General features: G+C 58.4%; 38 protein-coding genes and 1 pseudogene (1 of these 39 cut by a window edge). 20 read left to right on the forward strand and 19 right to left on the reverse strand.

What is annotated here, in order from left to right; all coding sequences use genetic code 11:
• Window positions 1-228: YebG family protein (locus tag CKW29_RS20315; RefSeq protein ID WP_095148977.1), on the reverse strand; the 228-nt coding region annotated here is incomplete at its 3' end.
• A gap of 432 nt (window positions 229-660) precedes the next feature.
• Here CKW29_RS20315 and CKW29_RS20320 point away from each other — a divergent pair.
• The 4 genes from CKW29_RS20320 to CKW29_RS20335 are packed head-to-tail and all read left to right on the forward strand — an operon-like array spanning window position 661 to window position 6,815.
• Window positions 661-3,198, forward strand: a complete 2,538-nt coding sequence (locus CKW29_RS20320) for a pyridoxal-phosphate dependent enzyme (RefSeq protein ID WP_095148978.1) — start codon at window positions 661-663, stop codon at window positions 3,196-3,198.
• A 21-nt stretch (window positions 3,199-3,219) separates the two neighbouring features.
• Complete coding sequence (locus CKW29_RS20325; protein WP_095144942.1) at window positions 3,220-4,275, forward strand: iron-containing redox enzyme family protein; 1,056 nt, start codon at window positions 3,220-3,222, stop codon at window positions 4,273-4,275.
• 13 nt (window positions 4,276-4,288) lie between these two features.
• Window positions 4,289-5,575 (forward strand): ATP-grasp domain-containing protein, encoded by a 1,287-nt coding sequence (locus CKW29_RS20330; RefSeq protein ID WP_095148979.1) that lies wholly within the window; start codon window positions 4,289-4,291, stop codon window positions 5,573-5,575.
• Window positions 5,576-5,588: 13 nt separating this feature from the next.
• A complete protein-coding gene (locus tag CKW29_RS20335) occupies window positions 5,589-6,815 on the forward strand; it encodes an MFS transporter (protein WP_095144940.1) in 1,227 nt (408 codons plus the stop codon).
• A 175-nt stretch (window positions 6,816-6,990) separates the two neighbouring features.
• Here CKW29_RS20335 and CKW29_RS20340 read toward each other — a convergent pair.
• Window positions 6,991-7,230 (reverse strand): annotated as a pseudogene (locus tag CKW29_RS20340) (YebG family protein); the annotation flags it as partial.
• A 318-nt stretch (window positions 7,231-7,548) separates the two neighbouring features.
• Here CKW29_RS20340 and CKW29_RS20345 point away from each other — a divergent pair.
• Window positions 7,549-8,049 (forward strand): phosphate-starvation-inducible protein PsiE, encoded by a 501-nt coding sequence (locus CKW29_RS20345; RefSeq protein ID WP_095144938.1) that lies wholly within the window; start codon window positions 7,549-7,551, stop codon window positions 8,047-8,049.
• On the opposite strand, the gene CKW29_RS20350 is transcribed toward CKW29_RS20345, so the two are convergent.
• The 3 genes from CKW29_RS20350 to CKW29_RS20360 all read right to left on the reverse strand — a co-directional run bounded on the left by CKW29_RS20350 (window position 8,046) and on the right by CKW29_RS20360 (window position 11,500).
• The gene (locus CKW29_RS20350) at window positions 8,046-8,363 is read right to left on the reverse strand and encodes a DUF3509 domain-containing protein (protein WP_095148980.1); all 318 of its coding nucleotides are present in this window, start codon (window positions 8,361-8,363) and stop codon (window positions 8,046-8,048) included. The two genes, CKW29_RS20345 and CKW29_RS20350, sit on opposite strands and share 4 nt — an antisense overlap.
• Window positions 8,364-8,761: 398 nt before the next feature.
• Window positions 8,762-10,063: a serine/threonine transporter gene (locus CKW29_RS20355; protein ID WP_095148981.1), complete on the reverse strand. Its 1,302-nt coding sequence runs from the start codon at window positions 10,061-10,063 to the stop codon at window positions 8,762-8,764.
• Between the two features lie 60 nt (window positions 10,064-10,123).
• Window positions 10,124-11,500: an L-serine ammonia-lyase gene (locus CKW29_RS20360; protein ID WP_095144935.1), complete on the reverse strand. Its 1,377-nt coding sequence runs from the start codon at window positions 11,498-11,500 to the stop codon at window positions 10,124-10,126.
• Window positions 11,501-11,635: 135 nt separating this feature from the next.
• Here CKW29_RS20360 and CKW29_RS20365 point away from each other — a divergent pair, with 135 nt between their 5' ends.
• From CKW29_RS20365 to CKW29_RS20385, 5 genes are all read left to right on the forward strand, one after another.
• On the forward strand, window positions 11,636-12,583 hold the full coding sequence (locus tag CKW29_RS20365; protein WP_095148982.1) for a LysR substrate-binding domain-containing protein: 948 nt from the start codon (window positions 11,636-11,638) through the stop codon (window positions 12,581-12,583).
• A gap of 212 nt (window positions 12,584-12,795) precedes the next feature.
• Complete coding sequence (locus CKW29_RS20370) at window positions 12,796-13,203, forward strand: HPF/RaiA family ribosome-associated protein (RefSeq protein WP_095077728.1); 408 nt, start codon at window positions 12,796-12,798, stop codon at window positions 13,201-13,203.
• A 251-nt stretch (window positions 13,204-13,454) separates the two neighbouring features.
• On the forward strand, window positions 13,455-13,748 hold the full coding sequence (locus CKW29_RS20375) for a DUF3649 domain-containing protein (protein WP_095144932.1): 294 nt from the start codon (window positions 13,455-13,457) through the stop codon (window positions 13,746-13,748).
• Window positions 13,745-15,331 (forward strand): PepSY domain-containing protein, encoded by a 1,587-nt coding sequence (locus CKW29_RS20380; RefSeq protein WP_095148983.1) that lies wholly within the window; start codon window positions 13,745-13,747, stop codon window positions 15,329-15,331. The genes CKW29_RS20375 and CKW29_RS20380 overlap by 4 nt, the downstream gene beginning before the upstream one ends.
• Window positions 15,332-15,658 carry a DUF3325 domain-containing protein gene (locus tag CKW29_RS20385; RefSeq protein ID WP_095148984.1) on the forward strand — a complete coding sequence of 109 codons (327 nt, stop codon included), beginning with the start codon at window positions 15,332-15,334 and terminating at the stop codon, window positions 15,656-15,658. It abuts the gene before it with no gap.
• Between the two features lie 82 nt (window positions 15,659-15,740).
• Here the strand turns inward: CKW29_RS20385 and CKW29_RS20390 are convergent, their stop codons facing one another.
• Entirely contained in the window at window positions 15,741-16,616 is an 876-nt protein-coding gene (locus CKW29_RS20390) for a helix-turn-helix domain-containing protein (protein ID WP_095144929.1), read from the reverse strand.
• A gap of 136 nt (window positions 16,617-16,752) precedes the next feature.
• Here CKW29_RS20390 and CKW29_RS20395 point away from each other — a divergent pair, with 136 nt between their 5' ends.
• The gene (locus CKW29_RS20395) at window positions 16,753-17,655 is read left to right on the forward strand and encodes a DMT family transporter (RefSeq protein WP_095148985.1); all 903 of its coding nucleotides are present in this window, start codon (window positions 16,753-16,755) and stop codon (window positions 17,653-17,655) included.
• A 121-nt stretch (window positions 17,656-17,776) separates the two neighbouring features.
• Here CKW29_RS20395 and CKW29_RS20400 read toward each other — a convergent pair whose 3' ends face one another.
• Both CKW29_RS20400 and CKW29_RS20405 read right to left on the reverse strand, forming a co-directional pair.
• Window positions 17,777-18,751, reverse strand: a complete 975-nt coding sequence (locus CKW29_RS20400; RefSeq protein ID WP_095144927.1) for a D-glycerate dehydrogenase — start codon at window positions 18,749-18,751, stop codon at window positions 17,777-17,779.
• A gap of 336 nt (window positions 18,752-19,087) precedes the next feature.
• Complete coding sequence (locus CKW29_RS20405; RefSeq protein WP_095144926.1) at window positions 19,088-20,056, reverse strand: LysR family transcriptional regulator; 969 nt, start codon at window positions 20,054-20,056, stop codon at window positions 19,088-19,090.
• Window positions 20,057-20,249: 193 nt separating this feature from the next.
• On the opposite strand from CKW29_RS20405, the gene CKW29_RS20410 reads away from it, so the two are divergent.
• Genes CKW29_RS20410 through CKW29_RS20425 form a run of 4 tightly spaced genes read left to right on the forward strand, consistent with a single transcriptional unit; the run spans window position 20,250 to window position 25,019 of the window.
• The gene (locus CKW29_RS20410; RefSeq protein WP_095148986.1) at window positions 20,250-21,761 is read left to right on the forward strand and encodes an efflux transporter outer membrane subunit; all 1,512 of its coding nucleotides are present in this window, start codon (window positions 20,250-20,252) and stop codon (window positions 21,759-21,761) included.
• A gap of 10 nt (window positions 21,762-21,771) precedes the next feature.
• Window positions 21,772-23,958, forward strand: coding sequence for an FUSC family protein (locus tag CKW29_RS20415; RefSeq protein WP_095148987.1), 2,187 nt, complete (start codon window positions 21,772-21,774; stop codon window positions 23,956-23,958).
• On the forward strand, window positions 23,948-24,148 hold the full coding sequence (locus CKW29_RS20420) for a DUF1656 domain-containing protein (RefSeq protein WP_095077709.1): 201 nt from the start codon (window positions 23,948-23,950) through the stop codon (window positions 24,146-24,148). The genes CKW29_RS20415 and CKW29_RS20420 overlap by 11 nt, the downstream gene beginning before the upstream one ends.
• 10 nt (window positions 24,149-24,158) lie before the next feature.
• Entirely contained in the window at window positions 24,159-25,019 is an 861-nt protein-coding gene (locus CKW29_RS20425; RefSeq protein WP_095148988.1) for an HlyD family secretion protein, read from the forward strand.
• Window positions 25,020-25,198: 179 nt separating this feature from the next.
• Here the strand turns inward: CKW29_RS20425 and CKW29_RS20430 are convergent, their stop codons facing one another.
• Both CKW29_RS20430 and CKW29_RS20435 read right to left on the reverse strand, forming a co-directional pair.
• Window positions 25,199-25,597: a DUF4440 domain-containing protein gene (locus tag CKW29_RS20430; protein WP_095148989.1), complete on the reverse strand. Its 399-nt coding sequence runs from the start codon at window positions 25,595-25,597 to the stop codon at window positions 25,199-25,201.
• Window positions 25,594-26,973 (reverse strand): MFS transporter, encoded by a 1,380-nt coding sequence (locus tag CKW29_RS20435; RefSeq protein WP_095148990.1) that lies wholly within the window; start codon window positions 26,971-26,973, stop codon window positions 25,594-25,596. The genes CKW29_RS20430 and CKW29_RS20435 overlap by 4 nt, the downstream gene beginning before the upstream one ends.
• A gap of 109 nt (window positions 26,974-27,082) precedes the next feature.
• Here CKW29_RS20435 and CKW29_RS20440 point away from each other — a divergent pair, with 109 nt between their 5' ends.
• The gene (locus CKW29_RS20440) at window positions 27,083-27,970 is read left to right on the forward strand and encodes a LysR family transcriptional regulator (protein WP_095148991.1); all 888 of its coding nucleotides are present in this window, start codon (window positions 27,083-27,085) and stop codon (window positions 27,968-27,970) included.
• Between the two features lie 22 nt (window positions 27,971-27,992).
• Here CKW29_RS20440 and CKW29_RS20445 read toward each other — a convergent pair whose 3' ends face one another.
• The 3 genes from CKW29_RS20445 to CKW29_RS20455 all read right to left on the reverse strand — a co-directional run bounded on the left by CKW29_RS20445 (window position 27,993) and on the right by CKW29_RS20455 (window position 34,238).
• Window positions 27,993-28,817, reverse strand: coding sequence for an SDR family oxidoreductase (locus CKW29_RS20445; protein WP_095148992.1), 825 nt, complete (start codon window positions 28,815-28,817; stop codon window positions 27,993-27,995).
• Window positions 28,818-28,853: 36 nt separating this feature from the next.
• A complete protein-coding gene (locus CKW29_RS20450) occupies window positions 28,854-29,318 on the reverse strand; it encodes a multidrug transporter (RefSeq protein ID WP_095148993.1) in 465 nt (154 codons plus the stop codon).
• 117 nt (window positions 29,319-29,435) lie between these two features.
• Complete coding sequence (locus CKW29_RS20455; RefSeq protein WP_143496886.1) at window positions 29,436-34,238, reverse strand: hypothetical protein; 4,803 nt, start codon at window positions 34,236-34,238, stop codon at window positions 29,436-29,438.
• 457 nt (window positions 34,239-34,695) lie between these two features.
• On the opposite strand from CKW29_RS20455, the gene CKW29_RS20460 reads away from it, so the two are divergent.
• From CKW29_RS20460 to CKW29_RS20475, 4 genes are read left to right on the forward strand one after another with little or no spacing between them, the layout of a single operon-like run.
• Window positions 34,696-38,277 carry a Tc toxin subunit A gene (locus CKW29_RS20460; protein ID WP_256584924.1) on the forward strand — a complete coding sequence of 1,194 codons (3,582 nt, stop codon included), beginning with the start codon at window positions 34,696-34,698 and terminating at the stop codon, window positions 38,275-38,277.
• A gap of 9 nt (window positions 38,278-38,286) precedes the next feature.
• On the forward strand, window positions 38,287-43,176 hold the full coding sequence (locus CKW29_RS20465; RefSeq protein WP_095148996.1) for a neuraminidase-like domain-containing protein: 4,890 nt from the start codon (window positions 38,287-38,289) through the stop codon (window positions 43,174-43,176).
• A complete protein-coding gene (locus CKW29_RS20470) occupies window positions 43,173-47,789 on the forward strand; it encodes a SpvB/TcaC N-terminal domain-containing protein (protein WP_095148997.1) in 4,617 nt (1,538 codons plus the stop codon). The genes CKW29_RS20465 and CKW29_RS20470 overlap by 4 nt, the downstream gene beginning before the upstream one ends.
• Complete coding sequence (locus tag CKW29_RS20475; protein ID WP_256584925.1) at window positions 47,786-50,578, forward strand: RHS repeat-associated core domain-containing protein; 2,793 nt, start codon at window positions 47,786-47,788, stop codon at window positions 50,576-50,578. The genes CKW29_RS20470 and CKW29_RS20475 overlap by 4 nt, the downstream gene beginning before the upstream one ends.
• A 111-nt stretch (window positions 50,579-50,689) precedes the next feature.
• Here CKW29_RS20475 and CKW29_RS20480 read toward each other — a convergent pair whose 3' ends face one another.
• From CKW29_RS20480 to CKW29_RS20510, 6 genes are all read right to left on the reverse strand, one after another.
• Window positions 50,690-52,141, reverse strand: a complete 1,452-nt coding sequence (locus CKW29_RS20480; protein WP_095148998.1) for a mannose-1-phosphate guanylyltransferase/mannose-6-phosphate isomerase — start codon at window positions 52,139-52,141, stop codon at window positions 50,690-50,692.
• Window positions 52,142-52,243: 102 nt separating this feature from the next.
• A complete protein-coding gene (locus tag CKW29_RS20485) occupies window positions 52,244-52,900 on the reverse strand; it encodes an alginate O-acetyltransferase AlgF (RefSeq protein ID WP_095148999.1) in 657 nt (218 codons plus the stop codon).
• 14 nt (window positions 52,901-52,914) lie between these two features.
• Window positions 52,915-54,090 carry an alginate O-acetyltransferase gene (locus CKW29_RS20490; protein ID WP_095149000.1) on the reverse strand — a complete coding sequence of 392 codons (1,176 nt, stop codon included), beginning with the start codon at window positions 54,088-54,090 and terminating at the stop codon, window positions 52,915-52,917.
• An 11-nt stretch (window positions 54,091-54,101) separates the two neighbouring features.
• Window positions 54,102-55,667: an MBOAT family protein gene (locus CKW29_RS20495; protein WP_095149001.1), complete on the reverse strand. Its 1,566-nt coding sequence runs from the start codon at window positions 55,665-55,667 to the stop codon at window positions 54,102-54,104.
• Between the two features lie 195 nt (window positions 55,668-55,862).
• On the reverse strand, window positions 55,863-56,993 hold the full coding sequence (locus CKW29_RS20505; protein ID WP_095149002.1) for a mannuronate-specific alginate lyase: 1,131 nt from the start codon (window positions 56,991-56,993) through the stop codon (window positions 55,863-55,865).
• A gap of 8 nt (window positions 56,994-57,001) precedes the next feature.
• A protein-coding gene (locus CKW29_RS20510) for an alginate O-acetyltransferase (RefSeq protein WP_095149003.1) crosses the window boundary here: on the reverse strand, window positions 57,002-57,671 show its 3' end. Its footprint extends 779 nt past the window's final position; the window shows 670 of its 1,449 coding nt (coding positions 780-1,449); the start codon falls outside the window, past its right edge — the gene reads right to left on this strand; the stop codon is at window positions 57,002-57,004.

A 57,671-nucleotide genomic window follows, 5' to 3' on the forward strand; every position in this document is an offset into this window, starting at 1 on the left:
GGCATCCGGCTGGCTCTTGAACGCCTTGGCAAACACATCGCGGTTTTTCGCCATGTAGATCCCGGCTTCTTCGACCTGCTGTTCGGTCAGGGACGGAACGGCTTTTTGCAACACTTCAGCCAGCAATTCGGCCAGTTCGAGCATTTTGTCATGACGGTCAGCTTCGGCTTTATCCATGAACAAGCGCTCCAGATCTCGGCTGCTGCGGTATACCACTTCGACGGCCATTTACCACCTCACATGCCTTCACATTAGTTGTCTTTTACGACTACTGTATTTATATACAGCGAAAGGATAAGCGAATCCCTGCGCTTTGGGTAGTGGCTTTTTAATGTAGACGTGTTTGCGGGTTTGTCTCCCAGGATCAATGCTGTCCCTTGCATAATGTTTAAAGTAGTGCGGCTAATGGTCTGGGATATGGCTGGTTCTCAATAATCATCACTGTTTGATATCGCGATACTTTCACTCGCTAGCGCTGCATTAATCGAGTCTGCACAGTAGGTCGAGACTGTAAGAATATGCCATATTTGCCGTAGTCCAAGACCATTCCTGAATGGTGAGCGGTAGAAATGTATTGTCCCGTACGGGTTTTGTATGAGACTGTTTTTTAGTCGACAGTAAGTAGGCGTATCTAAGTGTATCTTTGCAAGGAAATGAGCTATGGATGATCTGATATGTGCGCGGTCGAGCGATAAATATCAACAGTTCTCCAATGAAGTAGAGCAGGATGCACTTTTTATAAGAGAGCTCGCTTTACATACTCCGTTGATAAGGCTTTCTTGGCTCAGTACTGCGACGCGTGTTGTTTGGGCAAAACTTGAATGTAATCAGCTGACCAACTCATTCAAGATACGCGGTGCTTACAACGCCATCAGGAAGTTATCTCCAAATATTCCTCTGTTTACCGCGTCTGCCGGCAATCATGGGTTGGCAGTTTCCTATGTGGCCCAGCATTTGGGACGGGCTTGTACGGTCTATGTTCCCGTCAACGCATCAGAGTTGAAACTGAGAAGACTGGTTGATAGCGGGGCGCACGTCGAGGCCGCGGGAAAAGATCTGTTCGAGGCTTCCGAGATCTCCAGGAAGCAGGCGGAGAAACAAGGAGGTGCATTTATATCTCCATTTTCGAATGCTGATGTAATAAAGGGGCAGGGGAGCCTGGGAGTCGAGATATTGGAAGAGGCAGTTATCGAGTTCGATAACGTTATTATTCCTCTCGGTGGTGGCGGACTCCTGGCAGGGGTAGGTGCGGTATTCAAAGCCCGAAGTCCGCATACACGTGTATTGACCGTGCATCCAAAGATATTCAACCGGGACTTGGACAACGTATCGGTAGACGCCTTGAAGAAAGGAGTCTATCCGACAATCGCTGATGGCTTGGCTGTGCAGCACTGTGAAGATGATATTGCATTGCGAGACTTTATTTTGCCTTTGATTTCTTTGAATATCGCGGTTGCGGAGCAGGATATTGAACGGGCCATTGTGGCGTTGCTGCACAATGAAGGTGTTTTGTCCGAGGGCGCCGGTGCCATCTCTTTGGCGCCGCTGCTTGCTGATCCGCAAGGTCAAGTCGTTAAAGGCAACACGTTGGTGATCATCAGTGGAGGCAATATATCAACTTCCGCGCTGATGAAGTGTGTGGCAACCCATGAAAAAGATGGCGCGTCTGCCACGTTGCTTGGCCACCAGTCCGCCAAATTGATCGCCGAGACTCAGAGGAATCTGCCAATACATTATGAGATTGTACGGGAGGCGCTCGTTACAGAGAGCAAGGACTTTTGGTTCGATTTGCTCAATCAGTTGACGATCAAGTTCGAAAGGCTGATTACCGATGTTGAACGACATCAAGAATTTGCGATGATCGAGGGGCTTTCACTTGAGCAGGACAGTATCAACTATGTGTTGGGCCGTTCCCACACTACGTTGGCCCGTTTAAATGAAGTCAAGGGTCAGGGGTTATCCCAATCCTCGGCCAGCCATCGCTATCGCCTGATGATTCAAGAGTACTCCTTTTTGCGAAACAGCCTGGCGTGGTGCAGCGCCAGTAACGATCAAAGCGGTTGCGTCATGTTCTTCGATCCACAGGAAAACAGTGGCTCGGCGGTAAACTATGATCGGTACGGCTCCATGCTTCTGCGAGAAGTAGAAATCAATCTTTTGCAGAGCCTGGGATTCAACAGTAATAAAAACGACTTGTTGTTGGTGTCCTCAGGTCAGGCCGCCTATACGGTGATTGAAAGCTTTCTGTTAGGAAGCGTTTTTCAGCCGGGCGCCAAGGTAGTTACCTCTCCCTACATCTACTTCGAGGCATTGGAGCAGCTGGAGCGTCTGCAGCACATAGAATTGATTCGCTCCAGTTCATGGGAGCTTGATGCGCTGGTGGAACTGGTCGGCAGCTCGGATGCCAGCGTTATATTCCTCGATCCATTGGCCAATCTTGGAGACATGAACATCCTGGATTTGAAAGCCCTGGCCAACAAAATGGCGGTACACGACTGGCGGCATAAATGGCTAGTGATAGACGGTACGATGGTCTCTGGCGGTATTGAAATCTTCGACATGTTTTCTGCCGAAAACCACCCGGCCGTTCTCTATTACGAGAGTGGCAGCAAATATCTACAGTTCGGTCTGGACATGCAGATGGCGGGCGTTGTGGTCAGTACCAAGAAGCATATCGCCAGTTTGGCGACTCATCGCAGAAATACCGGTGGAGTGATGTACCAGTCTGCGGTGACGAAATTTCCAGAGTATGACCGACAGATGTATTTGAGCAGAATGCGGTTATTGAGCCGAAACGCTCAGATATTTACTCAAGGCCTGCAAGATAACGACTATCTTATGGCTCGAATTGATCTGGCATACCCATGGCGCTGGCGTGAACTGGGTTGGCAACATGGAGGAGGTGTAGTTGCCATTTCGATGAAGGCCCCCGGTCTAAATAATCGAGCTTGTCTTGATGGTTTTATTGGTCTGTTACTGCAACGTTGTCGAGAAAACCATATCCCTATAACCAAGGGCGTCAGTTTTGGATTTGCCATTACTCGGGTGTCAGCCGCAGCTGCGATGGCAGACAATATGCCTCCGTTCCTGCGTTTTTCCATCGGTGAGGAAAGTACTCAACAAATGCAGAAGCTGGTGAGTACGGTAGTGATCACCTTGAGCGATTACTTGAGCGATTTTGATAGCCAAGTGATTTGAGCCTTATCTGGAGACAGGGATATGTCAGTTTTTGAAAGCGTTGAGTTAACGGCTAACCGGGTTGCTGGTTTTTCTGGGGGTTATAACAACAAACTGCTGGATGATTTACAGCAACGCTTGGCAACGTATGTGGCCGGTGATGCTTCGGCTATTGAAAGTGATGAAAAAGTCTTGTTGGATTTGCTGGAGGGTGAGTTGACTTCAGCATTCGTCGAAAAGCACGAGGAAAGTTTAGCCTCGGTCCATTTTTTGGCTAACGAGTTACTTCGTCGGCGTTATCTTTTGCTCGATGATGGGCTCGAGATGTCGCCGCTGATGTTTAAAATACAGCAACGTATCATGCAGACACAGCTACAGAGTGATCTGGCGTCGCTGTGTGATGAAAAGCTACCCGCGACGGAGGGAGAATTCAAAGAGTGGTTTCAAGTAAAATGCGCACAATACAAACATTCTCCTCACCCACTGTTTGAATATATTGAACATGATGCGTCATTGGCCGAGTACCGAAGCTTTATCCAGACTGAAGCCGGGGTGCATGTCTCCTTCGACGATGTTATCGCACTTGCACAAGTCGGCGTTCGAGGCAGCCCGAAACTTGAGTTTTTCGATAACTTCCAGGATGAGTTGGGAAGCAGCGATCCTGGCAAGTTTCATTTGACTATGTTTGGTCGTTTGGTGTCTGCCTTGGAAATCAACACAGTTCGTCAGAGCACTATTGCTTGGCAAGCCGTGGCGTGCGGTAACTATATGTTGTACCTGGCACATTTCAGAAGCCTGTACCATTACTGTGCCGGCTACCTTGGCTTTCTGGAAGCGTTGACGCCAAAACGGTTCTCCAGCATTGCCAAGGGTGGCGCGCGACTGGGTTTGTCTGAGCATGTATTGGCTTATCATTATGATCATTCGGAGCTTGACGTCAAACACGCGGAAGGTTGGCTTGATAACATCATGCTTTCTGAAATAAGGGATAAAGGCGCCGACGTCGCCCGGTTGTTTGCCTTGGGTGTACTATTGCGTGAGCTCGTATCAAAACGTTATTGGGATGCCATTCTCAATACGTTTTTAGCTACCAAGTAGTTTGGAGATTGCAATGACAGGAAGTGTGATATTTGTCGAAGCAAGTCAAACCGGCGCGGGTGAAGTCGCGTGCCGTTATGCTCGGCAGCAAGGTTATGACGTTATTTTGCTGTGCCGCGAACCGGATGCCTACCCGCAGGCCATCTCTCAACATTGTCAGGCCATTGTGAAGGTGGATACGTCCGACCTTGCCTTAATGGTCGAAGCGGTTGGTGCGTTGACGGAACAATCGAAAATAAGAGCAATTATTACGACTAGCGATTTTTTCGTTGTACAAACTGCAGAACTGGCCATGCGCTATGGGGTGCCGACCAATGAGCCCTCGGTTGTGCGGCGATTCAGAAACAAATTCCAGATGCGCGAAGCCATCAATCGTATCGCACCGTCACTTAATCCCGCCTATCGCCTGGTGAGTCGCTTGGAAGAGGCTCAGGAATTTGCTCAAGAAGTTGGTTTCCCTTTTATTGCAAAACCGGTCAATGGCAATGACAGTTTATATGTGAAAAAAATCAATGGGCAAGCGGAGCTCGACAGCTATCTGCAGGCTCGTCAAGGCTGGGGGCGAGATGCCTCAGGGCAGGATTTCGAAAACGGTACGTTGCTGGAAGCCTTGGTCGGTGGAGAGGAGTTTTGTCTTGATCTCCTGAAGCCGCTCAATAAAAAGTTCATTGTGATGGGCGCTTTCAGGAAAATAATTACCAAGGGTGATGGAACAAACTTTATAAAAATAGGCGCCAGTTTCCCATCCTCTGACGATGAAACGATGTTGTTGTTTCGGCATATAGCTCCGGTTTTGAAACAGCTGGGCTTTGCTGTCGGCGCTGTTAACGTCGACTGCAAAATTGTTGGTGGGGAGGTCAAGATTCTGGAAGTTAATCCACGTTTGGTAGGCGATCAGATGGGGAGCCACATGATTGAGCTCGCCACGGGTGAAAACCCGGCTCATGCGATCGTTGAGCTGGCTCAAGGCAAATCCATCGAATGGAATCCTTCTGTCAACAGAGGCGTTGCGATCCATCGTGTGACGATGCCTGAGGCTGGCTTTTTTCTAGGGCTTGAAAATGAACATGAAATGAGAAGCCGCCCAAGGGTGGAGAGTGTTCAGGTTCTTGGCGAAATCAATAAGTGGTACGAGCCGGCAGCGTCTAATCAAGGGGTCATCGGTTCGATCATCGTCTCTCATGAGTCGGCAGAGCAAGCCATGATGTTGGCCGTGTCACTGGCCAGAACGGCAAAAGTACGATTGTCCAAAAGCAGGCATGAAGACACCGTACATATTGCTACTCTATCCTCTAATTAACTGATTGAAAAAGATGATTCGAACTTTGCCTCGATCGGTACAACTCCAACTGTTGGCGACGCTGCTGAATAGCGCTGGGGGTATCGTCAAATTGTTTATGCCGTTGTACTTCCTCGAGGTATATGGGTATGACTTTTCTACTATCGCTTGGCTCATGGCTGCTTATGGCGGCGGATGTATCCTCGGGGCTTATGTCGGTGGCGCGTTATCGGAGCGTCTGGACTCACAATGGGCGACCGGGATCTCTTTGCTGTTGAGCGGTGTTTTTGCCGTTACGCTGGCATTGACCCCACCCTTTGCACTGTTACTGATCGTGGTGCCCTTGGTAGGCATTTTTGACGGTGCGTTTCGTCCAGCCAACTTGCGCCTGGTGATGGAGGGGAGTCCGCAAGAGCTACAAGCGCGCGTGCAGGGTTTGCATCGAGTGGTATTCAATCTGGGAGTCGCCCTCGCAGGTCTGCTGGCCGGAACACTGGTCGGCTTTGGATACGGCTACGTGTTTCTGTTTCAAGGATTGCTGAATTTATTTGGCAGCTTTTTATTGCTCGGCTATGCCCTGAAACATGCCGTAGGACTCTGGCAGCTTGCGAGCATTGCGGCGACGCAGAAAGACACAGGGGATTTTGCAGTGGGTTCGCCTTGGAGAGACGGTTTTTTTCTTGTCTTCATTCTTGGTCAATTGCTGGCCTTGGGCATATTCGATCAGATGTATGGCACATTCGGGATTTTCTTGCGTGAGCACGCTGATGCCGGTCCTCATTGGATCGCCTATCTGTTTTCCATGAATGCGCTGCTGGTAGTGGTATTGCAGTTGCCCGTGAGCCGATGGATCGAACGACATGGAATCGTCATCGCCTCACGCCTGGGTATTTTGCTACTCGGTGGGGCTTTCCTTATTCTGAATATGGGCAGCCATATCATCTGGGCGGTATTGACCATGTTGGTGATTACCGCTGCCGAGTTGCTGTTGACGCCTGTCTGGACACTGTCGGTAATGAACCGCTCTCAAGGGCGTCAACGCGGCAAATACCTGGGTATATTCAGCGCCGCATGGTTAGGTCACTCGCTTTATGGTCCTGGTGTGGGGGCATGGTTATACGGAGCCTATGGTGGCTTTACCTTATGGTGGATATGCGGGGGTACGGGCCTGTTGGTATTCATGCTGCATTACTCGACAGTCTCCAAGCTATGGACAGAACCGGGAACAAGTCCAAAAGAGCAGACATCTCTCGCCAATTAACGGCCTGAGAGGCGAGCGTTGTCGTTGGCATGAAAAAGGCCCTGAGCCATTTGACTCAGGGCCTATTCAATTCGGGTGTTGCTTACTTGGCGGGCTTGGCGGCTTTCGCGGGCTTGACCGGCTCCGCTGCTTCAGTCGCTTCGGCTACTTCAGCTACTTCAGCCGGCATGCTCAGCAACTCGGACAGTGCATCCGGCTGGCTCTTGAACGCCTTGGCAAACACATCGCGGTTTTTCGCCATGTAGATCCCGGCTTCTTCGACCTGCTGTTCGGTCAGGGACGGAACGGCTTTTTGCAACACTTCAGCCAGCAATTCGGCCAGTTCGAGCATTTTGTCATGACGGTCAGCTTCGGCTTTATCCATGAACAAGCGCTCCAGATCTCGGCTGCTGCGGTATACCACTTCGACGGCCATTTACCACCTCACATGCCTTCACATTAGTTGTCTTTTACGACTACTGTATTTATATACAGCGAAAGGATAAGCGAATCCCTGCGCTTTGGGTAGTGGCTTTTTAATGTAGACGTGTTTGCGGGTTTGTCTTCCAGGATCAATGCCGTCCCTTGCGGAAGCGGGTTTGCCCGCGAAGGTGTGGGTAAATGCAATGCGGAAGTGTCCAGTCGCAATCCATTTTCATCTCACTCCATAGCCGCTGGCCTTTTTTCTGCATGCAGAACAACCGTCACGTCGAACCCGCATCATCCGGTCGAGCCGACCTAAGGAAGAACCACCGTGAAAATCAATTGGGCGGAGCGACTTCGCCAGAACGTGCATGAACTGGCCGAATCCCTGGGCAATCTGTTCGTTGAAACCTTCCATTACCTGGCGCTGTTTGCCATCGGCGCGGTGACGGCCTGGGCCGCGGTCATGGAGTTTCTCGGCATGATCGAGGAGGGACACATCAAGATCGATGACATCTTGCTGCTGTTCATTTACCTGGAACTGGGGGCGATGGTCGGGATTTACTTCAAGACCAACCACATGCCGGTGCGTTTTCTGATCTACGTGGCGATCACCGCCTTGACCCGCCTGCTGATCTCCAACGTCTCGCATCATAACCCGCCGGACCTGGGCATCATCTACCTGTGCGGCGGGATTCTGTTGCTGGCGTTTGCGATTCTGGTGGTGCGTTATGCTTCTTCGCAGTTCCCTTCGGTGAAGATCGAACACCCGCAGCGCAAGATCGGTGCGGGCTCCAGTGAGCATCCGGAAGTCGAGAAGGGCGAGCTTTAATGCCGGGCTGACACTGGCAGCGGGGCCTTGCGTATCGGCGGTGGTAGCCTGTGGTTGTCGCCGTCGGTCATGGCTTGGAGGATCGCCATGGCGCTATGACCCTGTTCGATGGCAATGCCGAACTGAATGCTTTGCACCAGGCGCTTGAGGCGCTTGGGGTCATTGCGTTGTTCGGCGCTGATCATCCGTTTGGCGACGATTCGGCCGGTGTTGGACAGGGTCAGCATGATGCCGCCGTCCAGCCCTTGAATGCTCAGGTTGACCTGATAGTCCGGGGCAAAGGTGTCGGTTATCAGTTGGAAAGGGTTATCCATGATGCGTCACCGCTTGATTGGATCGTGCAGTCATTGACCGGTCGAGATCAGGATTGGTTCGCTTTTCCAGACCATCGGCAAGCCGTTCGCGAAAGTTCGAGCGACTTCCATGTCGCTCGACCCTTGGCAAAGCAAGGGGCATGCCGGGCGTTCCCGGGCGCCGCAGAACCGGCAATAAAAAGGCGAGCCTAGTGGCTAATACCGATCAGTTAGGGAGATGAGGTCGAATGTGTAGGAGCGAGCTCGCTCGCGATGAACTCAAGAGCAACGCGCTTAATCAGAAAACACGCGCTATCGTTAACGTCCATCGCGAGCACGCTCGCTCCTACAAAGGTCGGCGCTCGCTTAACTGACTGGCATTGAGCCTAGTGGCTCGCCTTTTTGGTTTCCGGTCCGTTTCAGGGCATGACGGAATAGATGATCGCAGACAGTGCGATCAGGCCAATCAGCACCACGAACACATTCGAGAGTTGACCCGAATATTGGCGCAGGGATGGCACGCGCCGAATGGCATACATCGGCATCAGGAACAGCAGGCATGCGATCACCGGCCCGCCGAGGGTTTCGATCATGCCCAGGATGCTCGGGTTGAAGGTGGCGACGGCCCAGCAACTGAGGATCATGAACAACGCGGTGGCGCGGTTCAGCCAACTGGCCGACATCGCCCGGCCACGGCTGCGCAGGCTTTTCACGATCAGGCCCTGGAAGCCTTCGCTGGCGCCGATGTAATGGCCCAGGAAGGACTTGGTGATCGCCACCAGCGCGATCAACGGCGCGGCATAGGCGATGACCGGGGTCTGGAAGTGGTTGGCCAGGTACGACAGGATCGAGATGTTCTGTGCCTTGGCGGCCGCCAGGTCTGCCGGTGACAGGGCCAGCACGCAGCTGAAGCAGAAGAACATCACCGTCACCACCATCATGCCGTGGGCGACCGCGAGAATACCGCTGCTCTTTTGTTCGGCCTGGGCACCGTAGCGCTGTTTCTGATCGACGGCGAAGGCCGAGATGATTGGCGAGTGGTTGAACGAGAACACCATCACCGGGATCGCCAGCCACAGGGTCTTGAGAAACACTGACATAGGCATGCCGTCACCGGCCGAGGCAAAGAATGCACCGTTCCAGTTCGGGATCAAGCTCACTGCCAGCAACAGCAGTGCGGCGACGAACGGATAGACCAGCACGCTCATGGCTTTGACGATCACGCCCTGGCCGCAACGAACGATGACCATCAGCCCCAGAATCAACGCCAGCGACAGCACCGCGCGCGGTGGCGGGGTCATGTGCAGTTGGTGTTCCATGAAGCTGCCCAGGGTGTTGGTCAGCGCCACGCTGTACACCAGCAGGATCGGGAAGATTGCAAAGAAGTAGAGCAGGGTGATCAGCTTGCCGGCACCGATGCCGAAGTGTTCTTCCACCACTTCAGTGATGTCGCCGGAACGCCCCGACAGCACGAAGCGGGTCAGGCCACGGTGGGCGAAGAAGGTCATCGGGAAGGCCAGCAGCGCCAACACCAGCAACGGCCAGAAGCCGCCGACGCCGGCGTTGATCGGCAGGAACAGCGTGCCCGCGCCGATGGCCGTGCCGTACAGGCCAAGCATCCAGGTGGTGTCGTGCTTGCTCCAGCCTTGGCGGGTTGTTGCGGTGTCGCGGGTGACGTCTACAGCAGGATTTTCAGCAGCAGGTGTACGTACATCGGTCATCGTTTTTGCCTCGTTATTATTCTTGCTCGGGCTCACGTGGGGCAGGTCAGGGAATGCTCGTCAGCATTCCACCCAGCTGACAGCCAGGCCGCCCCGTGAAGTCTCTTTGTATTTATCGTGCATGTCGGCACCGGTATCGCGCATGGTGCGGATGACCCGGTCCAGGGAAATGAAGTGCTTGCCGTCGCCGCGCAGGGCCATCTGGGTGGCGTTGATCGCCTTCACCGCGGCAATCGCGTTGCGCTCGATGCACGGCACCTGGACCAGCCCGCCGACCGGGTCGCAGGTCAGGCCGAGGTTGTGTTCCAGGCCGATTTCGGCGGCGTTTTCCAACTGTTCGGGGGTGGCGCCCAGCACTTCGGCCAGGCCGGCAGCCGCCATGGCGCAGGCGGAACCGACTTCACCCTGGCAGCCGACTTCGGCCCCGGAGATCGAAGCGTTTTTCTTGCACAGGATGCCCACGGAGGCCGCGGCGAGGAAAAACGCCACCACATCATCGTCCGAGGCGTCGGGGTTGAACTTCATGTAGTAGTGCAACACCGCCGGGATGATCCCGGCCGCACCGTTGGTAGGCGCGGTGACCATGCGTCCGCCGGCGGCGTTTTCTTCGTTGACCGCCAGGGCGAACAGGTTCACCCACTCCATCGCCGAGAGGGTCGAGCTGATGACGTTCGGCTTGCCGATTTCCAGCAGGCTGCGGTGCAGTTTTGCCGCGCGACGTGGCACGTCCAGGCCACCGGGCAGTACACCTTCGTGGCTCAGGCCTTGCTCGACGCACTCGCGCATCACCGACCAGATATGCAGCAGCCCCTGACGAGTTTGCGCGTCGCTGCGCCAGGCCCGTTCGTTGGCCATCATCAACTCGGCTACCCGCAGGCCGTGTTGGTTGCACAGCGCTAACAGTTCAGCGGCGCTGGAGAAATCGTACGGCAATACCACGTCGTTGGCCGCCGGCACGCCGGAGTCGACTTCGGCCGCTTCGACGATAAAGCCGCCGCCCACCGAATAGTAGGTTTGCTCGAACAAGGGGCCGGACTCGCCAAAGGCGGTCAGCGCCATGGCATTGGGATGGTAGGGCAGGCTTTCATCGAGCAGCAGCAAGTCGCGCTGCCAATCGAAGGCAATGCTCAGGCGCCCGGCCAGCAGCAGTTCACCGCGGTCACGCACCTGGGCAATGCGCGAAGGGATGCTGGTGGGGTTGATGCTGTCGGGCCATTCGCCCATCAGGCCCATGACGCAAGCGCGGTCGGTGGCGTGGCCGACACCAGTGGCGGAAAGCGAGCCGTACAGGCGCACTTCCACGCGCCAAACCTGCCCCAGCAGACCTTGGTCAAACAACGATTGGGCGAAGGTGGCGGCGGCGCGCATCGGGCCGACGGTGTGAGAGCTGGACGGACCGATACCGACTTTGAAGAGATCGAAAACACTGATAGCCATGCTAAAGCCTTACAAGCAATGGAGTAGGAATCGCTGCCATTTTTTGTAGGACAAGCGCAATGTCGGCGATACTGCCTACCTCGGTCATCAGTGACCAACGAAACTTCCTAAGACAGGCTTTAGTAGGACTAAACGATGAGTCGTCAATTTCATGCCCAGACCTACGTCTGGCTGCATGTGTTTTCCTGTGCGGCGCGACACTTGTCGTTCACCCGTTGCGCCGAAGAGTTGCACATCACCCCCGGGGCCGTGAGCCAGCAGATTCGCCAACTGGAAGAGCGCCTGGGGTTTCGCCTGTTTCATCGCCGCGCGCGAGGGGTCGAGTTGAGTGCCGAGGGCCAGCGCCTGGCGATCACCGTCAACGAGGCCTATGGCAGCATCGACGCGGAATTGCGTCGGCTGGACGCCGGCATGATTAGCGGCATTCTGCGCCTGCGCTCCATCCCTTCGTTTCTGGGCAAATGGCTGACCCCGCGTCTGCCACGCTTGCAGCAGCGTTATCCGGATATCCAGTTGCGCCTGGTGGCCGAGGACAGCAGCGTGGCGCTGCACGAAGGCGACTTCGACCTGGCGATCGACCTGAACGACGGTAGCTACCCAGGGTTGTTATCCACAACCTTGCTCGATGAACAGATTTTCCCGGTCTGCGCGCCGAGTTTGTTGCGTGGCCGGCCACCGCTGCACGGGCCAGCGGATCTGGTGCACTTTGCATTGTTGCACGACATCACCGCCTGGCGCGGCAGCTATGAATATGCGGAGTGGGAGTTCTACCTGAATGCGATCGGCTTCGACGGTGCCGACGTACGGCGTGGCCATACGTTCAATCGCAACCACCTGACCATCGAGGCCGCGATTGCCGGCATGGGCGTGGCCATCGCCCGGCGGACCTTGCTCAACGACGAACTGGAACGAGGCACGCTGATCGTGCCCTTTGGCGTCGCCGTGCCCAACTACAAGCGCTACGTGCTGTTGTATTCACCGGGGGCGCTGAGCCATCCGGGGGTACGCGCGGTGCATGACTGGCTGGTGGAGGAGGCCGAGATCTTTCGCGGGATGCACCCGTTGGGCGAGGGGCAGCCATGAGGTTTTTGGGCTGCGTTGCAGGGCGACTGAACTCCCGACCTTAACAGCGCTTTTGCCGGTTGTCCGACTTTTTTTGCGTATGAATATTTATCTTTTTTTAGGGGTTGAATTGTTTCTCCGTCTGCCCAACTCTGTAAGTAAGAGGTCACGGTCACTCAGGTTTCAACGCTACACCGGACCTCTCGCGAGCTAGCTGAAATAAGGGATGAACTATGCAAATCCAAGTCAACAGCGATAACCATATTCAAAGCAGCATCCGACTGGAGGAGTGGGTACGTACTACCATAGAGAGCGCGCTCGAACGATATGAAGAGGACCTGACACGGGTCGAGGTTCACCTGCGGGACGAGAACGGCGATAAACCCGGTCCACACGATATGCGCTGCCAGCTTGAAGCGCGGCCAAAAGGCCATCAACCGGTATCCGTAACTCATAAAGCCGAAAATCTGGAACTGGCCATCGAAGGGGCGGCCACCAAGCTTGAACATGCGCTGGAGCATTTGTTCGGCAAATTGCGCGGTAAACGCGCCACCGTGACACCCATCCAGTCTGGTGCTCACGCCGATGCACTGCTTGAAGAAGAATTTCTCGAGAACGAGCAGGCAGCGCTTAATGGCTGATGCCTGAAACACGTCTACAACCCAATGAAAACGGGCCTGCAATTGCAGGCCCGTTTTGTTTTTGGGGTCTGTTCATACCTTGCTGGTGTTCGATGAACGCCACGGCGTAACCCCCGCCCGACGTGCCTTGGCACTGTTCTTTGATCAGTCTACTTTTGCATATGAGAATATTTATCATTACTATTGGGCCCTGTTGACCCTGTGCAGGCATGGACCGCGTGCAGGTTTCCCCAAGGTTTCAAGGTCGAAACATGAAAAGCCTCCCCATTTCCTATCGTATGGCCGTCACTTCCCGGGTGCTGGCCGCACTGCTGGGTGGATACATCCTGGCGGCGCTGGCCAGTATCTGCATGGGCCTCTGGCTCCCGATGCCCCGCGCCGAAGCCGTCCTCAGTGGCATGATGACCTCGTTTCTGGTCTACCTGGTGGCGGTGCTCTGGTGCTTTGCCTGCCGTAGCGCCTGGCAGGCATGGTCCGGTGTGATGGTCCCCAGCCTGGTGTTGGCGGCCGTGAGTGGCCTGGGTTACTGGCTGGGTCAGTCATGAAGGAGGGCTTTCGTCAGACCATGGCCTGGTTGCACACCTGGACCGGGTTGGTCTTTGGCTGGCTGCTGTTTGCGATTTTTCTGACGGGTACCTTGTCGTACTTCAAGGATGAGATCAGTCACTGGATGCAGCCGGAAGTGCCGGTGCGCTCGGTCAGCACCGAGGCCAGCCTGACGTTGGCGCAGGACTACCTGCAACAACACGCGGCGGGTGCCGGACGCTGGGTGATCAGCCTGCCCAGTGCCCGCGATCCAGGCCTTTCAGTGTTCTGGCAGGCGCTGGGCAACGAAGGGCGACGCGGCAATCGCGAGCAACGCCAACTCGATCCGCTGACCGGTGAACGGGTCCAGGCCAGGGATACCCGCGGCGGGGACTTCTTCTATCGCTTCCACTTTCAATTGCAGATGCCGCACCCGTGGGGTCGTTGGTTGTCGACGGCGGCAGCCATGCTGATGCTGGTGGCGCTGATCACCGGGATCATCACTCACAAGAAGATCTTCAAGGACTTCTTCACCTTCCGCCCGCGCAAGGGCCAGCGCTCCTGGCTCGATGTGCACAACGCGGTGGGGGTGCTGGTGTTGCCGTTTCACTTGATGATCACGTACAGCAGCCTGGTGATCTTCATGTCGATGGTGATACCCGCGAGCATCCTGGTTGCCTACAACGGCGATAGCGACGCGTACTTCAACGAACTGTTCCCGGAGTCCGACACCCCGTCGGCAGTCGGCAAGCCCGGTCAATTGCAGCCCTTGGCATTGTTCGTGGAGCGCGCCGGCAAGCACTGGTCCGGCGGGCAGGCCGCGGCAGTGACGGTGAGCAACCCCGACGACCTCAAGGCCTCGGTGAGTGTCATGCGCAGCAGTGACGACCGGGTGGTGTATGACTTTGGCAGCAGCCTGTCGTTCGATGGCGTCAACGGCCAGTTACTCACGGTGCAGGCGCAGCCGTCGATGCCGATGGCCTTCATGGGCAGTTTCTACGGCCTGCACCTGGGGCGCTTCGCCGGGCCGGTCTTGCGCTGGCTGTACTTCATTTGCGGCCTGGCCGGTACCGCGATGATTGGTACCGGGCTGGTGATCTGGCTGGGCAAGCGTCAGTTGAAACACGCCAAGAGCGGTGTGATGCCGTTTGAGCTACGTCTGGTGCAAGTGCTGAACATTGCCAGCATGGCTGGCCTGCTGATCGCCGTGGCAGCGTTCTTCTGGGCTAACCGTCTATTGCCGGTGAGCTTTGTCGAGCGCTCGACGTGGGAAGTGAACAGCTTCTTCATCGCCTGGGGATTGAGCGTGTTGCATGTAGCGTTGCGCCAGGGCCGTGCGGCCTGGGTCGAGCAATTGGCGTTGGCGGCGTTACTGTTCGCCGGCCTGCCGTTGCTCAACGCGCTGACCACTACCCGGCACCTGGGCGTGTCCATTGCCCAGGGTGACTGGGCCATGGCCGGCTTCGACCTGACCTGCCTGGGCAGTGGATTGTTTCTGAGCTGGGCCGCCTGGAGGATGTGGCGCTCAGGTCAGGCCAGTGGCGTTGTCCCGACCCGCACCGCGCGCGTACGACGGGCCACGCTTGAACACGAGGTGAACTGAATGCTGCTGCCCTTGCTCTTGTGCTACGGCGGGTTCACCGCGTTGTGCCTGTCGATGGATCGCCATCACCGCGACCTGCTCGGACGTACACCGCCGCTTCGTGTACGTCAGCTGTTGCAACTGGCGGGGTGGTCGTTGCTGGCGTTGTCATTGTGGGCGGCGGTGGCCGCCGCCGGCTGGGGCCTGGGAGTGGTGGAGTGGTGCGCGGTCCTGATGCTCAGCGGTTTATGGCTGGTGTTGCTGCTGCCCTATCGCCCGCGCCTGGTCATGCTCATGGCAGGACTGGGATTGCTGGCCAGCCCGGTTGCCGTGTTCGCCCGGTTTTAGTTGAACCTGCCCTTGATGATCACCGCGCCCTCTGAATCGCAGGCGGTGCCCCGAGATGAGGCAACAGAGCTCCGGGAGCGGATCAGCGCAAGAACGCCTGGCGGTACTCGCCAGGTGTTCCATGCATGGCCTGGCGAAAGCGGTGGGTGAAATGGCTGGCGCTGGCAAATCCACAGGCCAGTGCAATCTCGCCCAGCGGCTGCCGGGTACTGCGCAGCAGCTGCCGGGCATGGGCCAGGCGGCGGGCCAACAGGTATTGATGAGGCGGCAGGCCGAAGCTCTCGCGGAACATTCGCGCGAAGTGGTATTCCGACAGTGCGCACATCCCCGCTAACTGACCCAGGCTGATGGGCTCGGCCACTTGGCTGTCGATGTACTCGACCAGTTGCCGGCGTTGGTGCGCGGCCAATCCCCCCTTGAGGCGCACGCCCTGGCGCAGGCCAACCTGATTGAGCAGGGTATGGCTGAGCAGTTCGTGGGCGAGGCTGCTGGTCAGTAGACGTTCGCCAGGCTCATTCCAGTTCAACGCAATCAACTGGCGGAAGCGCCCGGCCTGCTGTGCATCGTCCAGGAAAGTGCTTTCCTGCAGTTGCAGCGCGCGAGGTTCGCGGTCGAGCAAGGTGATGCAGCCGAGGGCGAAGTGTTCGGGACTGAAGTACAGGTGTGCCAGGCGGATTTCACCATTGATCACCCAGGCCGATTGATGCTCGGCGGGCAGTATGCAGAGTTTGCCCGGGCCGCCCTTGATGCCGGGTTGTTCACGGCGAAAGGTCCCGGTGCCGCCGGCAATGTAGCAAGAGAGGGTGTGGTGTCCCGGCGCTTCATAGTCCTGGGCGTCATGATGATTGCTCCACAGGGCTGCAGCCATGCCGTCACCGAGCTCGGCGCTGTGCTCCAGACGAGCATTGGGCGAGCGGTTGAGGGCTTGAAAGACTTGCAGGGTTTCCAGTGCGGGCATGATCGGTTCTCCAACGCCTGCATCCTACTCCGAAGGCCTTGCCGTGCCAGCCCATCCGCCAACAAAAGCGCAAGTTTATGCAAACACGCTGCGGTCCAGGACGACAGACTGAAGGCCATCTTCAGGAGTTACCGTCATGAACCTCTCGCTCTACCTGCTGACCGTGCTGATCTGGGGCACCACCTGGATTGCCTTGAAACTGCAATTGGGGGAGGTGGCCATTGCAGTGTCCATTGTCTACCGCTTCGGCCTGGCGGCGCTGGTGTTGTTCGTGATGCTCCTGCTGAGTCGCAAGCTGCAGGTGATGAATCGGCGTGGGCACCTGATCTGCGTGGCTCAGGGCTTGTGCCTGTTCTGCATTAACTTCATGTGTTTTCTCAGTGCCAGCCAGTGGATTCCCAGTGGCCTGGTCGCCGTTGTGTTTTCCACGGCTACGCTGTGGAATGCATTGAATTCACGGCTGTTCTTCGGCCAGAAAATTGCCCGTAATGTCCTGATGGGCGGGGCGCTGGGCCTGTGCGGGCTGGGCTTGCTGTTCTGGCCTGAGGTGGTCGGTCACACGGCCAGCCCGCAAACCCTGCTGGGGCTTGGCCTGGCATTGCTGGGTACCCTGTGTTTTTCGGCCGGCAACCTGCTGTCGAGCCTGCAACAGAAAGCTGGTCTCAAGCCTCTGACGACCAACGCCTGGGGGATGGCCTATGGCGCGGCGATGCTGTCGATGTATTGCCTGGTCAAAGGCATCCCTTTCGATATGGAATGGAATGCCCGTTACATCGGTTCGTTGTTGTACCTGGTCATTCCTGGGTCGGTCATCGGCTTCACGGCGTACCTGACCCTGGTCGGGCGCATGGGGCCGGAACGTGCGGCGTATTGTACGGTGCTGTTTCCAGTGGTGGCGCTGAATGTGTCGGCCTTCGTCGAGGGCTATCAGTGGACGGCCCCCGCTTTGGCAGGGCTGGTACTGGTGATGCTGGGGAACGTGTTGGTGTTCCGTAAACCCGGGACAAAGGTCAATCCGGTGACTACCCGATTGGCATGAGGCTGGACGCGGTCAGTTATCGTTGTCCAATGTCAGGTATATCAGTGCGGGAAACCTATATTCGATAACTACGCGCCCAGTCCCATCCAGACTTCGTGGCAGTGGAATGCGTCGCCAGGTTTCAGCCCTTCCACACCTGTGGGTTGACCAGGTCCTGCGGTCGCTCGCCCAACAGCGCGCTGCGCAAGTTGGTCAAGGCGCGGTTGGCCATGGCGTCGCGGGTTTCATGGGTGGCCGAGCCGATATGGGGCAAGGTCACGGCGTTCTTGAGCTGGAACAACGGCGACTCGGCCAGTGGCTCCTTCTCGTAGACATCCAGCCCCGCGCCGCGGATCCGATGGTTTTGCAAGGCCTCGATCAGTGCGGTTTCATCGACGACCGGGCCACGGGAGATGTTCACCAGGATGGCACTGGATTTCATCAACGCCAGTTCGCGGTGGCTGATCAGGTGTCTGGTTTTTTCACTCAGTGGCACCACCAGGCAAACGAAGTCGGCTTCGGCCAGCAGTTGGTCAAGGCTGCGAAACTGCGCGCCCAGTTCGTGTTCAAGCGCGCTTTTACGGCTGTTGCCGCTGTACAGGATCGGCATGTTGAAGCCCAGGCGACCGCGCCTGGCAATGGCGGCACCGATGTTGCCCATGCCGACAATGCCCAGGGTCTTGCCGTGCACGTCGCACCCAAATAGTGGGGCACCGACGCTGGCTTGCCATTGTCCGGACTTGGTCCAGGCATCCAGTTCGGCGACACGCCGGGCGCTGCTCATCAGCAGGGCGAACGCCAGGTCGGCGGTGCTTTCGGTCAGCACGTCCGGGGTGTTGGTGAGCATGATCCCGCGTTCGTTGAAGTAGGCCAGGTCATAGTTGTCGTAGCCGACCGACACACTGGACACCACTTCCAGTTGGCCGGCGTTTTCCAGTTGGGCACGACCGAGCTTGCGACCGACGCCGATCAAGCCGTGGGCGTGGGGCAAGGCTTCATTGAACTGTGCGCTGATGTCGCCCTGCTTGGGGTTGGGCACGATCACATTGAAGTCGTGTTGCAGGAACTCGACCATATCGGGCGAGATACGGCTGAAGGCAAGAACGGTCTTTTTCATCGCAGGAAAGCTCGTCAGGCGGAGGAGAATGCCAAGCAAGCTAACATCTTGAACGGGGGGAGTGCGAGGGCATCAACCTGATGCTCATCAGGCTGAACACCGAATGTGTGGCGAGGGGGCTTGCCCTAATGCCAGTCAGTTAAGTGAACGCCGACCCGCGTAGGAGCGAGCGCGCTCGCGATGGACGTTAACGATAACGCGCGTTTTCTGATTGAACGCGTTGCTCTTGAGTTCATCGCGAGCACTCGAGCGTCGACCGGCGGCTCCTAGTAAGTGCGACCTCATCTCTTTCACTGCTGGGCATTGGCGAATGCCCCTCGCCATACTGGATCGCATTCAGTTCGCGACGCGAACCCCACCCAGGCTGCCACTCAATTCATAGGCGGCCAGCTCCGACTGGTGGGCCGCCAGGATCTCCGGCAGCGAGCCGCGCAGGTATTCGACCCAGGTCTTGATCTTCGCATCCAGGTACTGGCGTGAAGGGTAAATGGCGTAGAGGTTCAGTTCTTGCGAGCGGTAGTTGGGCATGACCCGCACCAGAGTGCCGTTGCGCAGGCCTTCGATGGCGGCATAGACCGGCAGCACGCCGACGCCCATGCCGCTGATGATTGCGGTTTTCATGGCATCGGCCGAGTTCACCAGGAAGGGCGAGCTGTTGATGGTGACCATCTCCTGGCCTTCAGGGCCGTCGAACAACCACTTCTCCAGCGGAATCACCGGACTGACCAGGCGCAGGCAGGCATGGTTCAGCAGGTCGCTGGGTTTCTGTGCACAGCCGTTGGCTTTCACATAGGCCGGCGAGGCACAGACGATGCTGTAGGTGATCCCCAGGCGTTGCGAGACGAAGCCGGAGTCCGGCAGTTCACTGGCCAGCACGATGGAGACGTCGTAGCCCTCGTCCAGCAAGTCCGGGACGCGGTTGGCCAGGGTCAGGTCGAACGTGACATCGGGATGGGTCTTGCGATAGCGGGCGATCGCATCGATGACAAAGTGCTGACCGATCCCGGTCATGGTGTGCACTTTCAGTTGCCCGGCCGGGCGGGCATGGGCGTCGCTGGCCTCGGCTTCGGCTTCCTCGACATAGGCCAGGATCTGCTCGCAGCGCAGCAGGTAGCGTTTACCGGCTTCGGTCAGGGCGATGCGGCGGGTCGTGCGATTGAGCAAGCGGGTTTGCAGGTGGGCTTCCAGATTGGAGACCGCGCGCGAGACGTTGGCTGTCGTGGTATCAAGCTGCACGGCGGCGGCAGTAAAGCTACCGGCTTCGGCGACGCAGCTGAAGGCGCGCATGTTTTGCAAAGTGTCCATGGGGAGCTCTCGGGGGCGATGGCAAATTGTTACACGAAGTTGCAGCTTTTTTACAGGCGACTTAAGGAGGCCGCCAACGGATTATCTCGTTAACGGTAACAAAGATTCACAGGATTCCCGGCTTATCGCCGCACAGGGCCCCCCCTAGAATTGCGCCGATTGGAAATCTCCCCCTCCTCAGGAATTTGCAGCAGTGCCGCGTCGCATCAGCAGAGAGTTGAAGGCTCTCAGTGTTTGGGCTTTATCGTTAGCAATCAGCGGCTGCATCGCAACCGGAGGTATTGCCCCACAAGGCAAGGCACTCGATGCCAATACATTGGCCACCGACGAGGCCATTCAACGTGCGGCCAAGGACGCCCACTGGCCCACCGCGCAGTGGTGGCAAGCCTATGGCGATCCTCAGTTGAACGCCTGGGTCAAGCTTGCCGTACAGGGTAGCCCAAGCATCGCCATGGCGGTGGCGCGCGTGCGTCAGGCCCGGGCCATGGCCGGGGTGGTCGAGTCTGCCGAGTCGTTGCAGATCAATGGTGACGCAACCCTCAAGCGCCACAACTGGCCTACCGATCAGTTCTACGGTCCGGGTGAGCTGGCCAACACCACCACCTGGGACAACAACGCCGCGCTGGGTTTCAGTTATGCGCTGGACCTGTGGGGACGGGAAAGCAATGCCAGCGAGCGCGCAGTGGACATGGCCCACATGACTGCCGCGCAGGCGCGCATGGCGCAACTCGAACTGCAGAACAATGTCGTTCGTGCCTACATCCAACTGTCGCTGCATTACGCCCAGCGCGACATCGTCGCTGCGACCCTCGCCCAGCAACAGCAGATTCTGGACCTGGCGCAAAAGCGCCTGGACGGTGGCATCGGCACCCACTTCGAAGTCAGCCAGGCGCAAACCCCGCTGCCAGAAACCCACCGGCAACTGGATGCACTGGACGAGGAAATCGCCCTGGCCCGCAACCAGCTCGCCGCGCTCGCGGGCAAGGGGCCGGGGGAGGGCGCGCGCCTGCACCGGCCAAGCCTTTCGCTGGCTACGGCATTGAAGCTGCCCTCGGCCCTGCCGGCGCAATTGCTTGGCCAGCGCCCTGATGTGGTCGCCAGCCGCTGGCAGGTGGCGGCCCAGGCGCGCGGTATCGATGTGGCGCACGCCGGCTTCTACCCCAACGTCGATCTGGTCGGCAGCCTTGGCTACATGGCCACCGGCGGCGGGGCGCTGGAGTTCTTGACCGGCAAGAAGCTCAACTACAACGTAGGGCCGGCCATCTCCTTGCCGATCTTCGATGGCGGCCGGTTGCGCTCGCAACTGGGGGAAGCCTCGGCGGGCTATGACATGGCCGTGGCCCACTACAACCAGACCCTGGTCAATGCGCTCAAAAGCATCTCCGACCAATTGATCCGCCGTGAGTCCATGGACAAGCAGCAGGAGTTCGCGACCGAGTCGGTGGCGGCTGCGCAGAAAACCTACGACATCGCCATGGTCGCTTTTCAGCGTGGCCTTACCGATTACCTCAACGTGCTCAACGCCCAGACGCTGTTGTTCAAACAGCAGCAGGTGCAGCAACAGGTCCAGGCGGCGCGCTTGAGTGCCCACGCCGAACTGGTCACCGCACTGGGAGGCGGGTTGGGTGCCGGCCACGATGTGCCGGCCGATGGCAAAGTCCAGGCACCGAGTACTCCGGCCATTCTCTCTGCTCTCGATCACTGAACAGGACATCATGACTTCCTTGCCTGCACCGCTGCGCTGGCTGCATTCCCTTGAGTGGCGCCGTGGTTTTTATGAATGGGCACGCAGTGACGGCGTGACCTGGGTCTATATCTTCAAGGTACTGATCGCCGCCTTCCTGACTCTCTGGCTGGCCATGCGCCTGGAGTTGCCGCAACCGCGTACGGCGATGATCACCGTGTTCATCGTCATGCAGCCGCAGAGCGGCCAGGTGTTCGCCAAAAGTTTTTACCGCTTCCTCGGCACGCTGACGGGGTCCGCGGTAATGGTCGCGTTGATTGCTTTGTTCGCGCAAAACACCGAACTGTTTCTCGGCGCATTGGCGATCTGGGTGGGGATCTGCTCGGCCGGTGCCGCGCGTTATCGCAACTTCCGTGCCTACGGCTTTGTGCTGGCCGGCTACACGGCGGCAATGGTCGGCCTGCCGGCGTTGGCGCACCCGGACGGGGCGTTCATGGCCGCCGTCTGGCGGGTGCTGGAAATCTCCCTGGGGATTCTCTGCGCCACCCTGGTCAGCGCCGCGATCCTCCCGCAAACCGCCAGCGCCGCCATGCGCAACGCCTTGTACCAACGCTTCGGCGTGTTTGCGCTGTTCGTCACTGATGGCCTGCGGGGGCGTAGCCAGAGCGAGACCTTCGAGAGCCGCAATGTCGGCTTCATTGCCGAAGCCGTGGGCCTGGAAGGCCTGCGCAGCGTGACCGTATTCGAAGACCCGCACATGCGCCGACGCAACGGCCGGCTCAGTCGTCTGAACAGCGAATTCATGGGTATCACCACTCGCTTCAATGCGTTGCACCGGTTGCTTGAGCGCCTGCGCGGCAGCGCCGCCGATCATGTGGTGGCGGCCATCAAGCCGGGGTTGCAGGACCTGGCCGAGTTGCTCGACGGCTTCTCCGGCCGGGCACTGACCCATGCCGATGCAGCGCGCCTGGCGAGCCAACTGGCGGCCTACAAGGAGGGCCTGCCGGCGCGAGTGCGCAGCCTGCGAGCCAGCTTTCAGGAAGGTGTGCCCAGCGACGCCGATCTGTTGGATTTCCACACCGCGTACGAATTGCTCTATCGCTTCGTCGACGAGCTGCACAGTTATGCACAGACCCACGCCTCGTTGGCCGATCACAGCCACGAACGCGAGCAATGGGACGAACCCTTCACCCCGAAAACCAACTGGCTGGCCTCGGCCGCGTCGGGGCTTCGTGCCTCGTTCATTCTGATTGTGCTGGGCAGTTACTGGGTCGCCACCGCCTGGCCGAGCGGCGCCACCATGACCTTGATCGCGGCCGCCACGGTCGGCCTCTCGGCCGCCACACCCAACCCCAAGCGCATGGCCTTTCAGATGGCGTGCGGGACGTTGCTCGGTGCGCTGATCGGCTTCGTCGAGATGTTTTTCATCTTCCCCTGGATCGACGGTTTTCCATTGCTCTGCGTGATGTTGGCACCGGTGATCGTACTCGGTTCGTTCCTCTCTTCGCGGCCGCAATACGCCGGTGTGGGCCTGGGCTTGCTGATCTTTTTCAGCACTGGTTCGGTGCCCGATAACCTGACGGTCTACAACCCCTACACCTTTATCAACGACTACATCGCCATGGTCATGGGCATGCTGGTGTGTGCGGCGGCCGGGGCGATCATCCTGCCACCCAACAGTCGCTGGTTGTGGCGACGGCTGGAGCAGGATCTGCGCGCTCAGGTGGTGTATGCCATCAGCGGCAAGCTCAAGGGGCTGGCGTCGGGGTTTGAAAGCAGCACCCGGGACCTGTTGCACCAGGCCTATGGCCTGGCAGTCGGGCAACCTCAGGTCCAGCGCCACTTGTTGCGCTGGATGTTCGTGGTGCTGGAGGTCGGTCACGCGATCATCGAGTTGCGCAAGGAGCAGGCGATCTTGCCGGTGCACCCGGCGTATGCCGAGTCCCAGCCCTGGCGCCAGGCAATCCGCGTTATGGGGCGGGCGTTGGTGCGGCTGTTTCTGCAACCGGGCCACAGCAATCTGGAGCGTGCACTGATTGCCGTCGACCACGCCATCAGCCGGGTGCAGGCCACCGACGAACCGTTCGCCCCGCACTTCGATACCTCGGCCTTGCGCCGGGTGAAGAGTTACCTGCATTTCATCCGTACTTCGTTGCTTGACCCGCAATCGCCACTGGCGGCCCTGGCCGCCCCGCAAGGACCTGACCATGCCTCGTGAAATCGCCTTCCACGGCGTGTACATGCCGACCATGACCCTGATGTTTTTCATCGCCGCCGCATTGGCTTGGGCGCTGGATCGGTTTTTGTCCGGGTTCGATCTGTATCGCTTCTTCTGGCACCCGGCCCTGTTGCGCCTGAGCCTGTTCATTTGCCTGTTCGGCGCCCTGGCGCTGACTGTCTACCAGTGAGACCGTTTCGATGAAAAAACTCTTCAGTCTGCTCGCGACCTTGTTGGTGCTGGCCCTCGCGATGTGGATCGGCCGGACCCTCTGGGTGCATTACATGAACACTCCCTGGACCCGCGATGGGCGGGTACGCGCGGACATCATCAACGTGGCCGCCGACGTCAGCGGTGAAGTGGTCGATGTGCCGGTGCGCGACAACCAACAGGTCAAGAAGGGCGATGTGCTGATGCAGATCGACCCCGAGCACTACCTGATCGCGGTCAAGCAGGCGCAGTCGCTGGTGGCGTCACGCAAGGCCACCTGGGAGATGCGCAAGGTCAATGCACACCGCCGCGCCGATCTAGACAACCTGGTGATCTCCCGGGAAAACCGTGACGACGCCAGCAACATTGCCGACTCGGCCCTGGCCGATTACCAACACGCCCAGGCGCAACTCGAGGCGGCGCAACTGAACCTCAAGCGCACCCAGGTGCTGGCGGCCGTGGACGGTTATGTCACCAACCTCAACGTCCATCGCGGTGACTACGCGCGTATCGGTGAAGCGAAAATGGCCGTGGTTGACATGAATTCGTTCTGGGTCTACGGCTTCTTCGAAGAAACCAAACTGCCCCGGGTGCGGGTGGGCGATCAGGCCGACATGCAGTTGATGAGCGGCGAAGTGCTCAAGGGGCATGTGGAGAGTGTTTCGCGCGGCATCTACGACCGGGATAACCCTGAAAGCCGCGAGCTGATCGCGGATGTGAACCCGACCTTCAACTGGGTGCGCCTGGCCCAACGGGTGCCGGTGCGGATTCACATCGATCACGTGCCGGAAGGTGTGCTGCTGGCAGCGGGGATTACCTGTACGGTGGTGGTGAAACAACCGCCACAATAGCCTTAGCGACAGAGGCATATTGTGGCGAGGGAGCTGGCTCCCGCTGGGGGGCGTAGCATCCCCAAAATAGCTGCATCACACTATCGTCAGGCAGTGCGGAGATTGAGATTTACGATGGCGTTGTCCGAACGCGGATCGGCCGACGGGAGCAGGCTCCCTCGCCACAAAAGCAATCTTGCTCAAGCCTGGCAATACGTCTCATGCAAATGCCGCCATAGCATGTCACCTGACGGCCCCTTCTCAATCACCGCCGTCGCCCGGCGATCGGTCAGCACACCACGATCATCGGATTGCCGTTCGCGGTAGCTGACCGTGGCACCGCCTGGGTGTTGGTCGATTCCCCTCAGTTCGCTCAGGCTGATGCGCAGGCCCGGGCGAGCGCCGCCGAGTGTATCGAACAGCTGGTTCAAGGCCGGGGCATCCAGGGCATTGCCATTGGGCACGATCATCGAGAACTGCGGTGAAAAGCGTGTCAACAGGCGTGTCAGCACCTCTCTATTGCCTGTGCCGCTGAACCATTGCTCGATATCGATGTGGGTCTGGATCACTTCATTGAAGTATTCGCGGTAGTCCTTCATGGGTTTTTCTCCTTGGCAGATTGAGGGGTAAGGTGAGCCAGCAAGGCTGTTGTGTCCAGGTGCAGGACCGCGGGCAAGGGCAGTAGCGTCAGGATTGCGGCGAGCAGAAAGCACAGGGCGAACGCAGCGGGTGAGAAGGGGCCAAGCACGCTGAGCACGGAACTCAGGAACGCTGCGCCGAGACAGAAGCTCAGCTGTCGATTGATGTTCCACAGGGCGCTGGCATGGCCCATGTGCGAGGCGCGAGTGTCGAGAAAGGCCAGGGTTTGTGCCGTGCTGCTGCACAGGCTGCCGCCCAGACCCATCAGGGCATAGGCAAGGATCGGCAACACCCCCCCGGGGCCTTCGATCAGGGCTAGCAAGGCGATGCCCAACCCTTGCAGCACCATGCCGCCGACCAGCAAAGGTTTAGGTCCCAGGCGCTGGAACACACGCTTGCCCAGGGTGATGGCAAGTCCCGATGCCACGGCCCAAGGCAGCATGAGCGCCCCGGTCATTGCGGGGCTGAATCCACGGTCGTGCAAATACAGCACAGCGATCAGGCTGGTGCCAATGAATACGCCAGGGACAAACAGGTAGACCACCATCGCTACACGCAACCACTGGCCTTTGAGCAGTTGCAGGTCTAGGAGTGGCGCTGGTTTTCTCCAGCCATCACGTACATACAGCCATCCCAGCACGGTACTGAGTCCCAACATCCCCAAGCCCGCAATGCGCTGTTCGCTTTCGCTCAACAGGCTCAATGCAACCAGCAACAGGTTGATGGTCGTAGCACCCAACACTAGACCTCGACCGTCCAGCGTGGTGCGCTGCGGTAATGGCTCGTCGGTTCTCAGCCAAAAGATCGCGAGCGCCAACGTCAGCAACGCCAGCGGTAGGTTGGCGTAGTAGATCCAGCGCCAGGACAGTGTCTGCACCACCAGCCCGCCTGCCGCAGGCGACAGTGCCGGCACCAACAGGGCGACCAGCATCACCATGGCGGTCAGGTGACTGCGCTCGGCGACCGGACAGTGTCGATAGGCGAGGGCTTGACCCACCGGGATCAGCAACCCGCCGCCGAGTCCTTGCAGCAGTCGCCAACCGATCAGCGCCTCGATCGAAGCCGCCTGCGCCGCCAGCCACGAAGCGCTGCCGAACACCATCAGTGAACCGAGGATCAAGCGTCGCTCACCGACCCTGGCCGCCAGCCACACACTCAGTGGAATGATCAAGGTCAAACCGAGCATGTAGGCGTTACTGATCCACGCCAGTTGCGTGACCGAGGCGTGCAGCTCCAGGGCGATGTTCGGAAGAGCGATGTTGCTGGCGAACATGTTCAGCAGGTCGAGGGCAAAGCCCAGCAGGTACACAAGGGTGATTTTCGAGCGATAGGCCATGGCAGCCTCCGGGTAGACAGAGGCGCAGAGTAGAGCGTTCATCGGGTTGGAAAAACGTCGTCCCGGCTGTTAGTTTGTCAAAAATATTTTGACAAAGGATCACTGCACTATGGTCAGCCTGGACCGTTTCGACACCTTCAAGGCCGTGGTCGAAGCCGGATCGTTGACGGCCGCGGCAGACTTGCTGGGCCAGACCCGCGCGGTGGTCAGTTTCAACCTCAAGCGCCTGGAGTCTGAGCTGGGCGTCACCTTACTGACGCGCAACACCCGCCAATTGGCGTTGACCGATGCCGGCGAGCGGTTTTATCAGCGCTGCCTGCGCACCCTTGATGAAGCGCAACTGGCCATTGAAGAGGCCCGCTCGGAGCACACTCAGCTCAAGGGCACCCTGCGCCTGACCACCACGGTCGAATACGCCTTGGCCAAGGTGGTGCCGGCGTTGCAGGCGTTTGCTGCCTTGCACCCTGACCTGAATGTCCACTTGTCCACGTCATCGACACACGCCGACCTGATCTCCGAGCGCTTTGACCTGGCCATTCGCCTGGGGCGCATGCTCGACTCCAACCTGAGGGCGGTGCAGCTCTCGACCTTCGAGATTTTCGCCGTGGCAGCGCCGGCGCTGATTGCCCGGCATGCCGAAGTCGTGACGCTGGCGGATCTGGAGCGGCTCCCCATGTTGGGGCATGCGCGGGTGACGGAGCTGAGCGTGACGGATGCCTCGGGTAGTGAGCGGCTGTACCTGCCGGGGCCCGATAACACCACGATAGTGACCGACAGCGCCGCCACCTTGCGCGCGTTCGCCCTGTCCGGGCATGGCGTGGCCATCCTGCCGCAGTGGTTGATTCAGGACGACCTCGATGGCGGGCGCCTGACGCGGTTGCTGCCAGATCATCACTTCACCCGGCAAGGGGTCTACGCGTTATATCCGGATACCCGGCATTTGCCACTCAAGGTGCGGGCGTTCATTGATTTCATGAAGGGCCGGCAAGTGGGTTGAACAACCTGGCGCTTTCGCGGCCTCAGAGCTGTTCACGCAAGCCAAAGCGCTTCATCAACCCCGACTCCAGCAAGCCCTTGGGCAGCAACCCCGCGAGCAGCGGCAGTGCCCGGCTGCCATTGCCCAGGCGCAGCAAGCGCGGCGGTGTGTTCTGCTGCGCGGCCTTGATCAGTCCGGCAGCGAACTCGGCAGTTGGTGTCGGGTGGTCTTGGGACGCCCTGGCCCGGGCACGGATGCCTTCGCGCAGCGGCCACCACGGCGATTGCTCGCTGATCAGCTGTTCGGCTTCATGCCCGGCGTTCCTGGCGAAGCTGGACGCGATGGCGCCAGGTTGAACTTCCATCACCCGAATGCCGAACGGCGCCAACTCCATACGCAGGGCATCGCTCAAGGCATGCACCGCGGCCTTGGAGGCGCAGTAGGCGCCCGCGAACGGCGTCACCAGCACGCCGGACACACTGCCGATGTTCACCACCAGGCCTTTGCTGCGGCGCAGCACCGGGAACAGCGCCCGGGTCACGCCGACCACGGCGAATACGTTGGTTTCGAACTGGCGTTGCAGGGCCGGCACCCCACCATCGAGCAACGGCCCCATAGCGCCATAACCGGCATTGTTGATCAGCACATCGAGGCCGCCATGCTGCTGGTTGATGCGCTCGCTCAACTGTTCGAGAGCCGCACCGTCGTTGACGTCCAGTTGCACGGCGGTGAAGCCGGCCGCCGCCAGTGTCACCACGTCCTCGGTCTTGCGCGCACTGGCCCAGACCTCGAAACCGGCCGCCTTGAAGGCATCGGCCAGGGCGCGGCCAATGCCGCTGGAACAACCGGTAATCAACGCAACGGGCATGGCGCGGTCCTTGTGCAGCGAGAGGAATTGGGGAAATCAGTCGGAGAAACTACCTTGCAAACGCTCGGCGCGAAACTCCAGGGTTTGCGGGCGATAGCCGGGACGCAGCGGTGGCATCGGTAAACAGTCTTCCCAGCTCGCGCCGGCCTGCAATTCGCCTGGGCCTCGGTAGCGTGGCGCGGTGTATTGGTTATCGGCCAGATTGACCGTATCGCCCGGCGCATAAGCGGCGATCCGCCAGCGCAGTTCGGTCAGCGGCACATCGTTGCCGTTGTTCATTTTCAGCTGCAGCGGGCGATCCGCCGGGCAGTGCTCCGGTGCATAGGTGATACGCAACTCCAGGCGCGCCAGTTGTTGGGCCTCGCGGTTGTCCAGCCATACCACCCAGGCGGCCACCATGCCCAGCCCGAGCGCCGCCGCCAACGACACCGGCATGGCCTTGGCCGGGTAGCGCAGCAGCAGGACCAGCCAGGTAATGACCAGCAGAACGCCGATGAACATGGCGCGAAACCTCGAGTAGGGGATGGTCATCCTACCCACGCGCAATCGATATTGGCCATAAAAAAACGCCCTTTTCTTGCGAAAAGGGCGTTGATTGTTTCAGAGCAGTAGCGCTTATCAGGCGGTACTTCCGTCATACCGGTTGAGGATTCTCAATTGCTTGGGTGCCTCTGAGTAATATTGGATGTAACACCAACCATTGCCTGCAGTCACCATTTCGATCGGAGGGACATCTTGAGGCAGGACCGTTACCGGTACACGCGCTGCTGGCTGCCCAGTAAAGGTGGACGTTGCACGAATACCATACCGCCAGTAACTGGCCGATCCTCCCCACTCCTGAGGTCCAAACTTTTCAGTTATTTCCACTTTGTTATGCCCCAGAGACATCGGCAGCTCTGAAGAGCTGAAGTCCCACTCCTGTACCTTTAACCGCACTGCAAAGTCGCCATTTTTGCTGCTGCTGACGCAATCCAGCGTCCAACTGACTCCATCTGCCCCTATCTTTTGAGGAGCGTCCGGCCCAGGGCTCACAATGACCCCGAGATCCGCGGCTTCCTGGGTCAATTCCAGGGTCACGTGCTTGCCGAGCAATGGACTGTCGCTTTTAGGCCGCACAGTAAAGGTATGCGTAGCACCGAGGCAGGGATACGCCGGATCGCCTCCGAACACCTTGGGGAACCCATCAAAATCAACGTCCAAGGCTTCAGCGAAGTCTCCAGATTCCACCCGTCCCGGCAACTGCCAGTCCGGCAGTGCAGGGCTGGTCAGATTCAACCCGAAAAAGCCGCTGTCCTGCGCTTCGGAAAAAATCGACCAACGTACGGGTTTCCCTTCCTCTACCGGCTGTGGTGTTCCCAAGTCCGGAACACACTTCAGGTCCAATTCCGCCGCGCCCCACAGGTCATGCAGCGTGACACTGGAGCCAATCAACGGGCTGTCCCTGTTGACCCTGAGTTCCAGCTCATGGGGTTTGCCCCTTAACAAAACGAGATCGCCCTTGGCCAAATCAACCCGCTCACCGTCCAGATAAACCTCAGCCTGCTGCGCCCAGGCATCGTGCGACAAGGCGGTCACCTCGAAGAGCTGCGTCATGAGCACGCCCTGGTTAGCGCTGGTGATATCTGCCAGGACTTCGTGTTTGCCGGCGGTGTCAGGCGTATAGAGATAACGGGTCCAACCCTGCGGGTCGGTCTCGGTTGTCGCAATGACGTCCTGCTCCCCTCTGATGCGCCACTCAACCTTCACACCTTCGGCCACTTCACCGGTGTCGCCCGACCTGATCTGAACCCGCAACAGCACGCTCTGCTCTGTGCCCACCACGGGCTGGCCGAGTACCGGGCCGGCGTCGCCGACCCCGTAACGGGAATCGACTACGTTAAACGTACGGGGCTCCGTCCATTCAGAATGGTCACCGTCGTCTGTCTGCCTGGCTTGAATGGTGTACGTACCAAGGTTCCATCGCTCCGTGGCGCCCCAGCGCCACCTCTGCACGCCCGTGATGGTGGCAAACACTTCCTCTGGCTCATCCTCATGGCGCAGCTGAATCTGACCTCGAGTTTCACCACTGCCTGTGATCAAAGGTCTTCGTGAGATATCGTCGTGATTTTCTGGCGTTATGATCACGGGTGTTTTCGGCGGTTCTTTTACGATGAACGTATGGACCCCACTCCAGTCGGACTCGGGTCCACCACTCTTCTGTTTGACCTCAAGGTCATTCGAGCCGGGAGCCAAAGGCGTCACGACGGTGAACTCCAGAATCCCCTCAGCATCCGCAGGACCTGAATGCAACGTCTCGACTGAATCCTCAAGCCGTACGGTAATCTGCGCCAGGGGCAGACCTTTCACTCTGATAGTCGGACGCGTCGAGGTTCGGGTATAGGCCTGCGGCCGTTCGAATTGGGGCGCTTCGGGTTTATCCTCTTGCTCGACGGTGAAGGTGCATTCCTCGCTTGGATCGGACGCCACGCCGTTCACGGTTTGCACAACCTTGACCGTGTTGGTGCCTGGTGCCCATTCCTCTGTAGGGGTGAAGGTGCGGGTAGTCCCGGTGCCGCTGAAGTTTCCGGGGACCTTGGTGTCCGCCTCATTGAACATTTCCAAGGTGACGGTGCTGGAAGAGACGCCGGTAATGGTCAGTGCCTGGTTTGGTTCGGCCGGGTGGGATGGTTGAGTGATCGCGGGTTTCGCTGGTTTCACTGCAAACGTACACGGCACGCTTGGGTCGGACGGCATGCCGTTCACGGTTTGCACAACCTTGACCGTGTTGGTGCCTGGTGCCCATTCCTCAGTCGGGGTGAAGGTGCGGGTAGTCCCGGTGGTGCTGAAGGTGCCGGGGATCTTGGCACTCGCCGCATTGAACATCTCCAGGGTGACGGTGCCGGAAGAAACGCCGGTAATGGTCAGTATCTGATTTGCTGCGGTCGGGTTGGGTGGTGGGGTGATCGCCGGTTTGGGTGGTTTTACCGCAAACGTACACAGCTCGCTTGGGTCGGACGCCACTCCGCCTACGGTTTGCACAACCTTGACCGTGTTGGTGCCTGGTGCCCATTCCTCAGTCGGGGTGAAGGTGCGGGTAGTCCCGGTGGCGCTGAAAGTGCCAAGGACCTTGTCGCTCGCCTCATTGAACATATCCAAGGTGACGGTGCCAGAATAAACGCCGGTAATGGTCAGTATCTGATTTGCTGCGGTCGGGTTCGGTGGTGGGGTGATCGCCGGTTTGGGTGGTTTTACCGCAAACGTACACAGCTCGCTTGGGTCGGACGGCACGCCGCCTGCGTATTGCACAACCTTGACTGTGTTGGTGCCTGTCGCCCAGTTTGCAGTCGGGGTGAAGGTGCGGGTAGTCCCCGTGCCGCTGAAGTTGCCGGGTATCTGGAAGCTGTTCTTATTGAACATCACCAGGGTGACAGCGCCGGAATGAACACCGGTGATGGTCAGTTCCTGTTGCGCTGTGGCCGGGTTGGGTGGAGAGGAGATCGCCGGCTTGGGCGGTTGAACCCTGAAGTGGCGCACCACCGCGTCCGCCCCGGATGAATGCCCGTTCAGGGTCTGAACGGCATACATTCTGCATACCCCTGGGGGCAGGGGGGTGGTGACCCCCGTCCAGCTGCCGTCGGTCTGCACGCCCGTGGATAACACCTCATCCTCTCCGACCTTTAATGTCACCGTTGCTCCGACGAGCCCGGTACCCGTAGCGGTCGGCGTAGGGCCTGTGAGCTCCTCGTATGCAGGTTTGTCGATTACCGGATTGGGCAGTAATGCTACAAATGTGCATAACTCGCTTGGATCGGACGCCACGCCGTTCACGGTTTGCACAACCTTGACCATGTTGATGGGCGGTGCCCAGTTCGCAGTCGGCGTGAAGGTGCGGGTAGTCCCCGCAGTGCTGAAGTTGCCGACTACATCAGCGCCCATCTCATTGAGCATCTTCAGGGTGACGGTGCCGGAAGAAACGCCGGTAATGGTCAACACCTGTTTTGCTGCGGCCGGATTGGGTGGTGGAGTGATCACAGGTTTCGGTGGTTTCGCGGTAAACGTACACAACTCGCTTGGGTCGGACGCCACACCGCCCACGGTCTGGACAACCTTGATTGTGTTGGTGCCCGGTACCCAGTTTGCCGTCGGCGTGAAGCCGCGGGTAGTTCCGCCGATGCTGAAGTCGCCGGCTACATTCGCGTCCGCCTCAGTGAGTACTCTCAGGGTGACCGTGCCGGTAATAACGCCGGTAATAATCAATCCCTGTCTTGGTCCGGCCAGATTGGGTGGTCGAGAGATCGAAGGCTTGGGTGGTTTCGCGGTAAACGTACACAGCTCGCTCGGGTCGGACGCCACGCCGTTCACGGTTTGCACAACCTTGACCGTGTTGGTGCCTGGCGCCCAGTTCTCCGTCGGCGTGAAGGTGCGGGTAGTCCCGGTGGTGCTGAAGTTGCCGGCTACATTAGCGCCCGCCTTATTGAGCATCTTCAGAGTGACTGTGCCGGTATAAACGCCGGTAATGGTCAGTACCTGTTTTGCTGCGGCCGGGTTGGGGGGAGGAGAGATCGCCGGCTTGGGCGGTTTCACATTAAACGTTTTAACATCTGCCCAGTCTGACGATTTTCCGCTGGCCTTCCCAATCTGTTTTGCAGTAATAAAGTATTCTTTGACGGGCCACGCAATGAGGGAGGTAACCGTCCAGGTGCCATCCCTTTTCACATCCGTGAACAACTGAACACCGCCGCTGCCTCCTGACAGCCAGATTTCAAGTCTGGCGTCGGCTAATCCCCCCGATCCGCTAATGGTCGGTTTCATCGCGTTGACCGAGATAGATCCTATAACGGGTTTGAACAGCACGGCGGTAGGGACCGTGTCGGCCCAGTCGGACCAACGGTTATCTTTGCTCTGTCGTGCAGTGAAGTTAAATGGATCGGCCATCCACAGATCCACCCGCAGCTCGGGGATGCGCCAGTGGCCGTTATTCTGCACCGAAGTCTGTCCAAGCAATACTGTGCCAACACCTGCCTGATAGAGTTGGACTTGTGCCCCTGGTACCCCTGTGCCCGACACCGCTGGACGCTTGTTCCAGATCACCGAATTTTTCGCGGGCGACGAAATGGTCGGCTTTGCCAACGGCATAGTAAGCCATGGTGTTTCAGTCCAATTGCTCCAGAATCCCTGGAATCGATAGTCACATCTCATTCGAAATTGCCCAGGTTTAATGTCTCCTGGAGCAATCCAGAAACTAATTCGATCACCGCTGCCATGCCAGTAGTGAGGATCGGAGCTGCCCCAGACCTGGAGCCTCCATGAGCTGGCACCTTGGATTCCAGACGGCGTCTGTGCATTGACATGAAAACCGGTAGTGGGAATTTCTCCAGGAAAGCTGATACGAGGTCCAGGATTAAGCAGCGTGGAATACTCGTCGTTATTGTCGTCAATCATGTTATTCGCGCTCCATGTTACCCAGGGCCATCGCCCGGGTTTGTCCTAAAGCGACTTTTAACCTCTTTTTCAACGGTTGGAAACCTATCAGATATGATAGTTAGTGCGTGCGGTTAATCGTCGATTTTTCCGACAGGTGTGCTGACTAAAATGCCTTGCGCCGCTTGCTTGCGTCAGAAAATTTCCGCTTGAGCGTCTTGTTTATCGTAACCGCTGGCGGTAGTTACACCATGGTGCTTAAGGCGCAAGTGCATCCGCAGAGACATTGCGGACCCTCCTGAAAAAAGCAAAGAAATAGAAATAATTAGTGTTAATGAAAGTCTTTTAACCTGTCACTTTTGATAGGTTACATCTCCCCGCTTTATCGCTAGCTTTATCCTGCACGGGCACTCCAGCAAGAGGCCCCCTTTTATTTGGCAGGAGCTCCATTGATATGGAAGTCGAAAGCAACTCACTCATGAATGCGCTCGTACCGAGCGACGTTTCACCGAAAAAAGGTCGGGTCGATTTCGATACGGCCATGCAGAAAATGAGGTTCACCTCGGTCTTTGACATCATTCGCTTGCCCAAACCCGCTTTTGCCCGGCAGCTCGGCACGCACAGCGATGCCAACGCTGACCTGGCCTACGACAATGCCATGGCGTACGCGGCGCAGATTGCGCGTTTGTACCGCGAGTACAAAACCTCATCCGGCACATTCCAGCCATTGGCCCAGCGTAACGGCGTTCGCTCCCTTGTGTCGTTGGGGCCGACTTTTCCTAATCTGTTCAAGGAAAACTGGGACGAGTTCTGCAAGGTCGGGGCGATTGCCGCCATCGACTCACCGGTGGCCTACCTCAGCGCGCTGCGGGTGTTTATCCAGCAACTGGAAGCCACGGGCTCTGATCCCAATCGCATCTTGTTGGATAAACGCCGCCCTGACCTGAAGGATCTGCTGATCAACCACGACAGCACCTTCACCCCCAGGCCGATGCTGGAAATCGTCAACGATGTGCTGAGCCGTAATGTGCGCACTTATCTGGATGGGGTTCCGGCGGACAAGCCGAAGGCCATTAATCAGGTACTGGCTGATCGTCGCTACCCGTTCGAGTTGCCCTACAACTTCTATCACCATCAATGCCAGTTGGGGTTATCTGAGGACAAGCCGAGGCTGGGGGAGTTGAATTACCGGGCCAGTCTGTTGTTGCCGGTCGAACAGGCTGCGACGAACCACTATGGCGAAGTGCAAAAGCCGGTGCTGCAAGCACAACGGTTGTTGTCGGGGTTGAGTCCACAGCAACAGGCATTGCTGATCGAGCCGCCAGCCTTCAGCAATTTTTATATAACCCGAGATGATTTGATCAAGGGCTGGAAGAGCGCCGGCAGTACTTATCTCTGCCCTCACGTGCCATTGGGAACCTGTTTTTTACTGCCGTTACAGCAAGCAGACATTGGTACTGTTAACCCCCCAGCAGATATTCCTGGCTCAACAAGTGCAACGGCAAACCTTGCGCCCGTGACCTTTCGTAAGGTGGGGCAAACCAAGACCGAAACCGTGACTCTGAGACTGAACTCCGCTACACCTATCAACACCAGCAAATGGCGGCTTAATGGGTTGCACAATCCATCAATGTCTACCACTACCTCGTCCATCCAAGCCAATGCGGCGCTCCCCGAGCCCGCCGAAGAAGGGTATACCGCCACATTCAATCTGATCACCGCCACCAGAGTCGATGGCGTAACGTTGAGACTGGCCAAACAAACCTTCACCCTCACCCTGGATGAGCAGTACACCCTGACGCCAACGGACAAGGCCTTCTTCAAACGGTCTTACGGCGTCGAAATATCAGACGGCTCGCCGCTATGGCACATGGCGGACCTGAACGACTTCATGCAGCACACCGGCCTGCACGCCGAACAGGTCGAAATGCTCCTCTGCCAACGCACGTACGCGGTGCGATTGTCGCCCAACTGTCCCAGTAAAAACCTGCAACATGCCGGTGTGACAGTCCCGGGCGTTACCGGCAAGGTGTTGCCGTTTCCCCACGCGTCCCACTACGGCGCCTGTTACGTCAACGGCACCGGTACGGGGTCGGACCTGTACGACAGTCAGGTAGTACCGACTCCCGAGTCGATCATCCGTGATCAATTCGATAATTCCATGGGGCTGGAGCAGGTCGAACTGGGCGATACAAAATACTGGCACCTGACCAAAACCTCGCTCGATCGCTTTGATCGGCTGCAACGCATGGTCCGCCTGCAGCGCTGGACCGGCATTCCCTTTGCGAAACTGGACACCCTGATCATCTGTGCGATCCGCGCCGAGGGCGAAGCCAACCTGGGCATGGAACTCAATGAAAACACCTTGCGCGCGTTGGGGGTCTATCACCACCTGAACCAGCGCCATGGTATCGATGCGCAAGAGTTCGCGGCGCTGATGCACGACCTCACGCCCTATGCCAGTGGCAAGGATGAGATGCCGTTGTTCGATCAGGTGTTCAACCGAATACAACTGTTCGACACGCCCCTGATTCTCGATCAAACGCCGATCAACTTGACGGCCACTGATCCCGCCACGCAGAAAACCCTGCTGCAACTGTGTGCCGGACTCGGTCTGCAACCGACTGAAGAGTCCTTGCTGTTGATTGCCAGACAGACCGTAACACACGTGAAAGCACTCAAGCGTGACCTGCCTACTGTCTCGTCGATCTACCGCCAGGCCCGGATCGCGCAACTCTTCGGTCTTTCGGTCGCCGACCTGCTGACACTGGCGGGCTTGCTCGGTGGCCTGGGCTACAAACGTGCGCTGGCCAGCGGTCAGTTAAGCCCCCGAACAGCTGCTGGAACTCCGGACATCCTCGATGTGCTGATGCAACTGGACTGGGCAGTCGACTGGCTCAAGGACAGCCAGCAGACCGTCACGCAATTGCAGCAGCGGTTAGGGCCCAATGTGCCCTTGAAAGCTGCCGCAGGCATTGATAGGGCGCCGTCGATCGCTGCGTATGAATACCCACCGCTGTCTGATGTCCTGTTGACGCGCCTGAGCAAATTGCATGACGACACTAAACGTAGTGTGGTGACCGAGGAGCAGGTGGCGGCCCTTGGCCTGCCGGCTGAAACGGATATGCCAGGCACCCCGACCAAGCTTGTTTGGTTCGCGATCCTCAGAGGCGCACTGATCGACGGCAACGGACTGCTACTGGGGCTCGACGATGAGCTGACACGGGTCGATGAGGCACCTGTCTGGATCAGGGAGGAGGTAAAAAAACTGCTCGAACCGATCAAGCTCACATCGCCGGTGAAAGACGTGTGTGAAGAAAAGCTCGTCGAGTTGCTGCTCGGCGCCCACGACACGCAAGCGCAAGTGTTCGAAGTGCTGTTTCAGGAAACCGCCAAACTCTCGCCCGAGCTTACCGCCGCGGTCATTCACTGGGCGGGTGCCTCGTTCTACAGTCTTCTGCTGGAGACGCTCGAGGAGGAGGTCAGCCACGGGCTGATCGAGCATTTCCAGCGTGTATCGCAGCATGCCGAAATAGTCATCAACCTGCGTTTGAGCAACAGCGCATTGCGCCTGTTCCTGATCAACCCTCAGTGGCTGGGGGGGGATCAATACCCTGGAAGCAGTAGCGAACCCACGCTTGCCGAGCTCTACTTGTTAGAGCGCTTCAGCCATTGGCTCCACGACCAGCGCCAATCGGAAGACACCCTGTTGAGCTATTTCAGCCTCGCCAACCCGATCACGTCGAAATTGAAAAACAAGGCCCTGCGCCAGATCGCCAATGAGACGGCCAATAGCGCTTTGGCCCTGCTCCTGGAATGGCCTGAAGAAGAAATCGCGGTCTTGACCGACACCTTGCCCGAAAAGCGCGCCCGTTCGATGGCGCAAGTGGACTGGATACGTCGTTGCCAAGCGACCTGCCGGGCCAGCGGACTTTCTGCCAAGGCGCTGTTGCAAGCCACCGAACTGAATGACCAAAGCACGCTGGATGCCTGGAAAACGGTCGGTGACTCGGCCATGGCCACCCATCCTCGCGCTGACTTATTACCTGTGAATGGTTAAGGACTGATCATGACAACTGCCTTCGACGCTCCACTCAACGAGTCTTTGCGCGATGCGATGCTCGCCCTGTATTTGCACGAAGCCGTGCCCAACGATGCCTACCTGATTGAGCAGGAGTTGACCCACCGGATCAAGACCGCCGACGACCTCTATGAGTTCTGGTTGCTGGACGTGCTGGTCAGCCAGAATGTGCCCACCAGCCCGGTGGCCTGCGCCATTGCCAGCCTGCAGCAGCTGGTCAACAGCATGATGCTGAATATGGAGCCCGGTTACCACGACGACAGTCTCACGCCCGCGCAGGCCAAAGCCTGGCGCGACGGCCTGAACCGTTACCCGATCTGGGCGGCGATCCAGCAGTTGCACTACTTTCCGGACATCTATCTGGACCCGACCCTGCGCCTGACCAAGACCGACAGCTTCGAGCAGCTGGAAAACGACATCAACCAGGCGCAGATCCAGCCGGATACGGTGCAGGCCGCGGTGTTGGCTTACCTCGCACGCTTCGAGGAAATCGCCAATCTGAAGGTCTGTAACGGCTACATCGACGGCGAAGACTTCGCCAACAGCACGTATTACTTCATCGGTAAATCTCCTGCCGAAAACGCCTATTACTGGCGCTCGCTGGATATGTCTCAACGCCCGGTGATGACACCTGCGCAAGGGCCCGGCGATATCCCGGCCAAGTTCGACAAGCCCCTGCCCAATGCCTGGTCGGACTGGAAAAAAGCCAACGTGCCGATTTCGGAAAAGGCCCTGGAGCATACGATTCGTCCGTGCTGGTTCAACAACCGCTTGTTCGTGATCTGGGCCGAGGTAGAGTTCCAGGATTCGGACGCGATCGTATCCCCAGACGATGGGAAAGCGGACACAACCATCAAGGTGCATCCGCGGTTCCGTTTATACGCCAGCTACAAGAAATACGATGACAGTTGGAGCACACCACGGGTCTACATCGACAGTTATTGCCAGACTGACGCACTGATCAAGAAGACGCCCGAGGTCGTTAAAGAGCAAACCCAGACCATCGCGGTCTACGACCACTCGACGTCACCCGAATCGATGGTGTTGATGTTGTATTCCAACTACCAAGCCGACACATCAGATGAACCGGATGAGACTGGCAATAGAGACGGATACGACTTTCTCAGAACCGTGCGAATCGACAAGAACTTCAACGTGACGTCGCTGTTCCCGGCGGAAGGTGTTGTACCCCCTCATACAGCGGGCACGATGGCTCTCGCTCCAGAAGATGAAGACAAGAGCAAGGGACATGTGCAACTGATTGGCCACATTTTCGCCAATGCCAACAAGAACGCTGGCCGGCTTCAATACTGGCTTCCTACCGCCACGCCTGTATTCGGTAGCGTTACTCACCACACGCCGAACGAAGAGAAAGACACTTGGGACTTCCGAAATTGGCAGTCGCGGATTCAGACGAGCACAAAAGATGTCGATCTCGTTTACAACCGGACACGCTCGAATATCGAACTGACCGTCAGGCTGGATGAAGGTTTTCCGGACGTCCATATCATGGAATTGTCCATCTATGATCGCGAACATACAACGAAACTTTTCAAGGTAACCCTGGTATTCCGTGAGACGAATAAACACCATGACTGGGTCGATCTGCTTGACGGCTCAACGATAGAGCCTGTCGGCACCGACTACATGGATGTGGACAATGGTGCGTATTGCTTTAAAGGCTATCCGGACATCCTCAGAAGTTTGATTGCAGACCATAACAGACCCACTGAGTTTTCAGTACCTAGAACCAAACGAGGAGGGTCCGCGAGCCTGGAGGGGAAGCTTTCAAATAGAAAAATTCTCTATGGGATTCTCGCGGGTGGTACGGCTCATTCTCCCGTGATTTTTACAACGTTCTGGCGGTTTGCTGCTAATGACACAAGTGAGTTGCCAATTAGTCCCCACCTTGATCGCACTATCGGCGGTAATTATGGCTACCAGTTAGTTGTCCTGCATCCATCGGACGTTCAGGACGATATGCAGCCTGCAAAACTCGAAGGCATGCGCCTGTTGGCTCAAACAGGCATCGTTACCAGTTTGCCCAAGGATTCAATGCTTTTAACTTCATTCTCGATCGACCAGACCACTCACCAGCCCGATGGTTGGCCGGTGACGTGGCCCGTTGACCCAAAAGACGTCAATATCCCGCTTGTTTATGGCGTGTTGGTCTATGAGAGGCGCATTTTTACAGGTTGGACGCTCAAGGGCGGCGCCCTGAAGGCGCTGACCGTCGGCTGGGGCGAGGCACTTGGAGCGACACCGAAAATTGCCCCCAGCATCGACAATTTGGTCGATTCAACCCTGGGGGATAGCCCGTCACTGGGCAAAGCCCAGTTCATTGACTTTACGGGTTCAAGCATCGAACTGAGCGAGGGATGCTCCACTGCAATGGCATTACGGGCACCGATCCGCATGAATACCGTTTTTGCCAGGCAATTGATCAATCGTGCCGAATCCGGCATGGAATCGCTGCTGAGCTGGGACTCCCAGCAGATGAAAGAACCGCCCATTCCCAACGGCCTCGGCGCGCAGCCCATGGATTTCTCGGGCGCCTACTCCCTGTATTTTCTCGAACTGTTCCTGTACCTGCCCTGGCTGGTGGCTCACCGCTTGAACGAAGAGCAGCAGTACGACGAAGCCAAGCACTGGTTGTCGTATGTCTTCGACCCCTCACGCCAAAGCAGCGCCCCGGGACATCCCGGCTACTGGCAGGCCGTGCCGCTGGAAGAGCCCGTCTGGCCCGGCCCGGCAGACCCCAGTCAGGCCATGTTGCATCCGGACGACCCGCACCAGATTGCTCTCAGTTTCCCGGTGCACTTTCGCAAGGCCTTGTATGGGCTCTATATCGATATCGAGGGCAACCAGGCTGACCAGGCCTATCGGGAATTGACGCCGGATGGGCTGGCAGAGGCCAAGCTGCGTTACGTGCATATTCTGGATCTGCTGGGCAGGCGCCCGGATGTCCGGCAAGTCGACGACTGGACGCCGATCAGCCTGGGCGAGCTGAGCACCGCGAAAAATAAGGATCTGCGCGCGTTCGAGCAGCAGTTGATCGCGGCGCAACAGGACCGTCGGCAACAGCCTCCGCTGTGCATTGGCAAGGCCCCGGCCTCGGAGGACGCACCGCTATTGTGTATTCGGCCCTACGCCGAGGATCCGTCCTTGCCGGGCGTCGATAACCCCCATTTGCGCCGTCCCTTCAACCCCGAACTGATTCAGCGCTGGGAACGGGCCGAAAGCCGCCTGTACAACCTGCGGCATCATCTCGACATAGCGGGCAACGCCTTGAACCTGCCCTTGTTCGCCGCACCGCTGGACCCTCGCGCGCTGCTCGCGGCCTGGGGCCAAGGCTTGTCCGGTGCCGCCCTCAGCCGCTTGCTGAGCCCGCAGATTCCCCATTATCGCTTCAACTTCATGTTCGCCCTTGCGCAGAATGCGGTGGACAGCGTGATCCAGTTCGGCTCGACCCTGTTGTCGTTGATCGAACGCAAAGAGCAGGCGCAGTACCTGGAGTTGCAACAGCAGCAGGCCTGGAATCTTGCGAAGGTGGCTGTGGACATACAAAGACAGGCGATGGAGATCGACAACAAAAATAGGGATGCCCTGCTGGCCAGCCAAGCCGTCATTGCCGGACGGGTCGATCACTATGAGATGTTGGTGAACGATGGTGTGAGCGGCTGGGAAGTCGCAGCGGGGGCCGCTGTCTATCTGGGGGGCTTGGCCCAAACCGGGGCCTCCCTGGTGCAAATGGTCGCCGAAAACGTAAAAACCGCACCGAACATCGTAGGCTTTTCAGTGGGGGGGCAACGCCTTGAAGGCCCCGCCTATTCCGTCATGGCCGGGCTTCATGCGACGTCGACAGCGTTTTACACCGATGCTCAGGTCATGGATCGTGTCGAAAGTCTACGCCGCCGCGCTCAGGAATGGACCCATGCCCGAGACCAGGCAAAACTTGAAGCCGAGCAAATCAAGGCACAACTTGCCGTCTTCGATGAGCAACACAAAGCCACCCAACTGCAATTGCGCCAGGCGCAAACCGCCTTGGAGCAGGCCAAGGCCACCCATGACTTCCTGCTGAGCAGCAACCGCTTCAGCAAATCCCAGACCTATGACTGGCTCAACAGCAAGTTCGCCAGTTTCTACTACAGCGCCTACAACACCGCTCAATCGCTATGCCAGGCGGCCGAAGCCTGCTGGCAGTACGAAATGGGCGATTTCACTCAGACCTTTATCCGTCCCGGGGCGTGGAACAGCAGCTACCGCGGCCTTGGTGCCGGGGAAGAACTGAAAATGAGCCTGTTGCAGATGCACCGTGAGTATTTGAAAAACAATAAGCGCGATCTGGAAATTCGCAAAACCGTGTCGCTCAAGTCGCTGTTGGCCAAGGATCCAGGTTCAAAAACCAACAAAGACTGGGCGGGTATTCAAGACGATCTGAAGAACAATGGCAGCTGCCAATTTGAGCTGACGCAACAAATGTTCGACGACGATTACAAGGGTCAGAATCACTACCTGCGACGAATCAAAACCATCAGCGTGACGCTGCCTGTCACCGTCGGTCCCTATCAAGATATCTGCGCGGTCCTGAGTCAGAGCTACAGCAAGGTTGAAATGTCGTCCACCGCCGGCCAAGCAGTCAAAGAAAACCTGAGAGCGAGCCAGCAGATTGCGCTCTCTCACGGCGTCGATGACAACGGCCAGTTTCAGCTCAACTTCCAGGATGAACGTTACCTGCCGTTCGAATACACCGGTGCCATATCACGCTGGAGCCTGACCTTCCCCAATCCTGAAGCCCAGGAGGCCATGCTCAACTCCCTCACCGACATCATCGTGCATGTGAGTTATACAGCCAGACGTGAGGGCGGTTCGCTATGAATGAACAACAGCAACCTTTGATGCAAGTCAATCCCCCCTCCCTGCCCAAAGGCGGCGGCGCCATCCAAAGCATCGGCAAGGGGTGGGGCGCGGTGGGCACCAACGGTGCGGCATCGCTGGAGTTGCCCTTGCCGATTTCCCCCGGCCGCGGCTTTGCCCCGGCACTGGGGCTGGGCTACAGCAGCGATGTGGGCAACAGCCCGTTCGGAATCGGCTGGCGGATGACGGCCAATGCCATCACCCTGCGCACCACCAAGGGGGTGCCAACCTATGACGGCAGCGACCAGGTGGTGGGACCTGGCGGTGACGTGTGGATGCCCGAGCGCACTAAAGATGGCTCGCTGATTTCCCGAACCGAAACCACCTACAACGGCAGGCCACTGGGAAGCGAGCACAAGGTGGTGCGCCACTGGCCGCGGGTCGAGGGCGAGTTTGCGCTGATCGAGCATTGGTCCACCACAACCGACACCGCGGGGTTTTGGCTGATTCACGGGGCCGATGGCAGCCTGCACCTCTACGGCAAAACCGAAGATTCGCGCCGGGCCGACCCGACTCGCCTGGAGCATGTCGGCGTCTGGATGATCGACGAAAGCCTCAACACCCGAGGCGAGCACATTGTCTACGAGTACAAGCCGGAAGTGGACGCCCCCGCGCCGCCGCAGTTTCGCGACTTCCGCGCGCAGCGCTACCTCAAGCGCGTGTGTTACGGCAATGAAAAGGCCCATCCGCACCTGTACGCCTGGGACGCCGACAGCTGGAAACAGGAACAATGGCACTTTCATCTGGTGTTCGATTATGGCGAGCGCAGTACGCAGCTTGAGACCGCGCCCACCTTTGATGGAACGCAAACATGGCCTGAGCGCAGCGACCCGTTCTGGAACTACAGCTACGGGTTCGAACTGGGCACTCGGCGCCTGTGTCGGCAAGTGCTGATGTTTCATCACTTCCCCAAAGAGTTGGGGGCCGCACCGGTGCTGGTCCAGCGTCTGTTGCTGGAGCACCGACCTAGTCCGTTGGGCTACAACCACCTGACGGCCGCGCACGTCCAGGCCTATGACAGCCTGGGCCAGGTCGAAAGCCGACCGCCGATGGAGTTCAGCTACAACGCTTTCGATCTCGACCCGCGGCATCAGGGGTTCACGCCGCTCCCGGACATGCCCGGGCTCAACGACGGGCAGCGTTATCAACTGGTTGACCTGTACGGCGAAGGCCTGCCAGGGGTGCTGTGTCGCTATGACAAGGCCTGGTACTACCGGGAGCCGTTGCGTAGCGCGGAGGGTGGCGACGGAGTCGATTACAGCAACTGGAAACGGCTGGAGCACATTCCGGTGGCCGACAGTAGCAAGCCGATCCACCAGTCGCTCACCGATCTGACCGGCGATGGCAAGCTGGACTGGGTGGTCGCCCGACCGGGGATGAGCGGTTTTTTCACCCTCGATCCGGACCGCAACTGGTCCAGTTTCGTGACCTTCGATGCTTTCCCCAGAGAGTTCTTCCACCCCATGGCGCGCATGGCCGACCTGGTGGGTGACGGCCTGAGCGACATGGCGCTGATCGGCACCCGCAGCGTACGCCTGTACGCCAACCGTCGCGAGGCAGGGTTTGCCGACGGCATCGATGTGCCTCGCCGGGATAAAACCGTCGAGGAGGATGACGATGACCTGCCGCTGCTGAGCAACACGCCGACCGAACTGGTGGCCTTCGCCGATGTGCTCGGCAGCGGCCAGCAGCATCTCGTGCGCATCCGTCACAACGAAGTCAAATGTTGGCCGAACTTGGGCCATGGGCGTTTTGGCAAAGGCTTCGTGCTGTGTGCCTTGCCGTTTACTTATGCCGAATTCAATGCTTCACAGGTGCTGCTGGCTGATCTCGACGGCTCGGGCGCGGCCGATCTGATCTATCTGGAGCCCGATCACTTTCGGGTTTTCATGAACCATGCCGGTAACGGCTATAAACCGGCACCTGTTGAAATACAGCCTTGGCCCGACGGTGTGCGCTACGACTCACTCTGCCAGGTCAGCACCGCTGACTTGCAAGGGTTGGGCTGCTCCAGCCTGATTGTGACGGTGCCGCACATGGAGCCACGACACTGGCGCTATGATTTCGTCAAGGCCAAGCCCTATCTGGTCAACGGAACCTGCAACAACATGGGCGCCAGCAGCGGCGTGAGCTACCGCAGCTCGGCGCAGGAGTGGCTGGACGAGAAGCAGGAGCAGCACCTTGCCGGGGTCGAAAACCCGGTCTCCCATCTGCCGTTTGCCATGCACCTGGTGAGCCAGCAAACCCAGCTCGATGAAATCACGGGCAACCGACTGGCCCAGGGTTTTACTTACCGTGGTGGTTATTACGACCGCTTCGAACGAGAATTTCGAGGCTTTCGCCTGCTGATGCAGACCGACACCGAAGCCACGCTTGCCGAACGCGCAAGCGCCGGTTTCACCGCGCCGATCCTGAGCAAGACCTGGTTCCATACAGGCGAGGCCATCGACGTGTCGAGGGAGGGTTATTACAACCGCGATCCGTTGGCCGTTGACCTGAAGTCTGCACTGCTGCAGAGCTACCATTTCAATGATCGTGCAGCACAATCCTTCACTACTCCAGACGAAGACACCGCACGCGAAATTGCTCGCAGCCTGAGCGGCAGGGTCGTGCGCTCGGAGGTCTACGCGGCGGACGACGATCCGACCACCGCCGTTCCCTATGTCGTACAAGAGAACCGCTATCTGGTAAGGGTGCTGCGCCCCAAAGGCAAGCATCAGCCTTACGCGGTACTTCAGCCCATGGACCTGGAGTCAATCAGTTACCACTATGAACCGCAGATCCCGGACGATCCGTTATGTCAGCACAGCCTCAACCTTGAGTGGGATGAATATGGCAGCGTCGTCCATGGGGTCACTGTGTACTACGCCCGCCGCAAAACCGTCGACGATACACCGCCCTTCAGTGACGAGTATCACAAGACCTGGTGGAAGGACGCCCATGACTCGGCTCAACAGTGTTGGTACCTGACGCAGACCAAGGCGCGGCACATCCACCTGCCGGATCCCAGCGCCTGGCGTCTCGGCCTGCCATATCAACAGCGCAGCAATGCACTGGTACTGGAAAAGACGGCGTTGTGTCCCGACACGATCAACCATGAGCACTTCCTTGAACAAAGCCAGGACGATGGTGACTGGGCGAAACAATCGGTGCTGACCGGCTTGTCTTTGCAACACTACGCGGACCCCGTCAGCGGTCAAACCTTGGCACCGGGCAACGCGACCTTCGAAGGGTTATCCGCCTATGTGGAAACGGCGGAATTGGATGAGGTCGCCCTGAGCGCTTACGACAAGCTCAAGGACGAGCAAGGCAATATGCCCTTCAACCTGAAAGAAAAACTCGAATCGCCCGAAGTCGGTTACCACATCATGGAACTGTTCTTGCCCGAGGGGAAAAAGGAACCGATCACTGACCCGGAGGACGCGAAAAACTATTTGTGGTCCGTGCGCAAGGGCTTCCCCACTTACCATAAACTGGACGGCTTTTATAACGTCCAGATGTACCGGGAGACTCAAAGCCACGGCGTTACCCAGGTCACCTACGACGACTACTGGTGCGTCATCAGAGCCGTCACATTGCCGGACGGTTGTACCACCCGCAGCCTTGGCATCGATTACCGCTCCTTCCTGCCGGCGGCCATCGAGGATGCCAATAGGAATATTCAGGAAGCCCGTTACAGTGCGTTCGGTGAGCCGCTGGTCACCAGTTTTCACGGTACCGAACTGGGAGTGCCCGTGGGTTTCGATCCTCTGGAGACCTACGTACCCCCTTCAGATCGCGATCCTGCTATCGCCATTGCCGATCCGAAAAAAGCCATCGGCCATTTCGCCAGCGCCGGTTTTTGGGACACCTTCTGCTGGATGGGCCGGGTTTCCCGGACGTCACCGCCGTCACCTGAGTGGCGGAGCTGGGCCAGAGCCGAAGGTTTTGTACTGCCCAGCGGGCATCTCTGTCACCGGGCCCGGCAACACCTTGAAGGTTTGGAAAACCCCGACGCGAACGAGCAGATCCTCAAAGCGCAGATTGACGCTGCGCACCGTGAGCCGGTGTACTCCGTCGGCCTGTTGGCCGACCGCTACCCCGGCGATGCACAGATGCAAGTCCGGGTGAGCATCGCGTGTCTGGACGGTTTCGGCCGGGCGCTGCAAACCAAGCAGGAAGTCGAACCGGGCAAGTCCTGGCGGGTCGATGAAAATGGTGAATTGATCCTCAAGCCCGACGGCACGCCGCAAGAGGCCGACGTCCTGCGACGCTGGCGAGTCAGTGAGCCGGTCGAGTACAACAACAAGGGTGAGACAGTACGGATTTACCGGCCGTACTTTGCCGATCAGCCGCGCTACATCAATGATCGGTCGATGCGCCAGCACGCTTTTCACGACCAGCAGTTTTATGACGCGGCAGGCCGCCCGACCGAGACGGTGCTGGCGAAAGAAATGTTGCAAGGCGACCCGCCGCAACTAAAACCGTTACGCCGGGAACAGCAATACCGCACCTGGTACAACATCGCCTTCGATGAGAACGATTTGTTTGAGCCGCCACCCGCGCAACGGCGAACTATGAGGACACTCCATTGAATACGGACATTCATTCACATACCCCACAGCTGGCGGTCATCGACAGCCGTGGTTTGCCGGTGCGCCAGATTGCGTACTGGCGGCAGGATGCCGGCGAACTCATCGCCCAGGCGTGGGTCAACCGCACTGTCTTCGACCCTGCGGGTCGGGCGATTGCCCAGTGGGATCCACGGCTGTTTCAGGATGCTTCGGCCCCGGCCAATCTGAGCACCCTCCACGGGTTGTCCGGTGTTGAACTGTGTACCCGCAGCGTCGATGCCGGTTGGCGGGTCAATCTGTTGGGCGAGACCGGTGCGCCGATGCAAAGTTGGGACGGCCGGGGCTCGCGGCGCAGCTGGGAGTATGACGATCAACTGCGGCCTTTGGCGGTGTTTGAGCAAGCGGCCGTTGGCGAGGCCTCTTGCACAGAGCGTATGGTTTACGGCGTGGGCAGTCAGGCCTTTGCCGACCACAACCAGTGCGGCCAATTGATCCGTCACGATGATCCGGCCGGGACGTGTCATTTCAGTGAGTTCGGTTTAACGGGTGCTTTGCTTGATCAGCAACAGCACTTCCTGCAAGCGCTGGACTCGCCCGACTGGCCTTTGCCCGTCAATGAGCGCGATGCCTTGCTTGAGCCAGGTGCGGGCGCTCACAGCGCTTTTCACTTCAATCCGCTGGGTGAGTTGCTGGAGCAGACCGATGCCCAAGGCAATCGTCAGCGTTTCAACCAGACCGTTGACGGCCAACTGCGCGACGCCTGGCTGCACCTCAACCATGCGCCGCAAGCCCAGCGGCTGGTCAGTGGCATGGACTACAACGCACAAGGTCAGATCGAGCGGCAAGCCGCTGGCAACGGTGTGATCAGCCAGTGGGATTACTGCACGAAGGATGGTCGATTGGTTCGTCTGCATGCCAAGCGGGCCAACGGTGAGCCCTTGCAGGATTTGAACTACGGTTATGACCCAGTGGGTAATATCCTGAGCATTGAGGACAAGGCCCTGCCGGTTCGGTACTTTGCGAATCAGCGAATCGAGCCGATCAACCGCTACGGCTATGACAGTCTTTACCAACTGATCGAGGCGACGGGTTGGGAAGCGGGGAGTGCCAACAAGGGCCCCTCATCCATCGAAGACCCCCAGGCCGTGGCCAACTACCGCCAAATCTATCGTTACGATGCCGGTGGCAACTTGCTGGAACTGATCCACCACGGGCCGCAGCAACATGGGCGACGGCTTACCGCCGCGAAACACAGCAACCGCTGTCTGCCTGAGCGCAATGGTCTCCCGCCGACCGAAGCGGAAATAGCCGCGGGATTTGACGACAACGGTAACTTGCAGGCCTTGGAGCCGGGTCGAATACTGAGTTGGGATACGCGCAATCAACTCCATCATGTGAGTCCAGTAGAGCGGGCATCGGAACTCAACGATACCGAGCGTTACATCTACGGCGCTGACGGCATGCGCCAACGCAAGGTGCGCTCGACGCAAACCAGTGCACGCACAGTCATCAGTGAAACCCGCTACTTGCCGGGACTTGAAGTGCGCAATATCGAGGGTGAGGTTCTGCATGTCATCACGGCCCAGGCCGGCGGTGCGACGGTGCAAGTGTTGCACTGGGAAACGCGGGTGCCCAAGCATCTTGGTAATGACCCCTATCGCTACAGCCTGGCTGATCACCTGGGTTCTTGTGCACTGGAGTTGGACAGCGAGGCCAGGATCATCAGTCGGGAAATTTATCATCCCTATGGCAGCACGGCGTTCAGTGACCAGGGAGACTCAAGCGAGGAGAGTTATCGCACGTTGCGTTACTCGGGCAAGGAGAGGGATGCGACGGGGCTGTATTACTATGGGTTCAGGTATTACGTGACACAGCTGCAACGATGGTTGAATCCGGATCCCGCGGGTGACATCGATGGATTGAATTTTTATCAAATGGTAAACAACAATCCTGTCAAGTTTTTGGATGAACTTGGGCTTAATGGTGTTGTGCCGGATTCGGTTAATGAATGGGAAGAGGTAGGCAGGGCGCGATCATTGAAAATTTATGACTTTGCCAAGACGCAGGGGAAAGTTTACAGCGGGCCACCGTCGAAACAAATTAAGGCAAAGCAACGAGATCTTGAACTGAATCCAGATTATAAGTATGTGCCTGGCTCACTTAAATCACTTGTGGCTCATTCATATGCGATAGCCCCGGTGGTAGATGCCAGATTTATGGGTTTTTTTAATATCGAAGCCCCCAAGCAAGGTCCTACAGCGTACCCTGGGGTTGACAAGGAATATACAAGCGTGGCGGGGAATGGTGAGTTCTATATGGATCATGGAACATACAAGATAGATAATGTTTCAAGCTATTTGGAAAGGCTGAAGAAAGACTATACGGACGCAATAATTAATCCGCTCCATATCAGTGACTTTAGACCCGAGGAGTTGGCGGCGTACCCGACACTTTCCAGGACGGTCGCTGAAAGCCATACACTTCAGCCGGTCGTGGAGAAGTGGATTGAGACGCATATTGAAAATAGTAAAAATATTATTCCTGTGCTAGCGGGTGGGCCTGGAGCTCACGCTGAAGTGCGGTTGCTTAATACAGTTGTTGCGTTGCATCCGGGTGATGCTGAAATAGTGCTTTCCGATCTTCATTTATTTACAGATGTTATTTTTGGTTCGAGTGCGCCTTCGAAGTTTGTCGGGTGTTTTAACTGCAGTGGAATCATACCGGAGTCGGTAACTGTCCACACAGGAAGAAGCTCTTACAACTATGAAGATTACAATAGTACGGTCCTTCGTCACACGATGAGTTCGTAGAGGGCCGAACGCTATTTTCAGGAATCTCCCCAAAAAAGATAGCTCCCATTCAACCCACTGCGGATAGGGGACGCAGTCGGCTGAACGGGGGCTTCTTGTTTCAGCGATTGATCACTGGGCTATGGTCTTCATCGACACCCCCCGCTCAATCGGCGTCGAGCGACCATAGATGTCTTCGAACCGTTCGATATCGTCCTCACCCAGGTAGCTGCCCGACTGCACTTCGATGATCTCGAGCGGGATCTTGCCCGGGTTGCGCAGACGGTGGACCGAGGCGATCGGGATGTAGGTCGACTGGTTTTCGGTGAGTAGGAACACGTTTTCGTCGCAGGTCACTTCCGCGGTGCCACTGACCACGATCCAGTGTTCGGCGCGGTGGTGGTGCATTTGCAATGACAGGCAGGCACCCGGCTTGACCGAGATGCGCTTGACCTGGAAGCGGCCGCCCATGTCCACCGAATCGTAGGACCCCCACGGACGGTAGACTTCGCAATGGTTCAGGGTTTCGCTGCGGCCCTGTTCATTGAGGGTGTTGACCATCTGCTTGACGCCTTGGACCTTGTCCTTGTGGGCGATCATCATGGCGTCCTTGGTTTCGACCACCACGATGTTCTCAAGGCCAATCACCGACACCAGTTTGCCGTTGCCATGGATCATGCAGTTGCGGCTGTCCTGGATCACCACATCGCCCTTGCAGACGTTGCCGTTGGCGTCTTTCTCATGCACGTCCCACAACGATGACCAGCAACCCACATCGCTCCAGCCGGCGGTCAGCGGCACCACGCAGGCACGCTGGGTCTTTTCCATCACCGCGTAGTCGATGGAGTTGTCCGGGCAGCAGGCGAAGGTGGCTTCGTCGAACGTGACGGAGTCGGCGTCCTGATGGCTACGCTCAAGGGTCAGCAGGCAGGTGTCGTAGATATCCGGATCGTGCTTCTTCAGCTCTTCGAGGAAGCGACTGGCGCGGAACAGAAACATACCGCTGTTCCAGAAATAACCGCCGGCCTGGACGAACTCGGTGGCGCGCTTGACGTCGGGTTTTTCGACGAAGTGCGAGACCCGGCTGACGCCTTCGGGCAGCAGCGCGTCGTTGGTGGACTTGATATAGCCGTAGCCGGTTTCCGGTTTGGTCGCCGGTACACCGAACAGCACCATCTCGCCGCGTTCGGCGGCGACGGTGGCCAGGGCCAGGGCACGCTGCAGGGCTTTCTGGTCTTCCAGCACGTGGTCGGCCGGCAGCACCAGCATCAGTTCGTCACGACCTTCATTGACCAGCATCATCGCCGTCAGCGCTACCGCCGGTGCGGTGTTGCGCCCGAAGGGTTCCATGAGGATGCGCTGGGCTTGCAGATTGCGGTTGCCCAGTTGCTCGTTGACGATGAAGCGATGGTCCTTGTTGCAGACCACGATCGGGGTATCCATGCCGTCGAACACCAAGCGCTCCAGGGTTTGCTGGAACAGGGTGTGTTCACCGGTCAGGGCCAGGAACTGCTTGGGGAATTGTTTGCGCGAAAGCGGCCAAAGACGTGAGCCGCTACCACCGGACAAGATCACTGGAATCATGGTGTTACTCCTAATAAGTGCAGTTGGAAGCTGCAAGCTTCAAGCGGCAAGTTAAAAGCTCTTCACTTGCTGCTTGTGGCTTGTGGCTAATAGCTCGCGCGATCAGCGCGTCGACACCGGGCGTTTCACCCACACTGGCGACAGGCTGCTGCCGCTTCCGGTGACGTACAGCACTGCCGCTTCACCGCGCTCCAGCGCAACGGGTTTCACGTCGCCGACCTTCTGGTCGCCGTCATACAGCGCCAGGCTGACTTTCACCGGGTTGATTTCACGTTCGCCACGGCCCTTGGCGGCAACGCTCTTGACCACTTCGGTCTTGCCGTCGGCGGTCTTCAGGGTCAGGGCCTTGTCACTGAGGTTCTGCACCCGCACCAGGGATTTCTGCTTGTTCTTGAACGGTGGTTCTTCGATCAGTTGGGGTTGGCCGCTGGCGTTGTTGACCAGGGTGTAATAGTGATCGGCCGCCAGTTTCACCGGCAGGGTCTGGCTGCCGACCTTGGCGCTGTAGTCGCCACCGGGCATGAAGCTGAAGTCGCTGCTGGCCAAAGGCGCGACGTCGCTCAGGCTGGTGCTGCCGACCGTGGCGCTGACTTCGGCATTACTGGCGTTATAGATGCGCACGAAGCTCGAGCCTTTCGGCGCGGTCGGGCCGTAGAGCGCGGCATCACCGGCGGCGAAGGCCTGCATCGACAGGGCACTCATGCCCGCGATGAGTGCCAGGGTTTTAGCGAGACGGCGAGGAGTTGTAGTGAAAGTCATGGTGTACCTCTCTTTCAGTTTTGCGCCCGGTCGGGCGTCTCGGATTTGCTGTTGATGGCTACGTTTTGTTGGCGTGCACCGGCTTGTTTGAGCGCGGCGACCCACTGTGGGTCGGCGTCGCCGATTTCGTTGTTCACCGGCAGATATCGTTCAGGGAACTCCCAGATCAGCACTTGCGGCGGGCTGTTCTTGAAGGCGTCGCTTTTCAGGTAGCTGAGCATCGGCAGAATCGGGCCGTGACCGTCTTCGGCGTAATTGACCACATCGCTGTGCAGCGCCTGCTTGAGCGCACCGACAAAGTTCCAGTCGGGGTTGGCGCTGTAGCTGGTACCGATCAGTGCGACCGGTACTTCGGCGTCGGCAAACAGCGCGTCATCACCGACGGATGGATCTTCAACCGTCAGGGTGCGGCGTTTTTGCAAGGCCTCGGTGGCCGGCATCAGGTTTTCGAACAGCGGGTCCAGCGGCAGGAACAGGCGCAGGTCGCCCTTGTGGCTGACGTTCTCCGTGGTTTCGGTGACGAAGCGCTGCGGTGGGCCACTGAGCGGCGTCTTGTCGGCAATGGTCCTGGCCAGTTGCTCGGCGGCGATTTGTGCGCCCTCCGGGGTCCAGTGGGTGTCGGTACGCAGGAATACTTGTTGACCGTTCTGTTTGGCTTGTTTGAACGGCCCCAGCAGGTCGGGAGCGAGGATCCGCTCGGCAGCCAGGCGGTTGTGGAAATCCTTGTAGAGATCGGCGTGGATGCTGGCCGGTTTAACCTCGGCCAGGTGTTCCGGGTACAGGCGAACCTTGGCTGGAACAACCGCCATTACCAACTGCACGCCGCTGGCCTTGAGGGTCTGGCGCACGCCTTCGACCAGGGCGTAGTTGCCTTGCAGGTTCAGCTCTTCGTTGACGATCGGGTGGAACTCTTCATCGCTGTACAACCACTGGTCGCGACCGAGCACCACGCCCGGACGACCTTCGTTGAACAGCTTGAAGTCCAGGGCCGCCCACAGGTTGGTGCCCAGGCGCTTGATCGGGAACTGGTCGTCGTAATGGGTTTCCACGGCCTTGGCCCAGCGACCGTTGAGCACGGTGGCGTCGGGGTTGGTGTTGAAGCCGAAGAAGCTGCGCATCGACCACAGGCCCAGGACCATCAGGGTCACCAGGAACAGGGCGATGTAGAACAGACGTAATGAGCGGGTCATGGTCAGATCCCTCAGAACTGGAAGTAAAGGAACGGCGAGAAACTTTGCGCCGAGAGTTTGAGAATCGAAGCAATGAACAGCAGCAGCACCAGTGCACGCATCACGAAACGCGACCCGTCAGCCGTCCAGTAGGCGGGTTGCACCTGGGCTTCGACGCCGACGGTGTAGCCAGGCGCGTGGATGCTTGCCGGGTTATCCCCAGGCACGGCTTTGATCAGGCCCGGTTGGGCGGCGGCCGGGCCATCGGCATCGACGTTCACCGCAGGCGTGGTCTTGAGCGGTGGCTGGTTGCGGTAGAAGTCGCGCAGGCCGAAGAACGCGAGCGTCACGTAAGCCACGATCAGGGTCGCGACTTGCAGGCCGGTGAGGCTGGCCTGATTGAGCTCCGAGAGCGACCAGTCGCCGAAGCTGAACATGGCGCCGTACATGCGACCGGCGACGTGCAGGTTCTCGGCGCGGAAGATCACCCAGCCCATCACCACCAGCAGGAAGGTCAGGGCCCAGCGCACCGGATTGAAGCTGCGTGGCGAGGTGTTGAGGCCGATGGCTTTTTCAATCGCCAGCCACATGCCGTGCCACGCGCCCCAGACGATGTAAGTGATGTTGGCGCCGTGCCACAGGCCACCGAGCAACATGGTCAGGAACAGGTTGCGGTAAGTGATCAACGTGCCTTTGCGGTTACCGCCCAGGGTGATGTACAGGTAGTCCCGCAGCCAGGTGGACAGGCTGATGTGCCAGCGCCGCCAGAACTCGGTGATCGACTGGCTGATGTAGGGCTGCTTGAAGTTTTCCATGAAGCGGAAACCCATCATCAGCCCCAGGCCGATGGCCATGTCGCTGTAGCCGGAGAAGTCGAAGTACAGCTGTGCGGTGTAGGCCAGCGCACCGAGCCAGGCATCCCCCGTGGTCGGGTTTTGCAGGGCGAAGCAATGGTCGGCGACCACCGCCAGGGTGTCGGCGATGAACACCTTCTTGATGAAGCCCTGCATGAACCGTGTGCAGCCCTCGGAGAATTTGTCGAGGGTGTGGGTGCGGTGGTTGAACTGGTCGGCCAGGTCGCGAAAGCGCAACACGGGACCGGCGATCAGGTGCGGGAAGATCGCCACGAACGCCGCGAAGTCGATCAGGTTGCGGGTCGCCGGCGTGTCGCCACGGTAGACGTCGATGATGTAGCTGATGGACTCGAAGATGTAGAACGAGATCCCGATCGGCAACAGCACGTGGGTCAGGATGAACGGCTCAAGTCCCACCGAGGTCATCATGGCGTTGATGCTGTCGACGCCGAAGTTGGCGTACTTGAAGTAGCCCAGGATGCACAGGTCGACGGCCACGCCCAGCAGCAGCCAGCGCTGCGCCGGCTTGGTCCTGACGCCGGCGGCGCCGACTTTCAGGCCGATCCAGTAGTTCCACAGCGTGACGGCGGCGAACAATGCCAGGAAGTCCACGCGCCACCAGGCATAGAACACATAGCTGGCGATCAATAGCAGCAGGTTGCGATAGCGTTGCCCGCTCAAGTAGTACATGCCGAGAAAGATCGGCAAGAACAAAAACAGGAACACGTTGGATGAAAACACCATCCCGGTCTCTCCTTGTTGAACTCACAGTCAAGGGCCAATGGCCCCCCCAAACCCCCCACGAATAACCGTGGAGGGCGGTATTACATTCACTGCCAACCTGGGTAGGAGCGAGCTTGCTCGCGAAGGTCGTCAACGATGACGCGGGGCACCTTGAAAAACGCGGTGCCTGTGCGTCCTTCGCGAGCAAGCTCGCTCCTACAGGGAGTGGCCTTTGTTGGTCTTTTCGTTGGTCGGGTCATAGACCCTGGTCAGGTCGCCACCCAGGCGGAAGGTCTTGAACGGTTGCATCTGCCGTTTGCGTTTCAGCACATCCGGCGTGCAGGTGTAGAGCGAGCAGTACGGTTCGAGCCAGGCGAACTTCGAGTCGACTTTCAGGTCGGTCATGTCCTGCTCCTTGCCGTTCTTTCTCTCGAAGGCTTCAGGGTCTTTCGCCCCGGTCAGCACCCGCTCACCCAGACGCTTGAGCGCAGCGTTGTTTTCCTGGCGCAGGTCGACACCGTTGACCTGGGCGAAGCTGGCGATCATCGCCAGCGGCGGCAGGGCGTAGTTGTGATAGGCCAACGCCCGTTGCTGGCGCTTGAGTTCGTTGGGCAAGAAGCTCTGGGCGTCGACCTGGTTGGCGCCGACCTTGAACTCCTTGACCGCCCAGTCGAACAGGTCGCGGCGGTTGGTGGCGACCGAGGTCGCCATCACTGACCAGGCAGCCCAGTACGAATGGTTGTTGGTTTTATCCAGCGGCAGGTTGTCCCAGTCGCTGACCACCTGGTCGGCCATCTTGCTGAACCAGGCTTCGATCAACTGTGCCTCTTGCGGGTGAGCCGCCAGTGGACGGGAGTTGGAGAACTTCAGGCGGATGTAGGCCGAGGCCATGCTGCCCAGCGCCCATTTGCGCATCGACTTGCCGGTGTGGTTGAAGTCCTTGGACATCAACGCATCGGCCTTGGCCCAGGCCGTCAACCAACTGAGGGTGCAGTCGAGCTGTTCCGGGCGACCATCACGCATGAACTGCATCACCTGCTTGCTGGTACCGCGCTCGATTGCGGTGATGTCGGCGGTGGCGTCGCGAAAGGCTTTTTCCGATTCCCGGTTCAGGGTCGAACGGGCCTTGTCCGAGCCTTCGTACTTGCTGCGAAATTGCAGGGCACCGGTGTACGGCGTCGGTATTGCGTCGCAGCCTTCGCCACTGTTGCCGGTCTTGAATTTATCCACAGGCGCAAAATAGCCCTGGGGTGGACGCAGTGCCTCGGCTGCCTGGGTGACCCCGGCGAACATCGCCAGGCTCAGGAGCGTTGGTGCCAACAGGTGTTTCAGCGTCGCAGTGTGCATGGCAGACCTCATTGCCCAAGCTGGGCGGTACGTTGCCCAGCGCTCGGGAATACGTTGCGTTTGCAGATTTTCGCTTCGATTTTTTGCCCCGCGGCGCCCGCTTCCGGGCCCTGGACTTCAAGGGCCAGCAGGTTCTGCGAGGCCCAGTCTTCATCGGTGCGCAATTCAAAGGCGAAGCGACCGTCGGTGTCGGCGGTTTCCGGTTTGTCGATCTTGATGTCCTCGTGGCGACCGTTCATGTACCAGAGGGTGGCTTGCAGGGTTTTCACCGACGGGTCGGCGAAACGAATATCGACCTGGTGGCTGCTGTTGCGCAGGTCCATGTTCTGGCGGTTGACCATCAACTCGTTCTTGCCGGGCTTGAGCGTGGTGCTGCTGCTCATCAGCGCGTCCTTGCCTTCGCACCCGTTATCGAGCAGCGCCATCATCTGGCGGTAGATGGTTTCCTGGTCCAGGCGATACAACGGCGAGAACTCCCAGATGAGGATTTTCGGTGGGGTCTTCTGGAACTCGTCGCTGCCCAGGTACTGCAGCATCGAGCCTTCCAGGCCGCCGCCGGGAAAGGCGACGTTGAGAATGTCGGCGCCGATGGCCTCTTCCAGGAACCCGGAGAAGTTGTAGTTTTTGCCACTGTGGCTGGTGCCGACCAGGGTGATCTGCGGGTTGCCGGCATCGCTG

The sequence above is a fragment of the Pseudomonas sp. Irchel s3a18 genome (assembly GCF_900187535.1).
In the GTDB taxonomy this organism is placed as follows: Bacteria; Pseudomonadota; Gammaproteobacteria; order Pseudomonadales; family Pseudomonadaceae; genus Aquipseudomonas.

Bases quoted from the DNA above. Each gene is read 5' to 3' on its own strand.
- CKW29_RS20320 (WP_095148978.1), top strand. From the start codon at position 661: ATGGATGATCTGATATGTGCGCGGTCGAGCGATAAATATCAACAGTTC.
- CKW29_RS20325 (WP_095144942.1), top strand. From the start codon at position 3,220: ATGTCAGTTTTTGAAAGCGTTGAGTTAACGGCTAACCGGGTTGCTGGT.
- CKW29_RS20330 (WP_095148979.1), top strand. From the start codon at position 4,289: ATGACAGGAAGTGTGATATTTGTCGAAGCAAGTCAAACCGGCGCGGGT.
- CKW29_RS20335 (WP_095144940.1), top strand. From the start codon at position 5,589: ATGATTCGAACTTTGCCTCGATCGGTACAACTCCAACTGTTGGCGACG.
- CKW29_RS20350 (WP_095148980.1), bottom strand. From the start codon at position 8,363: ATGGATAACCCTTTCCAACTGATAACCGACACCTTTGCCCCGGACTAT.
- CKW29_RS20355 (WP_095148981.1), bottom strand. From the start codon at position 10,063: ATGACCGATGTACGTACACCTGCTGCTGAAAATCCTGCTGTAGACGTC.
- CKW29_RS20360 (WP_095144935.1), bottom strand. From the start codon at position 11,500: ATGGCTATCAGTGTTTTCGATCTCTTCAAAGTCGGTATCGGTCCGTCC.
- CKW29_RS20365 (WP_095148982.1), top strand. From the start codon at position 11,636: ATGAGTCGTCAATTTCATGCCCAGACCTACGTCTGGCTGCATGTGTTT.
- CKW29_RS20370 (WP_095077728.1), top strand. From the start codon at position 12,796: ATGCAAATCCAAGTCAACAGCGATAACCATATTCAAAGCAGCATCCGA.
- CKW29_RS20375 (WP_095144932.1), top strand. From the start codon at position 13,455: ATGAAAAGCCTCCCCATTTCCTATCGTATGGCCGTCACTTCCCGGGTG.
- CKW29_RS20380 (WP_095148983.1), top strand. From the start codon at position 13,745: ATGAAGGAGGGCTTTCGTCAGACCATGGCCTGGTTGCACACCTGGACC.
- CKW29_RS20385 (WP_095148984.1), top strand. From the start codon at position 15,332: ATGCTGCTGCCCTTGCTCTTGTGCTACGGCGGGTTCACCGCGTTGTGC.
- CKW29_RS20390 (WP_095144929.1), bottom strand. From the start codon at position 16,616: ATGCCCGCACTGGAAACCCTGCAAGTCTTTCAAGCCCTCAACCGCTCG.
- CKW29_RS20395 (WP_095148985.1), top strand. From the start codon at position 16,753: ATGAACCTCTCGCTCTACCTGCTGACCGTGCTGATCTGGGGCACCACC.
- CKW29_RS20400 (WP_095144927.1), bottom strand. From the start codon at position 18,751: ATGAAAAAGACCGTTCTTGCCTTCAGCCGTATCTCGCCCGATATGGTC.
- CKW29_RS20405 (WP_095144926.1), bottom strand. From the start codon at position 20,056: ATGGACACTTTGCAAAACATGCGCGCCTTCAGCTGCGTCGCCGAAGCC.
- CKW29_RS20415 (WP_095148987.1), top strand. From the start codon at position 21,772: ATGACTTCCTTGCCTGCACCGCTGCGCTGGCTGCATTCCCTTGAGTGG.
- CKW29_RS20420 (WP_095077709.1), top strand. From the start codon at position 23,948: ATGCCTCGTGAAATCGCCTTCCACGGCGTGTACATGCCGACCATGACC.
- CKW29_RS20425 (WP_095148988.1), top strand. From the start codon at position 24,159: ATGAAAAAACTCTTCAGTCTGCTCGCGACCTTGTTGGTGCTGGCCCTC.
- CKW29_RS20430 (WP_095148989.1), bottom strand. From the start codon at position 25,597: ATGAAGGACTACCGCGAATACTTCAATGAAGTGATCCAGACCCACATC.
- CKW29_RS20435 (WP_095148990.1), bottom strand. From the start codon at position 26,973: ATGGCCTATCGCTCGAAAATCACCCTTGTGTACCTGCTGGGCTTTGCC.
- CKW29_RS20440 (WP_095148991.1), top strand. From the start codon at position 27,083: ATGGTCAGCCTGGACCGTTTCGACACCTTCAAGGCCGTGGTCGAAGCC.
- CKW29_RS20445 (WP_095148992.1), bottom strand. From the start codon at position 28,817: ATGCCCGTTGCGTTGATTACCGGTTGTTCCAGCGGCATTGGCCGCGCC.
- CKW29_RS20450 (WP_095148993.1), bottom strand. From the start codon at position 29,318: ATGTTCATCGGCGTTCTGCTGGTCATTACCTGGCTGGTCCTGCTGCTG.
- CKW29_RS20455 (WP_143496886.1), bottom strand. From the start codon at position 34,238: ATGATTGACGACAATAACGACGAGTATTCCACGCTGCTTAATCCTGGA.
- CKW29_RS20460 (WP_256584924.1), top strand. From the start codon at position 34,696: ATGAATGCGCTCGTACCGAGCGACGTTTCACCGAAAAAAGGTCGGGTC.
- CKW29_RS20465 (WP_095148996.1), top strand. From the start codon at position 38,287: ATGACAACTGCCTTCGACGCTCCACTCAACGAGTCTTTGCGCGATGCG.
- CKW29_RS20470 (WP_095148997.1), top strand. From the start codon at position 43,173: ATGAATGAACAACAGCAACCTTTGATGCAAGTCAATCCCCCCTCCCTG.
- CKW29_RS20480 (WP_095148998.1), bottom strand. From the start codon at position 52,141: ATGATTCCAGTGATCTTGTCCGGTGGTAGCGGCTCACGTCTTTGGCCG.
- CKW29_RS20485 (WP_095148999.1), bottom strand. From the start codon at position 52,900: ATGACTTTCACTACAACTCCTCGCCGTCTCGCTAAAACCCTGGCACTC.
- CKW29_RS20490 (WP_095149000.1), bottom strand. From the start codon at position 54,090: ATGACCCGCTCATTACGTCTGTTCTACATCGCCCTGTTCCTGGTGACC.
- CKW29_RS20495 (WP_095149001.1), bottom strand. From the start codon at position 55,667: ATGGTGTTTTCATCCAACGTGTTCCTGTTTTTGTTCTTGCCGATCTTT.
- CKW29_RS20505 (WP_095149002.1), bottom strand. From the start codon at position 56,993: ATGCACACTGCGACGCTGAAACACCTGTTGGCACCAACGCTCCTGAGC.